This window comes from Streptomyces sp. NPDC028907 (genome assembly GCF_055564995.1).
Map to the genome: position 1 here is coordinate 476710 of NZ_JBVHVE010000006.1, position 57323 is coordinate 534032.

Annotated in this window: 49 protein-coding genes, 3 pseudogenes and 1 riboswitch (2 of these 53 only partly in view); of the genes and pseudogenes, 20 read left to right on the plus strand and 32 right to left on the minus strand. The window is 69.9% G+C overall.

Going from position 1 to position 57323, the window contains the following annotated elements; all coding sequences use genetic code 11:
- The 4 genes from ACZ4UU_RS21260 to ACZ4UU_RS21275 all read left to right on the plus strand — a co-directional run.
- Positions 1–486, plus strand: partial view of an SDR family oxidoreductase gene (locus ACZ4UU_RS21260; RefSeq protein ID WP_471904923.1) — the 3' portion only. Its footprint begins 369 nt before the window's first position; the window shows 486 of its 855 coding nt (coding positions 370–855); its start codon lies off the left edge, out of view; the stop codon is at positions 484–486.
- 231 nt (positions 487–717) lie between these two features.
- Entirely contained in the window at positions 718–1608 is an 891-nt protein-coding gene (gene rarD / locus ACZ4UU_RS21265) for an EamA family transporter RarD (RefSeq protein ID WP_471905095.1), read from the plus strand.
- A gap of 148 nt (positions 1609–1756) precedes the next feature.
- Complete coding sequence (locus ACZ4UU_RS21270; RefSeq protein ID WP_471904924.1) at positions 1757–2239, plus strand: VOC family protein; 483 nt, start codon at positions 1757–1759, stop codon at positions 2237–2239.
- A 129-nt stretch (positions 2240–2368) separates the two neighbouring features.
- Entirely contained in the window at positions 2369–3319 is a 951-nt protein-coding gene (locus ACZ4UU_RS21275) for a M28 family metallopeptidase (protein WP_471904925.1), read from the plus strand.
- A 25-nt stretch (positions 3320–3344) separates the two neighbouring features.
- On the opposite strand, the gene ACZ4UU_RS21280 is transcribed toward ACZ4UU_RS21275, so the two are convergent.
- Positions 3345–4622, minus strand: a complete 1278-nt coding sequence (locus ACZ4UU_RS21280) for a tetratricopeptide repeat protein (RefSeq protein WP_471904926.1) — start codon at positions 4620–4622, stop codon at positions 3345–3347.
- Between the two features lie 291 nt (positions 4623–4913).
- Between ACZ4UU_RS21280 and ACZ4UU_RS21285 the strand changes: the two genes are divergently transcribed.
- The 3 genes from ACZ4UU_RS21285 to ACZ4UU_RS21295 all read left to right on the plus strand — a co-directional run bounded on the left by ACZ4UU_RS21285 (position 4914) and on the right by ACZ4UU_RS21295 (position 7408).
- A complete protein-coding gene (locus ACZ4UU_RS21285) occupies positions 4914–5435 on the plus strand; it encodes a DUF6668 family protein (protein ID WP_471904927.1) in 522 nt (173 codons plus the stop codon).
- Positions 5432–6754, plus strand: a complete 1323-nt coding sequence (locus tag ACZ4UU_RS21290; RefSeq protein WP_471905096.1) for an amidase — start codon at positions 5432–5434, stop codon at positions 6752–6754. Before ACZ4UU_RS21285 ends, ACZ4UU_RS21290 begins: the two co-directional genes overlap by 4 nt.
- 69 nt (positions 6755–6823) lie before the next feature.
- Positions 6824–7408 (plus strand): flavodoxin family protein, encoded by a 585-nt coding sequence (locus ACZ4UU_RS21295; protein ID WP_471904928.1) that lies wholly within the window; start codon positions 6824–6826, stop codon positions 7406–7408.
- Between the two features lie 62 nt (positions 7409–7470).
- Here ACZ4UU_RS21295 and ACZ4UU_RS21300 read toward each other — a convergent pair whose 3' ends face one another.
- The 4 genes from ACZ4UU_RS21300 to ACZ4UU_RS21315 form a co-directional block, all read right to left on the minus strand.
- Positions 7471–8373 carry an ABC transporter permease gene (locus ACZ4UU_RS21300; protein WP_471904929.1) on the minus strand — a complete coding sequence of 301 codons (903 nt, stop codon included), beginning with the start codon at positions 8371–8373 and terminating at the stop codon, positions 7471–7473.
- The gene (locus ACZ4UU_RS21305; protein ID WP_471904930.1) at positions 8360–9310 is read right to left on the minus strand and encodes an ABC transporter ATP-binding protein; all 951 of its coding nucleotides are present in this window, start codon (positions 9308–9310) and stop codon (positions 8360–8362) included. The genes ACZ4UU_RS21300 and ACZ4UU_RS21305 overlap by 14 nt, the downstream gene beginning before the upstream one ends.
- A 57-nt stretch (positions 9311–9367) precedes the next feature.
- A complete protein-coding gene (locus ACZ4UU_RS21310; RefSeq protein ID WP_471904931.1) occupies positions 9368–10672 on the minus strand; it encodes a LolA family protein in 1305 nt (434 codons plus the stop codon).
- Positions 10673–11212: 540 nt separating this feature from the next.
- Complete coding sequence (locus ACZ4UU_RS21315) at positions 11213–12223, minus strand: polyprenyl synthetase family protein (RefSeq protein ID WP_471904932.1); 1011 nt, start codon at positions 12221–12223, stop codon at positions 11213–11215.
- A gap of 207 nt (positions 12224–12430) precedes the next feature.
- Between ACZ4UU_RS21315 and ACZ4UU_RS21320 the strand changes: the two are divergent.
- From ACZ4UU_RS21320 to ACZ4UU_RS21335, 4 genes and pseudogenes are all read left to right on the plus strand, one after another.
- Positions 12431–12839: pseudogene (locus tag ACZ4UU_RS21320) on the plus strand (peptide MFS transporter); the annotation flags it as partial.
- Positions 12840–13080: 241 nt separating this feature from the next.
- A pseudogene (locus ACZ4UU_RS21325) lies at positions 13081–13333 on the plus strand (hypothetical protein); the annotation flags it as partial.
- Between the two features lie 121 nt (positions 13334–13454).
- Positions 13455–13845, plus strand: a pseudogene (locus tag ACZ4UU_RS21330) (CocE/NonD family hydrolase C-terminal non-catalytic domain-containing protein); the annotation flags it as partial.
- Positions 13846–14116: 271 nt separating this feature from the next.
- A riboswitch (cyclic di-AMP (ydaO/yuaA leader) is annotated at positions 14117–14301 on the plus strand.
- 5 nt (positions 14302–14306) lie between these two features.
- Positions 14307–15047: a transglycosylase SLT domain-containing protein gene (locus ACZ4UU_RS21335; RefSeq protein WP_471904933.1), complete on the plus strand. Its 741-nt coding sequence runs from the start codon at positions 14307–14309 to the stop codon at positions 15045–15047.
- A 33-nt stretch (positions 15048–15080) separates the two neighbouring features.
- Here ACZ4UU_RS21335 and ACZ4UU_RS21340 read toward each other — a convergent pair whose 3' ends face one another.
- On the minus strand, positions 15081–15923 hold the full coding sequence (locus ACZ4UU_RS21340; RefSeq protein WP_471904934.1) for an HAD family hydrolase: 843 nt from the start codon (positions 15921–15923) through the stop codon (positions 15081–15083).
- 325 nt (positions 15924–16248) lie between these two features.
- Between ACZ4UU_RS21340 and fahA the strand changes: the two genes are divergently transcribed.
- Both fahA and ACZ4UU_RS21350 read left to right on the plus strand, forming a co-directional pair.
- Complete coding sequence (gene fahA, locus ACZ4UU_RS21345) at positions 16249–17472, plus strand: fumarylacetoacetase (protein ID WP_471904935.1); 1224 nt, start codon at positions 16249–16251, stop codon at positions 17470–17472.
- 261 nt (positions 17473–17733) lie between these two features.
- A complete protein-coding gene (locus tag ACZ4UU_RS21350) occupies positions 17734–18672 on the plus strand; it encodes a M56 family metallopeptidase (RefSeq protein WP_471904936.1) in 939 nt (312 codons plus the stop codon).
- A gap of 64 nt (positions 18673–18736) precedes the next feature.
- On the opposite strand, the gene recQ is transcribed toward ACZ4UU_RS21350, so the two are convergent.
- The 15 genes from recQ to ACZ4UU_RS21425 all read right to left on the minus strand — a co-directional run bounded on the left by recQ (position 18737) and on the right by ACZ4UU_RS21425 (position 36997).
- Positions 18737–20749 carry a DNA helicase RecQ gene (gene recQ, locus ACZ4UU_RS21355; RefSeq protein ID WP_471905097.1) on the minus strand — a complete coding sequence of 671 codons (2013 nt, stop codon included), beginning with the start codon at positions 20747–20749 and terminating at the stop codon, positions 18737–18739.
- A 193-nt stretch (positions 20750–20942) separates the two neighbouring features.
- Positions 20943–22592, minus strand: a complete 1650-nt coding sequence (gene nuoN, locus ACZ4UU_RS21360) for an NADH-quinone oxidoreductase subunit NuoN (protein ID WP_471904937.1) — start codon at positions 22590–22592, stop codon at positions 20943–20945.
- On the minus strand, positions 22589–24160 hold the full coding sequence (locus tag ACZ4UU_RS21365) for an NADH-quinone oxidoreductase subunit M (protein ID WP_471904938.1): 1572 nt from the start codon (positions 24158–24160) through the stop codon (positions 22589–22591). Before ACZ4UU_RS21365 ends, nuoN begins: the two co-directional genes overlap by 4 nt.
- Positions 24161–24165: 5 nt before the next feature.
- Complete coding sequence (gene nuoL / locus ACZ4UU_RS21370) at positions 24166–26130, minus strand: NADH-quinone oxidoreductase subunit L (RefSeq protein WP_471904939.1); 1965 nt, start codon at positions 26128–26130, stop codon at positions 24166–24168.
- Between the two features lie 15 nt (positions 26131–26145).
- Positions 26146–26445 (minus strand): NADH-quinone oxidoreductase subunit NuoK, encoded by a 300-nt coding sequence (gene nuoK, locus ACZ4UU_RS21375; protein WP_003998919.1) that lies wholly within the window; start codon positions 26443–26445, stop codon positions 26146–26148.
- A complete protein-coding gene (locus ACZ4UU_RS21380) occupies positions 26442–27284 on the minus strand; it encodes an NADH-quinone oxidoreductase subunit J (RefSeq protein ID WP_471904940.1) in 843 nt (280 codons plus the stop codon). The genes nuoK and ACZ4UU_RS21380 overlap by 4 nt, the downstream gene beginning before the upstream one ends.
- On the minus strand, positions 27281–27922 hold the full coding sequence (nuoI, locus tag ACZ4UU_RS21385) for an NADH-quinone oxidoreductase subunit NuoI (RefSeq protein WP_471904941.1): 642 nt from the start codon (positions 27920–27922) through the stop codon (positions 27281–27283). Before nuoI ends, ACZ4UU_RS21380 begins: the two co-directional genes overlap by 4 nt.
- Complete coding sequence (nuoH, locus tag ACZ4UU_RS21390; RefSeq protein ID WP_471904942.1) at positions 27915–29276, minus strand: NADH-quinone oxidoreductase subunit NuoH; 1362 nt, start codon at positions 29274–29276, stop codon at positions 27915–27917. The genes nuoI and nuoH overlap by 8 nt, the downstream gene beginning before the upstream one ends.
- Positions 29273–31777, minus strand: coding sequence for an NADH-quinone oxidoreductase subunit G (locus ACZ4UU_RS21395; protein WP_471904943.1), 2505 nt, complete (start codon positions 31775–31777; stop codon positions 29273–29275). The genes nuoH and ACZ4UU_RS21395 overlap by 4 nt, the downstream gene beginning before the upstream one ends.
- Positions 31774–33123: an NADH-quinone oxidoreductase subunit NuoF gene (gene nuoF / locus ACZ4UU_RS21400; protein WP_471904944.1), complete on the minus strand. Its 1350-nt coding sequence runs from the start codon at positions 33121–33123 to the stop codon at positions 31774–31776. Before nuoF ends, ACZ4UU_RS21395 begins: the two co-directional genes overlap by 4 nt.
- On the minus strand, positions 33123–33995 hold the full coding sequence (gene nuoE, locus ACZ4UU_RS21405) for an NADH-quinone oxidoreductase subunit NuoE (protein ID WP_471904945.1): 873 nt from the start codon (positions 33993–33995) through the stop codon (positions 33123–33125). The genes nuoF and nuoE overlap by 1 nt, the downstream gene beginning before the upstream one ends.
- Positions 33992–35314 (minus strand): NADH-quinone oxidoreductase subunit D, encoded by a 1323-nt coding sequence (locus ACZ4UU_RS21410; RefSeq protein ID WP_471904946.1) that lies wholly within the window; start codon positions 35312–35314, stop codon positions 33992–33994. The genes nuoE and ACZ4UU_RS21410 overlap by 4 nt, the downstream gene beginning before the upstream one ends.
- A complete protein-coding gene (locus ACZ4UU_RS21415; protein WP_471904947.1) occupies positions 35311–36072 on the minus strand; it encodes an NADH-quinone oxidoreductase subunit C in 762 nt (253 codons plus the stop codon). Before ACZ4UU_RS21415 ends, ACZ4UU_RS21410 begins: the two co-directional genes overlap by 4 nt.
- Positions 36069–36623, minus strand: a complete 555-nt coding sequence (locus ACZ4UU_RS21420) for a NuoB/complex I 20 kDa subunit family protein (protein WP_007383964.1) — start codon at positions 36621–36623, stop codon at positions 36069–36071. Before ACZ4UU_RS21420 ends, ACZ4UU_RS21415 begins: the two co-directional genes overlap by 4 nt.
- A gap of 14 nt (positions 36624–36637) precedes the next feature.
- Positions 36638–36997, minus strand: coding sequence for an NADH-quinone oxidoreductase subunit A (locus ACZ4UU_RS21425; RefSeq protein ID WP_003974383.1), 360 nt, complete (start codon positions 36995–36997; stop codon positions 36638–36640).
- Positions 36998–37710: 713 nt separating this feature from the next.
- On the opposite strand from ACZ4UU_RS21425, the gene ACZ4UU_RS21430 reads away from it, so the two are divergent.
- Positions 37711–38538: a C40 family peptidase gene (locus ACZ4UU_RS21430; RefSeq protein WP_471904948.1), complete on the plus strand. Its 828-nt coding sequence runs from the start codon at positions 37711–37713 to the stop codon at positions 38536–38538.
- 76 nt (positions 38539–38614) lie between these two features.
- On the opposite strand, the gene ACZ4UU_RS21435 is transcribed toward ACZ4UU_RS21430, so the two are convergent.
- The gene (locus ACZ4UU_RS21435; protein ID WP_471904949.1) at positions 38615–40441 is read right to left on the minus strand and encodes a hydroxysqualene dehydroxylase; all 1827 of its coding nucleotides are present in this window, start codon (positions 40439–40441) and stop codon (positions 38615–38617) included.
- Between the two features lie 88 nt (positions 40442–40529).
- On the opposite strand from ACZ4UU_RS21435, the gene def reads away from it, so the two are divergent.
- A complete protein-coding gene (def, locus tag ACZ4UU_RS21440) occupies positions 40530–41156 on the plus strand; it encodes a peptide deformylase (RefSeq protein ID WP_471904950.1) in 627 nt (208 codons plus the stop codon).
- Positions 41157–41230: 74 nt separating this feature from the next.
- Here the strand turns inward: def and ACZ4UU_RS21445 are convergent, their stop codons facing one another.
- Positions 41231–42928, minus strand: coding sequence for a hypothetical protein (locus ACZ4UU_RS21445; RefSeq protein ID WP_471904951.1), 1698 nt, complete (start codon positions 42926–42928; stop codon positions 41231–41233).
- Positions 42929–43149: 221 nt separating this feature from the next.
- Positions 43150–44469 carry a geranylgeranyl reductase family protein gene (locus ACZ4UU_RS21450; protein ID WP_471904952.1) on the minus strand — a complete coding sequence of 440 codons (1320 nt, stop codon included), beginning with the start codon at positions 44467–44469 and terminating at the stop codon, positions 43150–43152.
- A 98-nt stretch (positions 44470–44567) separates the two neighbouring features.
- Between ACZ4UU_RS21450 and ACZ4UU_RS21455 the strand changes: the two genes are divergently transcribed.
- Both ACZ4UU_RS21455 and ACZ4UU_RS21460 read left to right on the plus strand, forming a co-directional pair.
- Positions 44568–45074, plus strand: coding sequence for a GNAT family N-acetyltransferase (locus tag ACZ4UU_RS21455; protein WP_471904953.1), 507 nt, complete (start codon positions 44568–44570; stop codon positions 45072–45074).
- Between the two features lie 151 nt (positions 45075–45225).
- On the plus strand, positions 45226–45537 hold the full coding sequence (locus ACZ4UU_RS21460; RefSeq protein WP_471904954.1) for a PASTA domain-containing protein: 312 nt from the start codon (positions 45226–45228) through the stop codon (positions 45535–45537).
- Here ACZ4UU_RS21460 and ACZ4UU_RS21465 read toward each other — a convergent pair.
- From ACZ4UU_RS21465 to ACZ4UU_RS21480, 4 genes are read right to left on the minus strand one after another with little or no spacing between them, the layout of a single operon-like run.
- Positions 45524–46219, minus strand: a complete 696-nt coding sequence (locus ACZ4UU_RS21465; protein ID WP_471904955.1) for a demethylmenaquinone methyltransferase — start codon at positions 46217–46219, stop codon at positions 45524–45526. The two genes, ACZ4UU_RS21460 and ACZ4UU_RS21465, sit on opposite strands and share 14 nt — an antisense overlap.
- Positions 46220–46242: 23 nt before the next feature.
- Entirely contained in the window at positions 46243–47397 is a 1155-nt protein-coding gene (locus ACZ4UU_RS21470) for an acyltransferase family protein (protein WP_471904956.1), read from the minus strand.
- Between the two features lie 55 nt (positions 47398–47452).
- Complete coding sequence (locus ACZ4UU_RS21475) at positions 47453–49753, minus strand: bifunctional polysaccharide deacetylase/glycosyltransferase family 2 protein (RefSeq protein ID WP_471904957.1); 2301 nt, start codon at positions 49751–49753, stop codon at positions 47453–47455.
- A gap of 19 nt (positions 49754–49772) precedes the next feature.
- Positions 49773–50174: a hypothetical protein gene (locus tag ACZ4UU_RS21480; RefSeq protein ID WP_471904958.1), complete on the minus strand. Its 402-nt coding sequence runs from the start codon at positions 50172–50174 to the stop codon at positions 49773–49775.
- 236 nt (positions 50175–50410) lie between these two features.
- Here ACZ4UU_RS21480 and ACZ4UU_RS21485 point away from each other — a divergent pair, with 236 nt between their 5' ends.
- On the plus strand, positions 50411–51424 hold the full coding sequence (locus ACZ4UU_RS21485) for a chitinase (RefSeq protein WP_471904959.1): 1014 nt from the start codon (positions 50411–50413) through the stop codon (positions 51422–51424).
- Positions 51425–51479: 55 nt separating this feature from the next.
- Here ACZ4UU_RS21485 and ACZ4UU_RS21490 read toward each other — a convergent pair whose 3' ends face one another.
- The 3 genes from ACZ4UU_RS21490 to ACZ4UU_RS21500 all read right to left on the minus strand — a co-directional run bounded on the left by ACZ4UU_RS21490 (position 51480) and on the right by ACZ4UU_RS21500 (position 54114).
- Entirely contained in the window at positions 51480–52085 is a 606-nt protein-coding gene (locus tag ACZ4UU_RS21490) for a hypothetical protein (protein WP_471904960.1), read from the minus strand.
- A 7-nt stretch (positions 52086–52092) separates the two neighbouring features.
- Positions 52093–53307: a cyclic dehypoxanthinyl futalosine synthase gene (gene mqnC, locus ACZ4UU_RS21495; RefSeq protein WP_471904961.1), complete on the minus strand. Its 1215-nt coding sequence runs from the start codon at positions 53305–53307 to the stop codon at positions 52093–52095.
- Positions 53308–53379: 72 nt separating this feature from the next.
- Entirely contained in the window at positions 53380–54114 is a 735-nt protein-coding gene (locus tag ACZ4UU_RS21500; RefSeq protein WP_471904962.1) for a prepilin peptidase, read from the minus strand.
- Positions 54115–54274: 160 nt separating this feature from the next.
- On the opposite strand from ACZ4UU_RS21500, the gene ACZ4UU_RS21505 reads away from it, so the two are divergent.
- Both ACZ4UU_RS21505 and ACZ4UU_RS21510 read left to right on the plus strand, forming a co-directional pair.
- Entirely contained in the window at positions 54275–55831 is a 1557-nt protein-coding gene (locus tag ACZ4UU_RS21505; RefSeq protein ID WP_471904963.1) for a hypothetical protein, read from the plus strand.
- Between the two features lie 40 nt (positions 55832–55871).
- Complete coding sequence (locus ACZ4UU_RS21510) at positions 55872–56948, plus strand: serine/threonine-protein kinase (RefSeq protein WP_471904964.1); 1077 nt, start codon at positions 55872–55874, stop codon at positions 56946–56948.
- A 68-nt stretch (positions 56949–57016) separates the two neighbouring features.
- Here the strand turns inward: ACZ4UU_RS21510 and ACZ4UU_RS21515 are convergent, their stop codons facing one another.
- Positions 57017–57323 carry the 3' end of a serine/threonine-protein kinase gene (locus tag ACZ4UU_RS21515; RefSeq protein ID WP_471904965.1) on the minus strand. 1415 nt of this gene lie beyond the right edge of the window, so only the last 307 of its 1722 coding nucleotides appear in the window; its start codon lies beyond the right edge, outside the window; the stop codon is at positions 57017–57019.

A 57323-nucleotide genomic window follows, 5' to 3' on the forward strand; every position in this document is an offset into this window, starting at 1 on the left:
GCGCTCCTGGAGTCCGGCCTGCCGTACGCGCTGCTGCGCAACGGCTGGTACCACGAGAACTACACCGAGAACCTCGCCCCGGTCCTCCAGTACAACGCCGTCACCCACGCCGCCGGCGAGGGCCGCGTCTCCTCCGCCTCCCGCGCCGACTACGCGGCCGCCGCCGTCGCCGTACTGACCGGCGAGGGGCACGAGAACCAGACGTACGAGCTGGGCGGCGACGTCGCCTGGAGCTTCGCCGAGTACGCCGCCGAGCTGAGCCGGCAGACCGGAAAGGAGATCGCCGACAACGCCGTCTCCGTCGAGGCCTTCACCGGCATCCTGACCGGCGCCGGGCTGCCCGAGCCGCTCGCCGCGATCCTCGCCGGCGTGGACGCCTCCGTCGAGAAGGGCGAGCTGGTCGTCGACAGCGGGGACCTGTCCCGCCTGACCGGCCGCCCGACCACGCCGCTCGCCGACGCCATCGCGGCCGCGCTCAAGGGCTGACACCCCGGAACTCCCCGGCACTCCCTGCCCCGGCACACCGTCCCGGGCTATCGGACCCCCGCCTGTCATGACCGTATGGCGATACGGGCATGACACGCGGGGGTGTTCGGCGTTACCTTCGTGCAGGCCGCCGTGCGGGCGCGGCCGGTGTGCGCGAAGGAGGGGCCCGTGAGCGGGAAGTCGCAGGGTGAGCGGCGTACAGGACTGCTGAACGGCTTCGCGGCGTATGGCATGTGGGGGCTCGTCCCGCTGTTCTGGCCGCTGCTGAAGCCCGCCGGGGCGGTCGAGATCCTCGCGCACCGGATGACCTGGTCCCTCGTCTTCGTGGCGGTGGCGCTGGCCTTCGTACGGCGCTGGGCCTGGGCGGGCGAGCTGATACGGCAGCCGCGGCGGCTGGCGCTCGTCACCGTGGCCGCGGCCGTGATCACCGTCAACTGGGGCGTCTACATCTGGTCCGTGAACTCGGGACATGTGGTGGAGGCGTCGCTCGGGTACTTCATCAATCCGCTCGTCACCATCGCGATGGGCGTGCTGCTGCTGAAGGAGCGGCTGCGGCCGGTGCAGTGGGCGGCGGTCGGCGTCGGGTTCGCCGCGGTGATCGTGCTGACCGTCGGGTACGGCCGGCCGCCGTGGATCTCCCTCACCCTCGCCTTCTCCTTCGCCACGTACGGGCTGGTCAAGAAGAAGGTCAACCTCGGCGGCGTCGAGTCGCTGGCCGCGGAGTCCGCGATCCAGTTCCTGCCCGCCGTGGGGTACCTGGTGTGGCTGACGGCCCACGGGGAGTCGACGTTCACCTCGCACGGAGCCGGCCACGCGGCGCTGCTCGCGGCCGCCGGAGTCGTCACCGCGCTGCCGCTGGTCTGCTTCGGCGCGGCCGCGATACGGGTACCGCTGTCGACGCTGGGACTGCTCCAGTACCTGACGCCGGTCTTCCAGTTCCTGCTCGGCATCCTGTACTTCCACGAGGCGATGCCGGCCGAGCGGTGGGCCGGGTTCGCGCTGGTGTGGCTGGCGCTGACGCTGCTCACGGCCGACGCGTGGCGCTCCGCGCGGCGGACCAGGTTGGCGGAGTTCAGCGTGCCGAGGGTCGAGAAGCCGGCCTCTGCCGCAGTGGACGCCTGACCTGAGGGCTGCTGCCCGCCCCCAGACCCCCGCTATCAGCCCTGAACGGGCCTCGGCCTCGGCCTCAAACGCCGGACGGGCTGAAATATTGGACGAACCGGCGATTCCTCGTTGCGGCCCGCTCCTCCCACGCCATATGAGTGGTCGCATGACACAGGCATCCGAACCCAGGCCCACCCCCGCGCCCCTGCACTGGAAGCTCGTCATCGACTCCGCCGACCCGCAGTCCCAGGCCGTCTTCTGGGCCGCGGCACTGCGCTACGAGATCGAGGACAACAACGCCCTGATCGAACGGCTCCTGGAACTCGGCGTGCTGCCGCGCGAGGACGTCGTCGAGTTCCAGGCCCGCCTCGCCTTCCGGGATCTGGTGGCCGTACGGCATCCGGACGACCCGTACGACAAGGACAGCGGCACCGGGCGGGGGCGGCGGCTGCTGTTCCAGCGGGTGCCGGAGGCGAAGAGCGTCAAGAACCGGCTCCATCTCGATCTGCACGCGGCGGCCGGGGAGCGCGAGGCCGAGGTCGAGCGGCTGCGGGGGCTGGGGGCGAGTGTGCTGCGGCACGTGAAGGAGCCCGGCGGGGAGTGGACGGTGATGGCAGACCCGGAGGGGAACGAGTTCTGCGTGCAGTGAGGGTTTTCCCTATTCCGAACTCCGAGTCCGAATAGCGCTCTTGACGGAGAGTCAGACTCACCCCGACCATCCAGGCACCCCATTCACTGAGGAATCCCTGTGATTCCCAAGGAATCCGGAGCCCCCCACATGAAGCTCTCCGTCTCCTGGCGCGCGTCGGCGGCCGCCGTTGTAGCGGTCGCCACGCTGCTGACCGGAGGATCCATAGCCGGCGCCGCACCCGAGGCCGACGTCGAGGCGGCCGCCGCACCCGACATCCCCGTGGCGAACGTGAAGGCCCACCTCGGCCAGCTCCAGTCCATCGCCACCGCCAACGGCGGCAACCGGGCCCACGGCCGCCCCGGGTACAAGGCCTCCCTCGACTATGTGAAGGCCAAGCTGGACGCCGCCGGATACACGACGACCGTCCAGCGGTTCACGTCCTCCGGCCGCACCGGCTACAACCTGATCGCCGACTGGCCCGGCGGCGACACCAACCAGGTCGTCATGGCCGGCTCGCACCTCGACAGCGTCTCCTCCGGCCCCGGCATCAACGACAACGGCTCCGGCTCCTCGGCCGTCCTGGAGACCGCGCTCGCCGTGTCGCGGGCCGGCTACCAGCCCACCAAGCATCTGCGGTTCGCCTGGTGGGGCGCGGAGGAGCTGGGGCTCGTCGGCTCCCGCTACTACGTCAACAACCTCTCCTCCGCGAACCGCGCGAAGATCAGCGGCTATCTGAACTTCGACATGATCGGCTCGCCCAACCCCGGCTACTTCGTCTACGACGACGACCCCGCGATCGAGAAGACCTTCAAGGACTACTACGCCGGCCTCGGCGTCGCGACCGAGATCGAGACCGAGGGCGACGGCCGCTCCGACCACGCCCCGTTCAAGAGCGCGGGCGTGCCGGTGGGCGGCCTGTTCACCGGGGCGAGCCGTACGAAGACCGCGGCGCAGGTGACCAAGTGGGGCGGTACGGCCGGGCAGTCCTTCGACCGCTGCTACCACTCGTCCTGCGACACCACGTCCAACATCAACGACACCGCCCTGAACCGCAACAGCGACGCGGTCGCGTACGCGGTGTGGGAGCTGTCGCAGTAGCGGCGAGGTCAGGGCAGCGGGTGTCTCAAGCGGTGGGCGGTTCGGCCGACTTGGCGGCGCGGGCGGCGAGACGGTCCATGCGCGCACGGGCCGACGCCAGTTCCTCGGCCTCCTCGGCGGCGGGGCCGCCCTCCGCCACGAGCTCGCTCCACAGACCGATCAGGTCGCGCCCCAGGGCCAGGCCCAGCGCGGGGTCGCGGACCGCCCGCCATGCCGTGGCCGCGCCGTGCAGGCTGCCGTAGGACTGCTCCGCGTCCCCGAGGCGGTGGTGCGTACGGGCCACGTCGAGGGCGAGGCCGAAGGCGCGCTCCGGGTCGCCGGCCAGGTAGGCGATGTACGCGGCGAGTTCACGCATCCGCAGGACCTCGGGGTGCTCCAGCCCCAGCACCGCCGACGCCTGGGCCACGGTCCGCTCCGCGAGCCCGGTCGCCTCCGCCGTCCGGCCCTCCTTCACGGCCTCGTTGATCCGCGCCGTCTGCCCGGCGAAGGGCGAGGCATCGGCGGTCGTGGCCGGCTCCGCGTCCCCGAGGACGGCTTCGGCCACGGCGTCGAAGCCACGCGGCGGGGTGCAGCCGGGGTCCGGGTCGAGATCGGGGGTGGAGGTGGAGAGGAGCAGGGGTGCCGGGCGCGGGGCGGCTCGCGGCGCCTCGGCTTCCGGTACGGCACCTTCCGGTACGGCATTCTTCGGTACCGGACCTTCCGGTACGACACCCGGCGGTACGTCCGTCGGTTCCGGCCGCGCGTCCATGGGCGGGGGCGGGCCGAACTCCCCCAGCGGCGGCGCGACCGTACCGGGCACGACGTCCCGCACCGGCTCGGGTGCCGACCCGGGCAACGCCCGCAGCCGGAAGGTGGGCGAGCTGTCCCGCTCCGGGCCCGGCAGCGGTCGTAGGACATGCGTGGGCCTGTCCCGATGGGGCTCCGGATCCGGCGGGGGCGGCGCGGGCTGCGCTTGCGGCACCGACGGCGTCGAGGGCCCCGAGGCCTTACTGGGCGGAGCCGTCCGTACCGGCTCGGCGGTGAACTCACTGGAGCCGTCCTGTGCCACCCGCAGCGGGACGACGTAACCGATCCGCTCGTCGTGGATCGTGGCGTGCACGGGGTGGCCGCTGGCGACCGCGATGCGCTGGAGGTGGGTCAGCACGGTGCGCTGGATCTCCTCGCCCGGGACGACGGTGACGGGTACGCCGCCGATCGACGCGCCGGCCGTGCCCGGACCTACGGCGGGGACGCGCACGTCGATCGGCGCGGCCACGGGGGCCGGAGCCGCAGCGGCCCCGGCGCGTTTCTGTTCCCGCTTCATCGCGCGGCTCATTCGAGACATCGCTTCCCTCACTCGCATGCGCCGGGAGATTCGCGGCCGACGCGTTCGGGTCCCATGGTGCCCCCTCCCGCCGTCGTGTTCCGCTTCCCCGGCGTCAACATCCGGTAGTACAGATCGGACACGTCGTACACGTACTGTCGAGTCTCTCCGGCCGCGCGCGGCGCGGGCGTCACCGGGACGTCACAGACTCGTTCCAGGAGCTTGTGCCACGTCACAGCGTTCTCATGCCTGGCTCGAAGATCAATGGCGTGGCGAGGGAGGAGGGCGGGCATGCGGAGTGACATGCACGTGCAGCAGGGGCGGTCCGAGCCGGGGCCGGAGATCTGGATCCGCGGGCCGGTGCCCTTGCCCGAGGAGCCCTCGCTCTCCCCCGCCGCCGCCACGCCCCGGCGCTTCTCCTGGGTCGGCGTGCACGGCGGCGCGGGAGTCACCACGCTCGCCACGGTCTACGGCGGCCAGGACTGCGGTCGCTCCTGGCCCGGCCCCGCCGATCCGCGGTCGGTGCTGCTCGTGGCCCGCACACATGCGGCCGGGCTGGCCGCCGCCCTGGGTGCCCTTGAGGTCTTCCGGCGCGGTGAGGCTCCGCACGGGCTCGATCTCGACGCCGTCGTCCTGGTCGCGGACGCGCCGGGCCGGCTGCCACGGCCGCTCGCCGAGCACGTCAAGGTGATCGAGTCGGTCATCGATGTGTACCGGGTGCCGTGGGTGCCCGCCTGGCGGCTCGGCGAGCTGGGCGGGCAACGGCCACGGGAGGCGGCGGCGTTGGCCCGGCTGACGGGGCACTCCCGCTGAGCCCGGCCCCTGCCGAACCGTCGGCCACCGAGATCGCCTCAGCCGTACGCTCGCGGACCCTTCGCGCCGTCGATGTCGTCGCGGCGGCCCTCGAACGCATCGAACGGGCCGACCCCGTCCTGTCCGCGTTCATCGAGGTGTGGGGTGAGGAGGCGCTGCGGCGGGCCCGGGACGTGGACGCACGGGTCGAAGCGGGCGAGCGGCTGCCGTTGGCCGGAGTGCCGATCGGGGTCAAGGGGCGGCGTGGGCTGCGGACAGCCGGCCCACTGCTCGCGGCGGGGTGCGTGGCGGTCGGGGCGACGTCCGTTCCGGGGCCGGGAACTCCCTGGCAGACCTGGGGACTCGGCCGATACGGCCCTACGGCCAACCCCTGGCGGCCCGACCGCACGCCGGGCGGCTCCTCAGCGGGGTCGGCGGCTGCGGTGGCGGCGGGTCTGGTACCGCTCGCGACCGGCAGCGACGGGGCCGGGTCGGTGCGGATCCCGGCGGCGTGGTGCGGTGTCGTCGGGCTGAAGGCCGGCAACGGGCGGTTGCCGTCGGCCGACCGTACGGGACTCATGGCGCCGGGTGTGCTCGCGCGGTGCGTGGGGGACGTGGCGGCGTACTGGGAGGTGATGACGGGGGGTGGCGGGGCGCGGGGTGGCGCGCTGCCTGGTGCGGGCGGGCAGGACGGGCAGGTCGACGGCCCTGACGGGCAGGTCGGCGAGCACGGCGGACCGGTCGGCGGCCACGACAGGCGAGTCGGCGAGCTTGGCACGTCGGTCGGCGCGCACCGCGGGCCGGTCGGCGGGGGCGATGTCCCGACCGCCGTATGGTCCGCCGACCTCGGCTTCGACTCGCCCGACCAGGACGTCGTCGCGGTCGCGCACGCCACGGCCGTACGGCTGGCCGAATCCGGCGCGATACGGCTCGTACGGCCCCGGACGCCGCTCCGTCTCGACGACCCGGCCCCGGCATGGCTCGCCCTACGCGCCCCGGACGCCGCCCCTCGGCTCCCCGATGCACAGCGGATCCGGGCCGCGAACGACAGCCGTCTGGCCGACCTCTTCGCCGGGACCCAGCTGCTGCTGACGCCGACGGCCCCCACCCCGCCGCACGGCCACGACGGTCCCGGCGACCGGTACTCCACCGCGCTTACCTGGGCGTTCAACCTGAGTGGGCATCCGGCGATCAGCATTCCGGCGGGGCTGGACAGCGATGGCTGTCCGGTCGGGCTCCAGTTGGTGGCGGCCCACGGGGCGGAATCGCTGCTGCTCGCAGTGGCGGCAGCCGCCGAGCGGCATACGGGCCCCTGGACATCTACATTCGTACGCATATAATGCACGTGCGATTAATTGTCGTACGCCGACCAATGTGCCCCGTGCCGGGGCCGTCCGTTTGGGGGACGCATGACCCGCCGCTTCTTGTTCGTCCTCGGCAGCAGCCGTCCTGACGGCAACACCGAGTTGCTGGCACGCAGGGCCGCCGAGCAGCTGCCCGAGACCGTCGAACAGCAGTGGATCGACCTGGCCACGCATCCGCTGCCCGACTTCGAGGACCTGCGCCACGACAGTGACCATGTGCGCCCGACGCAGGGGAACGTCGCGCTGCTCCTCGACGCCACCCTCGCGGCGACGGACGTGGTGATCGCCTCGCCGCTGTACTGGTACTCGGTGTCCGGCCACGTCAAGCGCTACCTCGACTACTGGTCGGGCTGGCTGCGCACCCCCGGCCTCGACTTCAAGGCGACCATGGCCGGGCGCACCCTGTGGGGCGTCACAGCGCTCGCGCACGAGGAACAGGAGGTCGCCGACCCGTTGGTCGGGACGCTCAACAACTCGGCCGCGTACATGGGGATGCACTTCGGCGGCGTCCTCCTCGGCAACGGCAGCAAGCCCGGCGACGTGCTCCGTGACCACGAGGCCCTTGCCCACGCGAAGACGTTCTTCGCCCGGGAGGCCCCGCTCGCCCGCTTCCCGTACGAGACCGACTGACCGACGGCGACCACGGGGACCGACGCCGGCCTCGTGACTGGCACCGGCCTCGTGACAGCCCCCTAGGCGGTGATGTCCTTCGTCGTGAACCTCGCCCACGCCGCCGAACCGAACACCGCCGCGTAGAGGGCCTGTACGCCGAGGTTCTTGACCAGGTCGTCCCAGTAGACGGGTTCGCGCATGAGGTCGGCGAAGGACAGCCAGTAGTGGGAGAAGAAGTACGGCTGGACAGCGTGGAGCTGGGGTATCTGGTCGAGGATCTGGACGGTGATCAACAGGCCGACGGTCGTCGCCATCGCCGCGATCCCGCTGTTGGTCAGCGTGGAGACGAACAGGCCGAGCGCCGCCACGCCGATCAGTGACGCGGCCACGACCAGGGCGATCAGCAGGGCTCTGCCGAGGCCCTCCGCGAAGCTGATCCGGGTGCCGGAGATCGTCGTCAGATCACCGAGCGGGAAGAGCAGCGCCCCGACGGTGAGCGCCGAGACCGCGACCACGAGGGTGGCCACCAGGCAGAACGTCATCGTGGTCGCGTACTTGGTGAGGAGCAGGCGGGTGCGGCCGGCGGGGGCGACGAGGAGATAGCGCAGGGTGCCCGCGTTCGCCTCGCCCGCAATCGCGTCGCCCGCGATGACGCCGATGGCCATCGGCAGGAAGAACGGAAGTGTCGCGGCCAGTGCGGTGAAGACCAGGAACAGGCCGTTGTTGGTGATCTGCGAGATGAACGCCGGGCCGCCGCCCTGCGGTCCGCCGCCTCCCATCGACGCACCGTCGCTGGTCTCGATCTTCACGGCGATCCCGACCAGGATCGGCACGGCGGCGAGGACGGCGAGCAGTGCGAGGGTGCGCCAACGACGGAAAGTGGTGAGCAGTTCGCTGCGGAGGAGGCCGAAGGTCCACAGAGGGCTGACCTTCCGGGCCCCTTCGCTCGCGCCGGCCTGCCGGACGACCTCAGCCTGCGACATCGAACCCCTCCCCCGTGAGGGCCACGAACGCGTCCTCCAGGGAGGCCCGTTCGACGCCGAAGCCCCGCACCCGGACCCCGGCGGTCACCAACGCCGCGTTGACGTCGGCGAGATCGCGGTCCGGGGGTTCGGCGCGCACCCGGTCCTCGGTGATGACGACATCGCCGGCCCCCTGCTCCTTCAGCACCCGCGCCGCGTCCGCGGTGTCGGGGGTGGTCACGACGAGCCGGCCGCGGTTTCCGGCCGCCAGCTCCGCCACCGCGCCCTGGGTGATCAGCCGGCCCTGGGCCATCACGGCCGCGTGGGTGCAGACCTGCTCGATCTCGTCGAGGAGGTGGGAGGAGAGGAAGACGGTCGTGCCGTCGGAGGCCAACTCCCTTATGAGGGCACGGATCTCGCGCATGCCCTGCGGGTCGAGACCGTTGGTCGGCTCGTCGAGCACGAGGAGCCGACGCGGCTGGAGCAGCGCGGCCGCGAGCCCCAGCCGCTGTTTCATGCCGAGCGAGTACGCCTTGGCCTTCTTGCCCGCGGCGGCCGCCAGGCCCACCCGGTCCAGCGCGGCCGCGACGCGGGTGCGCCGGGTGCGCGGATCGGCGGTCGGGTCGGCGGCGTCGTACCGGAGAAGGTTGTCGCGTCCGGAGAGGAAGCCGTACAGGGCGGGTCCCTCGATGAGCGCGCCGACGTGCGGCAACACGAAGCGCGCGGACCGGGGCATGGGCTGCCCCAGCACGCGCGCACTGCCCGCGGTGGGTTCGATGAGGCCCATCAGCATGCGGATGGTGGTGGTCTTGCCCGAGCCGTTCGGACCGAGGAAGCCGAAGACACTGCCCGCCGGGACGGTCAGGTCGAGACCGTCGACGGCGAGCTGCCCGCCGCGGTAGCGCTTGGTGAGCGCGCGGGTGGCGATCACCGCCTGCGCGGTGGGCAGTTCCTCCATCGGTTCCTCAGGCTCCTCGGGTTCCTAGGGCACCTCGATCGTTGGTGCGGCCCCGGTTCACTTCCCGGAGTCGGCCGCGTTCACGAGCGCGTCCTTGTCGACCGCGCCCACGTAGACCTTGCCGTCGTCCGTGATCAGGGCGTTGATCAGACGGGTCTTGAAGACCGTGCCCGAGCCGAACTTGCCCGTGACCTTGTCGCCCAGGGAGTCGAGGAAGCCGCCCATCTCCCCACCGACCTCGGCGCCGGAGGGGACGCCCTCGCCGCCGGTGTCGAAGACGGCCACGGTGTTCCAGCCCTCGCCGATCACCTCGGGGCCACCCTCGGGCGCCTTGCCGGGCTTGTCACCGGACTTCGGACCGTCGAGTTCCTTCCCGAAGTCCTTGCCGAAGTCCTTCCCGAACTCCTTGTCGAGCTCCTTGCGCAGCTCTTCCTCGGACTTCGGGGTGCCGTGCTCGCCGCTCTTCCCCTTCAGCTCGTCCTCCTCGGTGACCTTCGCGCCCTTGGGCGGGGTGAAGTCGAAGGTGGAGGCGGCCGGCTTGGCGAAGCTGACCTGCGTGAAGCCCGCGTCGATCACTGCCGCGCCACCGCTGGACGGGGTCAGCGTGAACTTCAGCGGCATGCCGGTCCTGGCGTCCACTGCCACGGTGATCGCGCCGACCGTGGTCCCGGACTGCTTCGGCTTGATGAGCAGCCGGTAGGCGTCCCGGCCCGCGACCTGCGCGGTGCCGTCGACGGTGACGGAGGTGGTGTCGTCGGCCGCCTTGAGCGCCTCCTCGGCGAAGTCCTTGGGCGTGGCGGGAACGTCTTCCTTCTCCTGCCCGCCCTTCGCCGCCTCGGCGGTGCCGTGGAAGACCTCGTTGGACTTGCTGTCGTAGCCCCAGACGTCCTTGCCGTTGTGGATGAGGCTGTACTCGGAGGCGTTCTCCAGCAGGGAGAGCTTCTGCTTGTTCTCGCCGTCCATGGCGACGCGCAGCGTGTGCGTACCGGACACCAGCTCGGTGAGCTTGGCCGACGGATCGGCGGACGATCCGTCACCCGACCCCGACCCCATGGCGCCGGAGGCGAAGCTGGACTCCAGGCCGCCGAGGTCCGGCAGCCCGAGATCGGTGCTGATCTTCACGGTGCCGGAGAGCTGCTCCACGTCCGACTGCGCGATCTTCTCGATGAGTTGCTCTGCGGTGATCTTCGGCAGGTCCGGGTCGCCCGAGTCGGCGATCGCCGGGACGAGCCCGATGGTCGCCGCCGCGACTCCCACGACCGTGACCGGGACGACGTACCGCGCGGCCTTGCGCCGCCCCGAGGGCAGGTCGTCGACCTCCTCGACCGCGGTCGTACTGTCGTCGGATTCGTACGGTGCCATGTGTGCCTTACCTCCGTCGTCGGCGGCGGCTGTCCTTCTCGTTCGTCGCCCGCGAGTCTTACGACCCCGCACTCGTCCACCCCTGTGCCGCCATTCTCACCCGAATCGGTGAGGAGTGGTGTTGTCCGTGGTTTCCATCTGACCAAATCGGCCAGGGAGATTCGTCAACCTCCGGAGCCAACTCCGCGTACACCTGGGGTATGACACACGAGGGCGGCGCCTCCCCCAACCCGTAGGGGTCGCCGGAGAAGACGCCGCTGTGCGGGGCGGGTTCGAGCGAGCAGATCTATGAGTTCAAGTCTGCCGAGGCCCGTGTCCCCCTAGACCTTCACGAACTCCAGGGCTTCGAGAACGTCGTCTTCCGGACAGCTGTACGGACGCGATCTCACCCTGGACTCAGTACAACTTTGTGCCGCGTGTCACCACTCCAGCCCTTCCGGCGCTTGAGGAGCGGGGGGTCCAGGGGCAGAGCCCCCTGGCGGGGCCGAAGGGACGGAGCCCTTCAAGGGATGGGAGGGACAGGGGTGGCGGGGGGTGAAATCACCCAGCCCGATGCACCACCGCATCGCACAACTCCATCAACGCGGCCTTGGCCCCCATCTCCGGCAACGGCGCCAACGCGGCCCGCGCGTCCTCGGCATACCGCACCGTGTCCCGCCGAGCCTGCTCCAACGCCGGATGCACCCGAAGCTGAGCCAACGCCTCCGCAAGCCGCGCGTCATCACTGAGATCGGAGTCCAGCAACTCGCACAACGCGATGTCCTCCGCCAGCCCCAACCGCGCGGCCCGCTCCCGCAACCGCAGCACCGGCATCGTGGGAATCCCCTCCCGGAGATCCGTCCCCGGCGTCTTCCCGGACTCATGGGAGTCGCTCGCGATGTCCAGGACGTCGTCCGCCAGCTGGAAGGCGACCCCGAGCCGCTCTCCGTACTGGGTCAGCACGTCGACCACCGTCTCGTCGGCGCCCGACATCATCGCCCCGAACCGGCACGAGACCGCCACCAGCGATCCGGTCTTCCCGCTCAGCACATCGAGGTAGTGCTCGACGGGATCCCGCCCGTCCTGCGGACCCGCCGTCTCCAGGATCTGCCCGGTGACCAGCCGCTCGAACGCCTCGGCCTGCACCCGCACCGCCTCCGGCCCGAGGTCGGCCAGGATGTGCGAGGCGCGCGCGAAGAGAAAGTCCCCGGTCAGGACGGCGACCGAGTTGCCCCAACGGGTGTTCGCACTGTCGACACCGCGCCGTACGGCCGCCTCGTCCATCACGTCATCGTGGTAGAGCGTCGCCAGATGGGTCAGCTCCACCACCACCGCCGACGGCACGATCCCCGGCGCGTACCGGTCCCCGAACTGGGCAGTGAGCATCACGAGCAACGGCCTGAACCGCTTTCCACCCGCCCGCACCAGATGCTGGGCGGCCTCGGTGATGAAGGGGACCTCACTTTTGGTGGCTTCGAGCAATCCCTCCTCGACAGCCGTCAATCCGGCCTGGACATCGGCTTCCAGAGCCTGGTCCCGCACGCTCAGCCCGAACGGCCCGACGACGGTCACGAGGGGTCTCCTGTCTGCTGGTGTCTACTGGCGGTTACACGGTTTGTCGATAGGTCGCTGCCATCACTCAAGTCAGCGTATCCGGTCACGTTTCGATCACCGATGCCGCCCACCCGTCCACCACGGGCGGTATCGGATCACGACAGGTATGTTTTTGATCACGTGATAAGGCGGGATATCCATCGACTTATAGGGAAGTAGCGGCCCGTGTCCTGGGCCGAAGCCGACGTCCAGGCCGACAGCGAGCCGCCGCCGCACGCCGACCACGCCTTCTTCGGCCGGCCCAGAGCTTTCTCAAGCTCTCCGGTCTGGAGGTCTGGGGACTCTTCTCGTTCCTCGGCATGCAGGCCATCCTCGTCCCGCACTGCGCCGCCACCCTCGCCCCCGGCGGTATGGGCATGTCGGCCGGCTCCGCCGCCTCCGCCGCCTCCGCCGCCTCCAGCACGCTCGTCCATCTGGTGTCCGTTGCGGGCGGCTGGCTCTGCTCAGCGCGAGCACGGAACTCCTCAAGCCGAACGTCGCCACCATGGTCGGCTTCTCGGCCGCCGCGATCGACATGATGTTCGGCCTGGCCCGGTACGTCCTCGGGCGGGGCCACCTGGCCGGCCGGAAGCACGTCTGGTTCCCCTCCCTCGCCATGGCCAAGGGCACCCAGGCCCAGACGGTCAAGTTCTACGACGACGTCCCCAAGCCCACCTACTTCGGCGTCAACGGTCCCGTCGCGGTGGTCGCGGGCCTCGCCGTGATGGCCGCGACCCGCTGGCTGAGCCGCACGATGCACCCGGTGGACTGACCCGCCACAAAGCATTCGCCGCACTCGACGCATCCGACGCACTGACCCGACAGGGATCCCGCCCATACACATCCGTACGTCCTTCCCCCACGAGACGACCCATCACGACCTCCGCAACCCGCTCCGGGACGGGACCCTGCTGTACGCGCGCGTGACGCCCGCTGACGAACGAGCCCGTACCGGCGCTCCTCGAATACCTGCTGTACCGCCTGACCGACCGGCTCAAGGCGATCGTCATGGTTTGCTCGACGGACGATCGCTATGACAACGACGTGCACTGCACGGGAGGTTCCATCCTCACCGGTCGACATGCCGCCTGACCGTCGACCATGTGCGCCTTCGTCGCCCGTCCGAGGACACCGGCGTCATGTCCGAGCCCCTGCCGCGCTCCGCGTCAGCGACTCCCACCCCGTCGAAGTGGGCGAGTAGACCTGAGCGTTGAGGCGGGCGAGGGTACAGCTGAGGTTGACGTCGGACATACCGCGCGAGCAAGTCGTCGCCCGGCTCTGCGACCTGGCACCGGACGGCTCCTCGCCCCTGGTCACGCGGGGCGCTGAACCTGACTGCACGTCATGGCCGGGACGGCGTGGCGCCGCGCGAGCCGGGCGCAACCGAGGCCGTACCCCTTGAGCTGCCCGCACCCACTCGGACCGGGTCGATCCGGGTGCACCGCCCGGAGCTCGGCTGGGAGGCGACGGTGCGGATGCTCTCCGAGATCAGCTGCGATCGGCATGACCTCATCGCCTCCAACGAGGTGATCTACACAGAGGGCGAAGAAGTACTTTTCCGTCGGACACGGGAAAAACGGACTCCACGAATGGCCAGTTAAAGGCGAGTTGGAGCCATTGCCCGATTTGCCACTCTTGTGGATGCCAGTGAGTTGAGTCACGCACACCCGGCCACACACCCCGTCCGACGCACCTTCGTCTCCCCTTGTTCCACACACAAGTTGAGGCTTGGCAACCGCAAAGGATCAAGCACCCCATACGCACCAGACCATGGTCAACCGGCACGTCAGGCGGCCCCGGCACTTGTTTCGGACATGTGCTCTCGCATACGTTCCCGCTCGTCGGGCGGACGCCGAATCCTGCCGCCGCCCGTGTCATCCATCCCCGGAACTCACACACGCACGGCAGGAGCGGGGGACCCAGGTAAGTCGCCGGACCGGACGCCTTGATGGCGCACCGGCCCGGCTCGGGGTGAAGTCGCGCCACCGCTCAGCGGCGCGGCCGGGCATCTCCCGCCCGAACCCGACAGCTCACCTCGCAGGCGCCGGAGAGGAACAGCGCCATGCCCCGAGGCAAGCACCGCCGCCCCCGCACCAACCCGCTCACTCGTCGCGTCGCCATCGCAGGCACCGGCACCGCAGCCCTCGCGCTCCCGCTCCTGAGCGCGACCACCGCGAGCGCCGCCCAGCCGGCCCAGACCCCCACCGCCGCGCAGGCCAATACCCTTACGTACACCACCAAAAAGGGCGATTCGCTCTACGGCATCGCGGACCGGTACGACGCCCAGGGTGGCTGGAAGCAGCTCTACAAGGACAACCGCAAGGCCATCGGCGACAACCCCCGGCTGATCCACCCGGGCGTCGACCTGGAGGTCCGGGCGACGAAGAAGGCCGGCACCGCGAGCGCAACCGCCGACAAGGCCGCCGCACCCGCCAAGAAGTCCGCCGTCGCCCAGGCCACGCAGTCCTCGGTGAAGACATACCCGGACAACCTCGACGGCTGGATCCGCAACGCTCTGGACATCATGGGACAGAACGGGATTCCCGGATCTTACGAGGGCATCCACCGCAACATCATGCGCGAGTCGTCCGGCAACCCCCAGGCCATCAACAACTGGGACTCCAACGCGGCCGCGGGCACCCCGTCCAAGGGCCTCCTCCAGGTCATCGACCCGACCTTCGCGGCCTACCACGTGCCGGGCACCGTCTACGACCCCTTCAACCCGGTCGCGAACATCGCGGCCGCGTGCAACTACGCGGCCGCCCGGTACGGCTCGATCGACAATGTGAACGGCCCTTACTAGCCCTGAAGCAGGATCGAGTGGGCTAATTCACCCTTACTGGGCTGAATCGGTCAGGGCGCCCGCGCTGACGCCCGCGAACAACCTCTCGAGGACGACGGCGATGCCGTCGTCCTCGTTCGAGAGGGTGATCTCGTCGGCGACCGCCTTGAGTTCGGGGTGGGCGTTGGCCATCGCCACCCCGCGGGCGGCCCAGTCGAACATGGGGATGTCATTGGGCATGTCCCCGAAGGCGATGGTCTCGTGCGCGCCGAGGCCGAGATGCTCGGCGGCGAGCGCGAGACCGGTCGCCTTGGTGATGCCGCATGGCTGGAGTTCGACGGTCCCGGGCCCGGACATGGTGACCGTCGCGAGAGAGCCCACGACCGCCCGCGCCGTCGCCGCCAACTCGTCGTCGGACAGGGTGGGATGGCGCAGCAACACCTTGCTGATCGGCTCGCACCACAGGTCGTCCCGGTGCTGGACACGGACAGCGGGCAGGGTGGGGTGCGGCATCAGGTACCCGGGTTCGATGAGCGTGAGCCCGTCGACGCCGTCCTGGTCGACGGCCGCGTACACCTCCCCGACCTCGGCCTCGATCTTGCCGAGCGCGGTCTCCGCCAACTCCCGGTCCAGGGTGATCGACCACAAGAGACGGTCCGCGCCGGCGTCGTACAACTGCGCGCCCTGTCCGCACACCGCGAGCCCCCTGCTGCCCAGGACGTCGAGGAGCGGCCGCACTCTGGGCGCCGGCCGCCCCGTCACGACGAGGTGCTGAGCACCGGCCGCCGCGACCTGCGCGAGCGCGTCGAGGGAACGGTCGGAGAGCGTGTCGTCGCCTCGGAGCAGCGTCCCGTCCAGGTCAGTGGCGATGAGTGAATATGCGATGGGTGGGGCCATGATCAGAGAATACGGACAGGAAGCCCCATCGACTCGACGTGAACCGGACGGCTGCTGTGTTCACATGTGTTGACACCTGTTCCGGTTCGGATTCTGTTTCCGTGTGCACAACTTCCTTCCGCTTGTTGCGATTTCACCCCCACGTGGTCCCTCGACCCGCACCATCGCCTACGCGGGAGGGGGCCTGAGCCTCGACCGTGCGCCGCGACCTGGTGATTCGCCGGCCCCGGCGACGCGAGTTCCGTACTGCCCAAGACCGGCACCTCACCCGTAACGTGTGGCCCGACCACATGGCACGGAGCGTAAGAGAGTGAGGCAGCACCCCATGCCCCCCTTCGATCTCCCCGAGGGCGACCCCTTCGGCACGCACAACCTTCCGTATGGCGTCTTCTCCCTCCCCGGCTCGGACTCCGCACGCCGGGTCGGCGTCCGGCTCGGCGACCACGTCCTCGACGCGGGCAAGGCGGCCTACGTGCTCGGCTCGCCGTACGCCCCGCTGCTCGCCCAGGACTCCCTGAACCCGCTGCTCGCCGCGGGCCGCACCACCTGGTCCGACGTGCGCCGCGCGCTGACGGCGTGGGTGACGGTGCCGGCGCACCAGGAGGCCGTCGCGGACCTGCTGCACCCCCTGTCCTCGGTGACCCTGCACCTCCCCTTCGAGGTCGCGGACTACGTCGACTTCTACGCCTCCGAGAACCACGCCCGGAACGTCGGCCAGATCTTCCGTCCCGACGCCGCCGACTCCCTCACTCCCAACTGGAAGCACCTCCCGATCGGTTACCACGGCCGCTCCGGCACGGTGGTGGTGTCCGGCACGGACGTCGTACGGCCGTCCGGCCAGCGCAAGGCCCCCACCGACCCCGCCCCGGTCTTCGGTCCGTCGGTCCGCCTGGACATCGAGGCCGAGGTCGGCTTCGTGGTCGGGACGCCCTCGAAGATGGGCAACCCGGTGGCACTGGGTGACTTCCGCGAGCACGTCTTCGGCCTGTGCCTCCTCAACGACTGGTCGGCACGCGACGTCCAGGCCTGGGAGTACGTCCCCCTCGGCCCGTTCCTCGGCAAGTCCTTCGCCACGTCGGTGTCGGCGTGGATCACCCCGCTGGACGCGCTGGAGGAGGCCCGGGTGGCAGCACCGGAGCGGACGCACCCCCTGCTGCCGTACCTCGACGACTCCGGCTCCGAAGCCGAAGCCGGCGGCTACGACCTGCGCATCTCTGTGGCCATCAACGGTCACGTGGTCTCCGAGCCCCCTTTCTCCACCATGTACTGGACGGCCGCCCAGCAACTCGCCCACATGACCGTGAACGGCGCCTCCCTGCGCACCGGCGACCTCTACGGCTCGGGCACAGTGAGCGGCCCGACGGAACGCGAGCGCGGCTCCCTGCTGGAGCTGACCTGGAACGGCCGGGATCCCCTCGAACTCCCCGACGGAAAGCGCACGTTCCTGGAGGACGGCGACGTGGTCACCCTGTCCGCCTGGGCGCCGGGCCCCGGTGGGGTCCGAGTGGGCCTGGGAGAGGTCACCGGGCAGGTGGTGGCAGGCAGTTGACGTGAGACCGGGGAGCGCGGGCCCGCGCCTCGGAGCGAGGGGCGTCGAGACGCCGGCGGTCCGCGAGGCGCTACGACGGCAGGGGGCGGCGGCGAGGGCCGGGGCGGCGTACGCCCGGCGCCCGGCGGCGAGTTCGGCGACTCTTCACCGCTGACTCCGGCGACCGTCACCGTCATACTGGCTGGAGGTGGCGTGTTCCTCGTCCACCGCCCCGCATGTCCGCCCGCGCACCTCCCCTGACCAGGATCCGGAGCCTCCGGCATGACCTTCTGCCTGCTCCTGTTGAGCACCGTCGCTCTGACAGCAGCCGTGCCCGTTCCGCGAGCGTTGACCCGTGCCGCATGGCCCGAACGGGAACCCGTGGTCGCGCTCTGGGTGTGGCAGTGCCTGGTCGCCACCGTCCTGCTGTGCTGCCTGACGGCCCTGTCATTGGGTGCAGCGGCCGTCTTCGGCACCGTACGCGCGCAGCTCTTCGCCCCGGCACCGCCTGCGGTGACCGCGGCGTACGACCTCTCGTCCGCGTCTGCCTGGGCCGCCGTCCTCACCCTGCTCCTGGCCTGCGGCGCCGCCTGGACGACGGCGATGCTGGGCCGCGAACTCGCTGAGGCCCGCCGACGCCGCGGCCAGGCCAGGGCCCACCTGCGCGAACGCGCCCCCGACCTGCCGGCCGGGCTGCCCGCGGCCCGCGGCCCGCTCCTGGTCCTGGAGGACGAGTACCCGGACGCCTGGTGGATGCCCGGCAACCCGGCCCAGCTGATCGTCACCACCGGTGCCCTGCACCGCCTCACCGACCACCAGCTGGACGCCGTCCTCACCCATGAGCGGGGCCACGCCCGCGCCCGCCACGACTGGCTCCTGCACCTCTCGACCGCACTCGCCACCGGATTCCCCCGTATCCCGTTGTTCGCCCACTTCTGCGACCAGACCCACCGTCTGGTCGAACTGGCCGCCGACGACACCGCGTCCCGCCGCTGCGGTCATCTGACGACGGCTCTGGCCCTGATCGAGCTCAACCAGCACCGAGGCGTCCTGTCCTGCGCCTCCACCCACCGCCTCCTGGGCGAACGCGTCGACCGCCTCCTCCAGCCGCCGCCCCGTCTGGGCCGCCACCACCGGGCGTTGACCACGACGCTGGCCGCGCTGGTGCCCCTGCTGCCGCTGCTGATCACGTTCGCGCCCGGGCTGACGGCGTTGGCGTGACCGTCGCGCTCGTGGGGTGCCGGACGGACTGAGCGGCCGACCGCCGTTCCTTCCCAGCCAGGCCCTAGGCCCAGTCCTCCGGCTCCGGCTCCATCTCGGGCCAGTCGTCCGCCCCGTGATCGGCTGCGGGCGCCGCATCGCCCCCTGCCCCGGCATCGGAGTCACCGCGCATCGAGGCCAGCACCTCCAGCACGCCCTCCCCGTACGTGGCCAGCTTCTTCTCGCCGACCCCGCCGACGCCTCCGAGCTCCCGTACGGACGCGGGCCACACCGTCACGATCTCCCGCAGGGTCGCGTCATGGAAGATCACATAGGCTGGAACGCCCTGCTCCCGAGCCTGCTCCGCACGCCAGGCCCGCAGCGCCTCGAAGGCCGGCACCAGTTCCTCGGGCAGCTCGGCCGCCGCGGCCTTCGCTCTGCGCTCTCCGCGCCCGGACCCGCCGGAACCGGACCCGGACGCCGACCGCGCGGTCACCGGCTTCTTCGGCTCCTTCCGCAGCGGCACCTCCCGCTCACGCCGCAGCACCGTGCCACTGGCTTCGGTCAGCACGAGCGTCCCGTACTCACCCTCGACCGCGAGCAGCCCCTGTGCCAGCAACTGCCGGATGACGCCCCGCCATTCGCCCTCGTTCAGCTCCTCGCCGATCCCGAACACGGAGAGCTGGTCGTGATCGAACTGGATCACCTTGCCGGTCCGCTTGCCCAGCAGGATGTCGACGATCTGCAACGCCCCGAACTTCTGCCCCCGCTCGCGCTGCAACCGCACCACCGTCGACAGCACCTTCTGCGCCGCGATCGTGCCGTCCCAGGTCTCCGGCGGTGTCAGGCAGGTGTCGCAGTTGCCGCAGCCCACCGGGTCGGGGTCCTGGCCGAAGTAGGCGAGCAGCTGGCCGCGCCTGCACTGGGCCGTCTCGCACAGCGCCAGCATGGCGTCCAGGTGCGAGGCGGCCCGGCGCCGGAACGCCTCGTCGCCCTCGCCCGACTGGATCAGCTTGCGCTGCTGGATGACGTCGTTGAGCCCGTACGCCATCCAGGCCGTGGAGGGCAGGCCGTCACGGCCGGCGCGGCCCGTCTCCTGGTAGTAGCCCTCGACCGACTTGGGCAGGTCGAGGTGGGCGACGAAGCGCACGTCCGGCTTGTCGATGCCCATCCCGAAGGCGATGGTCGCCACCACGACCAGGCCCTCCTCCCGCAGGAACCGGGACTGGTGCGCCGCGCGCGTGCCCGCGTCCAGGCCCGCGTGGTACGGCACCGCCTCGATGCCGTTGCGGCTCAGGAACTCGGCCGTCGCCTCCACGGACTTTCGGGACAGGCAGTACACGATGCCCGCGTCGCCCGCGTGCTCCTCGCGCAGGAAGCTCAGCAGCTGCTTCTTCGGGTCCGCCTTCGGCACGATCCGGTACTGGATGTTGGGCCGGTCGAAGCTCGCCTCGAAGTGCCGGGCCGTCGGCATGTTCAGCCGCTGGGTGATCTCCTGGTGCGTCGCACGCGTGGCCGTCGCCGTGAGCGCGATCCGGGGGACGTCCGGCCAGCGCTCGCCGAGCAGCGAGAGCGCCAGATAGTCGGGGCGGAAGTCGTGGCCCCACTGGGACACGCAGTGCGCCTCGTCGATCGCGAACACCGCGATCTTGCCGCGCGAGAGCAGGTCCAGCGTCGAGTCGAGCCGCAGCCGCTCCGGGGCGAGGTACAGCAGGTCCAGCTCGCCCGCCAGGAACTCCGCCTCCACCACACGCCGCTCGTCGAAGTCCTGCGTGGAGTTGACGAACCCGGCCCGCACGCCGAGCGTCCGCAGCGCGTCCACCTGGTCCTGCATCAGCGCGATGAGCGGCGAGACGACGATGCCCGTACCCGGTCTGACCAGGGACGGGATCTGGTAGCAGAGCGACTTCCCGCCTCCGGTCGGCATGAGCACGACAGCGTCGCCGCCGGCCACCACATGCTCGATGACGGCCTCCTGCTCGCCGCGGAAGGCCTCGTACCCGAAGACCCGGTGCAGTGCGGCCAGCGCCTCGCTGTCGCCCGCCTGTGCCACCTCGGTCACCCTTGGCATCTCGCTGATCCCGCCCGTCGCACCCATCGCCGTGTCCCCCGTACGTCGTCCCTCGACCACTGCCTCCACGATAGGGGCCGCCACCGACAGCCCCCGAAGTTATCCACAGGCTCACCCCTCACCCGCCTCCACAACACAGCGGCCCGGCGTCCCCCCGAGGGAAGCCGGGCCGCTGCGGTGCACACGGGCCGTGCGAGCGGGCCGTACAGGCGGCGCCGCGTCAGCGCACGAAGACCCCCGCCGTACTCGCCAGATCCAGGAAGTACTGCGGCGCGACACCCAGCACCAGCGTCACCGCCACCCCGACCCCGATCGCCGTCATCGTCAGCGGCGACGGAACGGCGACCGTGGGCCCCTCGGGCCGTGGCTCACTGAAGAACATGAGCACGATGACACGGATGTAGAAGAACGCCGCGATCGCCGACGAGATCACACCGACCACGACCAGCGGGGCCGCCCCGCCCTCCGCCGCAGCCTTGAACACGGCGAACTTCCCGGCGAAGCCGGAGGTCAGCGGGATGCCGGCGAAGGCCAGCAGAAACACCGCGAACACGGCCGCGACCAGCGGCGAACGGCGGCCCAGACCCGCCCAGTTGGACAGGTGCGTGGCCTCCCCGCCGGCGTCCCGCACCAGCGTCACCACCGCGAACGCCCCGATCGTCACGAACGAGTACGCGGCCAGATAGAACAGGACGGACGACACCCCGTCCGGCGTGGTCGCGATGACACCCGCGAGGATGAACCCGGCGTGCGCGATCGACGAGTACGCCAGCAGTCGCTTGATGTCGGTCTGCGTGATCGCGACGATCGCTCCGCCCAGCATGGTGACGATCACCACGCCCCACATGACCGGCCGCCAGTCCCAGCGCAGGCCCGGCAGCACGACGTACAGAATCCGCAGCAGCGCACCGAACGCCGCCACCTTCGTCGCCGCCGCCATGAACCCGGTCACCGGCGTCGGAGCGCCCTGGTAGACGTCCGGCGTCCACATGTGGAACGGGACGGCGCCCACCTTGAACAGCAACCCCATCACGATCATCGCGGCGCCGACCAGCAGCAACGCGTCGTTGCCCATCGTGTCCGCGAGCGCCGGGGTGACCTCTGGGACCGTACCGTCGACGACCTGGGCGATCGTCGCGTACGACACGGAGCCCGCGTAGCCGTACAGCAGCGCGATGCCGAACAGCGTGAACGCGGAGGCGAAGGCGCCGAGCAGGAAGTACTTGACCGCGGCCTCCTGCGACATCAGCCGCTTGCGGCGGGCCAGCGCGCACATCAGGTACAGCGGGAGCGAGAGGACTTCCAGGGCGATGAACAGCGTCAGCAGGTCGTTGGCCGCCGGGAAGACCAGCATGCCCGCGACCGCGAACAGCAGCAGCGGGAATACCTCGGTGGTGGTGAACCCGGCCTTCACCGCGGCCTTCTCGCTGTCGCTGCCCGGGACGGACGCGGCCTGCGCGGCGAAGGAGTCGACCCTGTTGCCGTGCGCCGCCGGGTCGAGCCGTCGCTCGGCGAAGGTGAACAGGCCGACCAGGGCGGCCAGCAGGATCGTGCCCTGGAGGAACAGGGCCGGTCCGTCGACGGCGATGGCGCCCATCGCGGCGATGCCCGCCTTGGTGGTGGCGTATCCGCCGGCCGCGAGCGCCACGACCGCGGCGAAGGCCGCGACGAGCGCCACTACGGAGATGAACACCTGTGCGTAGTAGCGAGCCTTGCGCGGGACGACCGCCTCGATCAGCACCCCGACGACCGCCGCACCGACGATGATCAGGGTGGGCGAGAGCTGTCCGTACTCGATCTTCGGCGCGCCGATCTTCGGGATCGGATCGGCCGCGATTGTCCACAGGCTATGGACGGCTGATGCGCTCACTTGGCCGCCTCCACCTCGGGCTGGGGGTCCTTCTTCTGTACGTCGGACATGGTCTGCTTGACCGCCGGGTTGACGATGTCCGTGACGGGCTTCGGGTAGACGCCCAGGAAGATCAGCAGTGCGACCAGCGGGGCGACGACCACGAGCTCGCGCACCCTGAGGTCGGGCATCGCCGAGACCTCCGGCTTCACCGGGCCCGTCATCGTCCGCTGGTAGAGGACGAGGGTGTAGAGCGCGGCGAGCACGATGCCGAACGTGGCGATGATGCCGATCACCGGGTAGCGCGTGAACGTGCCGACCAGGACCAGGAACTCACTCACGAACGGTGCCAGTCCGGGTAGCGACAGGGTCGCGAGACTGCCGATCAGGAAGGTGCCGGCGAGCACCGGGGCGACCTTCTGCACACCGCCGTAGTCGGCGATGAGCCGCGAGCCGCGCCGGGAGATCAGGAAGCCGGCCACCAGCATCAACGCGGCTGTCGAGATGCCGTGGTTGACCATGTAGAGCGTCGCGCCGGACTGGCCCTGGCTGGTCATCGCGAAGATGCCCATGATGATGAAGCCGAAGTGCGAGATCGACGCGTACGCGATCAGGCGCTTCATGTCCCGCTGACCGACCGCGAGCAGCGCTCCGTAGACGATGCTGACCAGCGCCAGGACGAGGATCGCGGGCGTCGCCCACTTGCTGGCCTCCGGGAACAGCTGGAGGCAGAAGCGGAGCATCGCGAAGGTGCCCACCTTGTCGACGACCGCCGTGATGAGCACGGCGACCGGGGCGGTGGACTCCTGCATGGCGTTGGGCAGCCAGGTGTGCAGCGGCCACAGCGGTGCCTTCACCGCGAAGGCGAAGAAGAAGCCGAGGAACAGCCAGCGTTCGGTGTTCGTCGCCATGTCGAGCGTGCCGTTGGCGCGGGCCTCGGCGATCTCCTGGAGGCTGAAGTTCCCGGCGACCACGTAGAGGCCGATCACCGCGGCCAGCATGATCAGACCGCCGACCAGGTTGTAGAGCAGGAACTTCACCGCGGCGTACGACCGTTGCGTCGACGCCACCTTCTCGCCGTGCTCGTGGGCACGGTCCCCGAAGCCGCCGATGAGGAAGTACATCGGGATGAGCATGGCTTCGAAGAAGATGTAGAAGAGGAAGACGTCGGTGGCCTCGAAGGAGAGGATCACCATCGCCTCGACGGCCAGGATCAGGGCGAAGAAGCCCTGCGTGGGCCGCCAGCGCGAACTGCCGGTCTCCAGCGGGTCGGCGTCGTGCCAGCCCGCGAGGATGATGAACGGGATCAGCAGCGCCGTCAGCGCGATCAGCGCCACCGCGATGCCGTCCACGCCGAGTTCGTAGCGGACGCCGAAGTCGGCGATCCAGGCGTGGGACTCGGTGAGCTGGTAGCGGTCGCCGTCCGGGTCGAAGCGGACCAGGACGGTGATCGCGAGGGCGAGTGTGGCGAGCGAGACGAGCAGCGCCAGCCACTTGGCGGCGGTGCGCCGGGCGGCCGGTACGGCGGCCGTGGCGACCGCTCCGATCGCCGGGAGCACCGCCGTAGCTGTCAGCAGAGGAAAGGACATCGGTATCAGACCGCCCTCATCAGCAGGGTCGCGGCGATGAGGATCGCCGCACCGCCGAACATCGAGACCGCGTACGACCGCGCGAAGCCGTTCTGCAGCCTGCGCATCCGTCCGGACAGGCCGCCGACCGAAGCCGCCGTGCCGTTGACGACGCCGTCGACCAAGGTGTGGTCGACGTACACCAGCGAGCGCGTGAGGTGCTCGCCGCCACGTACGAGGACGACGTGGTTGAAGTCGTCCTGGAGCAGGTCGCGCCGGGCGGCCCGGGTGAGCAGCGACCCGCGCGGGGCGACGGCGGGGACCGGGCGGCGGCCGTACTGGGCGTAGGCGATGGCGACGCCGATGATCATGCACGCCACGGTCGCGCTGGTGACCACTGCCGCGCCGATCGGCGGGTGACCGTGGGAGTGCCCGGTGATGGGCTCCAGCCAGTGCACGAAGCGGTCGCCGATGCTGAAGAACGCACCGCCGGCCACCGATCCGACGGCCAGCACGATCATGGGGATCGTCATGACCTTGGGCGACTCGTGCGGGTGCGGCTCCGCGTGCTCGCCGTGCGTCTCGGCGGCGGGCTCCACGCTGGGCTCGGCCGGTGAGGCCGTCTTCGTGTGCCGCCAGCGCTCCTCTCCGAAGAACGTCATCAGCATCACGCGCGTCATGTAGTACGCCGTGATGGCGGCGCCCAGCAGCGCGCAGCCGCCGAGGATCCAGCCCTCGGTGCCGCCCTTGGCGAACGCCGCCTCGATGATCTTGTCCTTGGAGAAGAAGCCGGACAGGCCCGGGAAGCCGATGATCGCGAGGTAGCCGAGGCCGAACGTCACGAAGGTGACCGGCATGTACTTGCGCAGGCCGCCGTACTTGCGCATGTCGACCTCGTCGTTCATGCCGTGCATGACCGAACCGGCGCCGAGGAACAGCCCGGCCTTGAAGAAGCCGTGCGTCACCAGGTGCATGATCGCGAAGACGTAGCCGATGGGGCCGAGTCCGGCGGCGAGGACCATGTAGCCGATCTGCGACATGGTCGAGCCGGCCAGCGCCTTCTTGATGTCGTCCTTCGCACAACCGACGATCGCACCGAAGAGGAGCGTGACGGCGCCGACGATGGTGACCACCAACTGCGCGTCGGGAGCGGCGTTGAAGATGGCGCCGGAGCGGACGATCAGGTAGACGCCAGCGGTCACCATCGTCGCGGCGTGGATGAGGGCCGAGACCGGGGTCGGGCCCTCCATCGCGTCCCCGAGCCAGGACTGCAGCGGCACCTGGGCGGACTTGCCGCACGCGGCGAGCAGCAGCATCAGACCGATCGCGGTGAGCCTGCCCTCGCTCGCGTCACCGACCAGGCCGGGCTCCCCCTCCCCGCCGAGCACCGGCCCGAAGGCGAAGGTGCCGAACCAGAGGAACATCATCATGATCGCGATCGACAGACCCATGTCGCCGACGCGGTTGACCAGGAATGCCTTCTTCGCGGCGGTGGCGGCGCTGGGCTTGTGCTGCCAGAAGCCGATCAGCAGGTAGGAGGCGAGACCGACGCCTTCCCAGCCGACGTACAGAAGCAGGTAGTTGTCGGCGAGGACGAGCAGCAGCATCGCCGCGAGGAACAGGTTCAGATAGCCGAAGAAGCGGCGGCGCCGCTCGTCGTGCTCCATGTACCCGACCGAGTACAGGTGGATCAGCGAGCCGACGCCGGTGATCAACAGCACGAACGTCATCGACAGCTGGTCCAGGCGGAAGGCGATGTCCGCCTGGAAGCCCTCGACCGGGATCCAGCTGAACAGGTGGCTCGTCAGGGTCCGGTCCTCGGCGCTCCTGCCGAGCAGGTCGGCGAAGAGGACGACGCCGAACACGAAGGAGACGGCGGCGAGGGCGGTGCCGATCCAGTGGCCGACGCGGTCGAGGCGTCGGCCTCCGCACAGCAGTACGACCGCTCCGAGCAATGGCGCCGCGACCAGCAGCGCAATCAGGTTCTCCACGATTCTTCCGACCCCTTAGAGCTTCATCAGGCTGGCGTCGTCGACCGAGGCCGAGTGGCGGGAACGGAACAGCGACACGATGATCGCGAGCCCGACGACGACCTCCGCGGCGGCGACGACCATCGTGAAGAAGGCGATGATCTGGCCGTCGAGATTGCCGTGCATCCGTGAGAAGGCCACGAGCGTGAGGTTGCACGCGTTGAGCATGAGCTCGATGCACATGAAGACGACGATCGCGTTGCGCCTGATCAGCACGCCGGTGGCGCCGATCGTGAACAACAGGGCGGCGAGGTAGAGGTAGTTGACCGGGTTCACTTCGACGCCTCCTCGGGCCGCTTGAAGGTCGCCGGCTCGATCGCGGTCCGCTCCAGCCGTTCCTCAGCGCGCTGCTCCAGGGCCCGCAGGTCGTTCAGCGCCTCGGTGGACACGTCACGGATCTGGCCGCGCTCGCGCAGCGTCTTGCTGACCGTGAGGTCGGACGGCGTGCCGTCGGGCAGCAGGCCCGCGATGTCGACCGCGTTGTGCCGGGCGTACACGCCGGGCGCGGGCAGCGGCGGGACGTGCTTGCCTTCGCGGACGCGCTGCTCGGACAGCTCGCGCTGCGTCTTGGCGCGCTCGGTGCGCTCCCGGTGCGTGAGCACCATGGCGCCGACGGCGGCCGTGATCAGCAGGGCTCCGGTGATCTCGAAGGCGAAGACGTACTTGGTGAAGATGAGGGCCGCGAGGCCCTCCACATTGCCGTTCGCGTTCGCCTGGGCGAGGCCGTTGAACTCCGTGATCGAGGCGTTGCCGATGCCACCGACCAGCAGGACGCCGAAGCCGAGGCCACAGAGAAGGGCCAGCCAGCGCTGGCCCTTGATGGTCTCCTTCAGGGAGTCCGCGGCCGTGACGCCGACCAGCATCACCACGAACAGGAACAGCATCATGATCGCGCCGGTGTAGACGACGATCTGCACGATGCCCAGGAAGTAGGCGCCGTTGGCGAGGTAGAAGACCGCCAGGATGATCATGGTCGCGGCGAGACAGAGCGCACTGTGCACGGCCTTCTTCATGAAGACGGTGCACAGGGCGCCGATGACGGCGACGGTGCCGAGGATCCAGAACTGGACGGCCTCGCCGGTGGAGGTGGAGTAGGCGGCGAGTTGCTCGGTCATCGGCCGATCACCTTCCCGGACGCCGGTTCGTCCTCGCCGAAGGTGGTGGCGGCCTCCTGCGGGACCTCGCCCTTGGAGAGCGCGATCTGCTGGGTCGTACCCGGCGCGGCCTCCGTCACCAGACCCCGGTAGTAGTCCTGCTCGTCGGTCCCCGGATAGATCGCGTGGGGACTGTCGACCATGCCGTCCTCGAGTCCGGCGAGCAGCTGCTCCTTGGTGTAGATGAGGTTGGCACGGCTGGAGTCGGCGAGCTCGAACTCGTTGGTCATCGTGAGCGCGCGCGTGGGGCACGCCTCGATGCACAGGCCGCACAGGATGCAGCGGGCGTAGTTGATCTGGTACACGCGGCCGTACCGCTCGCCCGGCGAGTAGCGCTCCTCGTCGGTGTTGTCGGCGCCCTCCACATAGATGGCGTCGGCGGGGCAGGCCCAGGCGCACAGCTCGCAGCCGACGCACTTCTCCAGGCCGTCCGGATGGCGGTTGAGCTGGTGCCGTCCGTGGAAACGCGGAGCGGTGGTCTTCTGCTGCTCCGGGTACTGCTCGGTCAGCCGCTTCTTGAACATGGCCTTGAAGGTCACGCCGAAGCCGGCCACGGGGTTCTGGAAACCGGGCTTGGTCTCCTTGGGCTCCTCAGCCATCGGACGCCTCCTTTCCATCCAGAGATCCGTCACTCTGAGTATCGGGCCCACCACTGACAATCAGCTCCCGCTCACGGCGCGGGCTGCGCCGAGGCACCGGCGGAAGCTCCTGTCCGGGCAGGGGCGGCACGGGGAATCCGCCCGCCATCGCGTCGAACGCGGGCTCCTCGGCGGGACGCGAGGCCGCTTTCGCCCGCTCGCGGAACATGTCCGCGATGAAGGAGAGGAGCAGCAACGCGATGACACCGCCTGCGACGTAGAGCACGATGTCGGCGAAGTCGTAGTTCTCGTTCCGGAGAGTCCGCACGGTCGCGACGAGCATCAGCCAGACGACGGAGACCGGGATGAGGACCTTCCAGCCGAGCTTCATCAGCTGGTCGTAGCGGACACGAGGCAGCGTGCCGCGCAGCCAGATGAAGAAGAACAGCAGCAGCTGCACCTTGACCACGAACCAGAGCAGCGGCCACCAGCCGTGGTTCGCGCCCTCCCAGAAGGCACTGATCGGGTACGGCGCCCGCCAGCCGCCCAGGAAGAGCGTCACGGACACGGCCGAGACCGTCACCATGTTCACGTACTCGGCGAGCATGAACATCGCGAACTTGATCGACGAGTACTCGGTGTTGAAGCCGCCGACCAGGTCGCCCTCGGACTCGGGCATGTCGAACGGGGCGCGGTTGGTCTCGCCGACCATCGTCACGATGTAGATCAGGAAGGACACCGGCAGCAGCACGATGTACCAGCGGTCCTGCTGCGCCTCGACGATCGCCGACGTCGACATCGAACCGGAGTAGAGGAACACCGAGGCGAACGCCGCGCCCATCGCGATCTCGTACGAGATCATCTGCGCGCAGGAGCGCAGACCGCCGAGCAGCGGATAGGTGGAACCGGAGCTCCAGCCCGCCAGCACGATGCCGTAGATGCCGACCGAGGCGACCGCGAGGATGTAGAGCATCGCGATCGGCAGGTCGGTGAGCTGCATCGTGGTGCGCTGGCCGAAGATCGAGATCTCGTTGCCGGCCGGACCGAAGGGGATCACCGCGATCGCCATGAAGGCCGGGATGGCCGCGACGATCGGCGCGAGGACGTAGACCACCTTGTCCGCGCGTTTGACGATGACGTCTTCCTTCAGCATCAGCTTGATGCCGTCGGCGAGCGACTGGAGCATGCCCCAGGGGCCGTGCCGGTTGGGGCCGATGCGCAGCTGCATCCAGGCGACGACCTTGCGCTCCCACACGATGGAGAACAGCACGGTCACCATCAGGAAGGCGAAGCAGAACACCGCCTTGATGACGACCAGCCACCAGGGGTCGCGGCCGAACATCGAGAGGTCTTCAGCGGCGAGGAAAGGGCTCATGCCTCCACCTCCTCGGGGGCCTCGGACGCGAGGGTCGCCGGGCCGATACGGACGAGTGAGCCGGGCAGCGCCCCGGTGTCGGAGGCGACGCCACGGCCCGCGGAGTTCAGCGGGAGCCACACCACCCGGTCGGGCATCTCCGTGATCTGCAGCGGCAGTTCGACGACTCCGGCCGGGCCGCTCACGGCGAGGACGTCGCCGTTCTTCACCCCGGCCTCGGCGGCCGTGGCGGCCGACAAGCGCGCGTGGGCGGCGTGCCGAGTGCCGGCGAGCGCCTCGTCGCCCTGCTGGAGGAGGCCCTGGTCGAGCAGCAGCCGGTGCCCGGCCAGCACGGCCTCACCGGCGGCCGGTCGCGGCAACTGAGCCGCGATCTCCAGCGGTTCGGTGGCCCGTGGGCCGTCCCAGGATCCGAGCCGGTCGATCTCCGCGCGCGTGGTGCGCAGATCCGGCAGGCCAAGGTGTACGTCCATGGCGTCGGCCAGCATCTGGAGCACGCGCGCGTCGGTCGGGGCCAGGCGGCGGGTCATCTGGTCGGGCTTGAGCGCGGCCTCGAAGAAGCGCACCCTGCCCTCCCAGTTGAGGAAGGTGCCGGCCTTCTCGGCGACCGCGGCGACCGGCAGCACGACATCGGCGAGCTCGGTCACCTCGCCGGGCCGCAGCTCCAGCGACACCACGAAGCCGACCTCGGCGAGCGCCGCACGCGCGCGTGCCGGGTCGGGCAGGTCGGCGACCTCGACGCCCGCGACCAGCAGTGCCTGGAGTTCGCCGGTGGCGGCGGCCTCGACGATCTGTCCGGTGTCGCGGCCGTAGCGGTGCGGGAGATCGGCCAGGCCCCAGACGGCGGCGACCTCCTCCCGCGCGCGCGGGTCGGTCGCGGGACGTCCGCCGGGCAGCAGCGACGGCAGGGCGCCCGCCTCGACGGCACCGCGCTCCCCCGCCCGACGCGGGATCCACACCAGTTCGGCACCGGTCGCCGTCGCGGCCCGTACGGCGGCGGTGAGCCCGCCCGCCACGGCGGCCAGCCGTTCGCCGACGACGATCACGGAGCCCTCGGTGCGCAGCGCCTCGGACGCCTTCGATCCGGCCTCGTCCAGGCCGACACCGCTCGCGAGCGCGTCCAGCCACTCGGTCTCGGTGCCGGGAGCAGCGGGCAGCAGCATGCCTCCGGCCTTCTCCAGACCGCGCGTGGAGTGCGTGGCCAGCGAGAACACCTTCTGGCCGTGCTTGCGCCAGGCCTTGCGCAGCCGCAGGAAGATGCCGGGCGCCTCCTCCTCGGCCTCGAACCCGGCCAGCAGGACGGCCGGCGCCTTCTCCAGCGAGGTGTACGTGGCACCCGTGCCGTCGAGGTCGCGGCCGTGACCGGCGACCCGCGCGGCGAGGAAGTCGGCCTCCTCACCGCTGTGCACGCGCGCGCGGAAGTCGATGTCGTTCGTGTCGAGTGCCACGCGCGCGAACTTGCTGTACGCGTAGGCGTCCTCGATGGTGAGCCGGCCGCCGGTCAGGACACCGGTCCGGCCGCGCGAGGCGAGCAGCCCCTGGGCCGCGATCTGGAGCGCCTCCGGCCAGGAGGCCGGTTCGAGATCACCCTCGGCGTTGCGCACCAGCGGCGTCTGAAGCCGGTCACGCTGCTGCGCGTACCGGAAGGCGAACCGCCCCTTGTCGCAGATCCACTCCTCGTTGACCTCGGGTTCGTTCGCCGCGAGGCGCCGCATGACCTTGCCGCGCCGGTGGTCGGTGCGCGTGGCGCAGCCGCCGGAGCAGTGCTCGCACACGGACGGCGACGAGATCAGGTCGAAGGGGCGGGAGCGGAAGCGGTACGCCGCGGAGGTGAGGGCGCCGACCGGGCAGATCTGGATGGTGTTGCCGGAGAAGTACGACTCGAACGGGTCGCCCTCACCGGTGCCGACCTGCTGGAGCGCACCGCGCTCGACCAGCTCGATCATCGGGTCGCCCGCGACCTGGTTGGAGAACCGGGTGCAGCGGGCGCACAGCACACACCGCTCGCGGTCGAGCAGCACCTGGGTGGAGATCGGGACAGGCTTCTCGTACGTCCGCTTGCGGCCCTCGAAGCGGGACTCGGCGTGTCCGTGCGACATGGCCTGGTTCTGCAGCGGGCACTCACCGCCCTTGTCGCAGACCGGGCAGTCCAGCGGGTGGTTGATGAGCAGGAGCTCCATCACACCCTTCTGGGCCTTCTCGGCGACCGGCGAGGTGAGGTGTGTCTTCACGACCATGCCGTCCGTGCACGTGATCGTGCAGGACGCCATCGGCTTGCGCTGGCCCTCCACCTCGACGATGCACTGGCGGCAGGCGCCGGCCGGGTCGAGGAGGGGGTGGTCGCAGAAGCGGGGGATCTCGATGCCGAGCTGCTCGGCGGCCCGGATGACCAGGGTGCCCTTCGGCACGCTGATCTCGGCGCCGTCGATCGTCAGCGTCACGAGATCTTCCGGCGGGACCGCCGCCTCGCCTCCTCCGGAGGGAGCGCTGGTGGTCACAGTCATGCGTTCACCTCCGTGCGGTGGTCGGCCCAGGCCGTCGACTTGGCCGGGTCGAAGGGGCAGCCGCGGCCCGTGATGTGCTGCTCGTACTCCTCGCGGAAGTACTTCAGTGAGGAGAAGATCGGCGAGGCGGCACCGTCGCCGAGGGCGCAGAAGGACTTGCCGTTGATGTTGTCGGCGATGTCGTTGAGCTTGTCGAGGTCGGACATGACGCCCTTGCCGGCCTCGATGTCGCGCAGCAACTGCACGAGCCAGTACGTGCCTTCGCGGCAGGGCGTGCATTTGCCGCAGGACTCGTGGGCGTAGAACTCGGTCCAGCGGGTGACGGCGCGGACGACGCAGGTCGTCTCGTCGAAGCACTGCAGGGCCTTGGTTCCGAGCATGGAACCGGCGGCACCCACTCCTTCGTAGTCAAGAGGGACGTCGAGGTGCTCGTCGGTGAACATCGGCGTCGAGGAGCCGCCCGGCGTCCAGAACTTGAGGCGATGGCCGGGGCGCATCCCGCCGCTCATCTCCAGCAGCTGGCGGAGTGTGATGCCCAGCGGAGCCTCGTACTGGCCGGGATTGGCGACGTGGCCGCTGAGCGAGTAGAGGGTGAAACCCGGGGACTTCTCGCTGCCCATCGACCGGAACCATTCTTTGCCCCGATGCAGAATCGCGGGAACCGACGCGATCGACTCGACGTTGTTCACAACAGTCGGGCAGGCGTAGAGACCTGCCACCGCAGGGAAGGGGGGACGCAGCCGCGGTTGACCACGGCGGCCTTCGAGCGAGTCGAGCAGTGCGGTCTCCTCACCGCAGATGTACGCGCCCGCACCCGCGTGCACGGTGAGTTCGAGGTCGAGTCCGCTGCCCAGGATGTTCTCGCCGAGGTAGCCCGCCGCGTGGGCCTCGCGCACGGCCTCGTGCAACCGCCGCAATACGGGGACGACTTCACCACGCAGATAGATGAAGGCATGCGAAGACCTGATGGCATAACACGCGATGACGATGCCCTCGATGAGGCTATGCGGGTTCGCGAAGAGGAGCGGGATGTCCTTGCAGGTTCCGGGCTCCGATTCGTCGGCGTTGACAACTAGATAGTGCGGTTTTCCATCACCCTGGGGAATGAACTGCCATTTCATTCCGGTCGGGAATCCCGCGCCACCGCGCCCGCGCAGACCGGAGTCCTTGACGTACGCGATCAGGTCGTCCGGCGACATGGCGAGCGCCTTGCGCAGACCCTCGTACCCTTCGTGCCTTCGGTAGACGTCCAGCGTCCAGGACCTGTCCTCGTCCCAGAAGGCCGACAGTACGGGTGCGAGCAGCTTCTCGGGGCTGTTTTCCTTCAGCTCTGGTGCCAACGTCATCACTCCCCCTCCTCGGCGACAGGCCCTGCCGGGTGGGCTGGGTCGGACGCGGACGATTCCTGCGGCGCGTCGTGCGAGCTGAGGTGTTCAGCCGGCGACGGTTCGTGCACTGCCTTGCCCTGCGGCTCGTCGTGCGGGCCGCCGTCGCGCGGATGGACCACGCGCGCGGGTGCGACCTCTCCCTTGGCCAGGCGGAGGCCCACCAGCGACGCCGGTCCCGCACTGCCGCCCTCCTCGACGGCCCCGGGCCGCTCGTCGGGGAAGCCGGCCAGGATCCGCGCGGTCTCCTTGAAGGTGCACAGCCGCGCCCCGCGCGTCGGCTCGACGGGCCGTCCCGCCCGGAGGTCGTCGACGAGGCGCTTGGCGCTGGCCGGGCTCTGGTTGTCGAAGAACTCCCAGTTGACCATCACGACCGGCGCGAAGTCGCAGGCCGCGTTGCACTCGATGTGCTCCAGGGTGACCTTGCCGTCGTCGGTGGTCTCTCCGTTGCCGACGCCCAGGTGCTCCTGGAGCTCCTCGAAGATCGCGTCGCCGCCCATCACCGCGCACAGCGTGTTGGTGCAGACACCCACCTGATAGTCACCGCTCGGCCTGCGCCGGTACATCGTGTAGAAGGTGGCCACCGCGGTGACCTCGGCCGTGGTCAGGCCGAGCACGTCCGCGCAGAACTGCATTCCGGTGCGCGTGACATGCCCCTCCTCCGACTGCACGAGATGCAGCAACGGCAGGAGGGCCGACCGGGAGTCCGGGTAGCGGGCGATGACCTCGCGCGCGTCGCGCTCGAGCCGTTCCCGAACGTCGTCCGGGTACGCGGGCGCGGGCAGTTCGGGCATGCCCAGGCTGACGCCCCGCTCAGAAGAAGAGGTGGTCACCGGTCGACGCCTCCCATCACGGGGTCGATGGACGCGACGGCCACGATGACGTCGGCGACCTGGCCGCCCTCGCACATCGCCGCCATGGCCTGAAGGTTGGTGAAGGACGGGTCGCGGAAGTGGACCCGGAAGGGGCGGGTGCCGCCGTCGGACACGGCATGCACCCCGAGCTCGCCCTTGGGCGACTCGACGGCGACGTACGCCTGGCCCGGCGGGACGCGGAAGCCCTCGGTGACCAGCTTGAAGTGGTGGATCAGGGCCTCCATGGAGGTGCCCATGATCTTCTTGATGTGGTCGAGCGAGTTGCCGAGCCCGTCCGGGCCCAGGGCGAGCTGGGCGGGCCAGGCGATCTTCTTGTCGGCGACCATGACCGGGCCGGGCTGAAGGCGGTCCAGGCACTGTTCGACGATCCCGAGCGACTGGCGCATCTCTTCCAGACGGATCAGGAAGCGCCCGTAGGAGTCACAGGTGTCGGCGGTCGGGACCTCGAAGTCGTAGGTCTCGTAGTCGCAGTACGGCTGCGCCTTGCGCAGGTCGTGCGGCAGACCGGTGGAGCGCAGGATCGGGCCGGTGGCGCCGAGGGCCATGCAGCCGGCCAGGTCGAGATAGCCGACGTCCTGCATCCGGGCCTTGAAGATGGGGTTCCCGGTGGCGAGCTTGTCGTACTCCGGGAGGTTCTTCTTCATCTTCTTCACGAACTCGCGGATCTGGTCCACCGCGCCGGGCGGCAGGTCCTGGGCGAGTCCGCCGGGGCGGATGTACGCGTGGTTCATCCTGAGGCCCGTGATGAGCTCGTAGATGTCGAGAATCATTTCACGATCGCGGAATCCGTAGATCATGATCGTGGTGGCGCCGAGTTCCATGCCGCCGGTGGCGATGCACACCAGGTGGGAGGAGAGCCGGTTCAGCTCCATCAGGAGCACCCGGATGATCTTGGCGCGCTCGGTGATCTGGTCCTCGATGCCGAGGAGCTTCTCGACGGCGAGACAGTAGGCGGTCTCGTTGAAGAAGGACGTCAGGTAGTCCATGCGCGTCACGAACGTGGTGCCCTGCGTCCAGGTCCGGTACTCGAGGTTCTTCTCGATGCCGGTGTGGAGGTAGCCGATGCCGCAGCGGGCCTCGGTGACGGTCTCGCCGTCGATCTCCAGGATCAGGCGGAGCACTCCGTGGGTGGAGGGGTGCTGCGGGCCCATGTTGAGGACGATGCGCTCGTCGTCGGCGCGGGCCGCGGCCTGGACGACCTCGTCCCAGTCGCCACCGGTGACCGTGTATACGGTGCCCTCGGTGGTCTCACGGGCGGATGCTGACTGCGTGCTCACGAGTACGACCTCCGCTGGTCCGGAGCCGGGATCTGGGCGCCCTTGTACTCGACGGGGATGCCGCCGAGGGGGTAGTCCTTGCGCTGCGGGTGGCCCTGCCAGTCGTCCGGCATCATGATCCGCGTCAGGGCGGGGTGACCGTCGAAGACGATGCCGAAGAAGTCGTACGTCTCGCGCTCGTGCCAGTCGTTCGTCGGGTACACGGAGACGAGCGACGGGATGTGCGGGTCGCTGTCGGGGGCGCTGACTTCGAGGCGGATCAGCCGGTTGTGGGTGATCGAGCGCAGGTGGTAGACGGCGTGCAGCTCGCGGCCCTTGTCGCTGAGGTAGTGGACGCCGCTGACGCCGGTGCACAGCTCGAAGCGCAGGGCCGGGTCGTCGCGCAGGGTGCGGGCGACACGGAGCAGGTGCTCGCGTTCGATGTGGAAGGTGAGTTCGCCGCGGTCGACGACCGTCTTCTCGATGGCGTTGTCGGGCAGGAGGCCCTGTTCCTCCAGCGCGCCCTCGAGTTCGTCGGCGACCTCGTCGAACCAGCCTCCGTAGGGGCGGCTCGCCGGTCCCGGGAGCCGGACCGAGCGGACGAGGCCGCCGTAGCCGGAGGTGTCGCCGCCGTTGTTGGCGCCGAACATGCCGCGCTGGACGCGGATCTCCTCGCCGCCCTGGCCGCGCTGGCCGGGGAGGTTGGAGGCGGAGAGGTCCTTCTCGGGGTTGACCCCGTTCGACCCGTTCGCCCCGTTGGTGCCGTTCGCGTCGCTCACCGCAGCAGCCCCTTCATCTCGATCGTGGGCAGGGCCTTGAGCGCCGCTTCCTCCGCCTCACGGGCCGCTTCCTCGGCGTTAACGCCGAGCTTGGAGGACTGGATCTTCTGGTGGAGCTTGAGAATGGCGTCCATCAGCATCTCGGGCCGCGGCGGGCAGCCGGGAAGATAGATGTCGACCGGGACGATGTGGTCGACGCCCTGCACGATCGCGTAGTTGTTGAACATGCCGCCCGAGGAGGCGCAGACCCCCATGGAGATCACCCACTTGGGGTTCGGCATCTGGTCGTAGACCTGTCGGAGCACCGGCGCCATCTTCTGGCTGACCCGGCCGGCGACGATCATCAGGTCGGCCTGGCGCGGCGAGCCGCGGAAGACCTCCATGCCGAAGCGCGCCAGGTCGTAGCGGCCCGCGCCGGTCGTCATCATCTCGATGGCGCAGCACGCGAGGCCGAAGGTGGCCGGGAAGACGGACGCCTTGCGTACCCAGCCCGCGGCCTGCTCGACGGTGGTCAGCAGGAATCCGCTCGGCAGCTTTTCTTCGAGTCCCATGAGTTAAAGGCCCCTCAGTCCCATTCCAGGCCGCCGCGCCGCCATACGTACGCGTACGCGACGAAGACGGTGAGCACGAAGAGCAGCATCTCCACGAGCCCGAAAATCCCCAGGGCGTCGAAGGTGACGGCCCAGGGGTAGAGGAAGACGATCTCGATATCGAAGATGATGAAGAGCATCGCCGTCAGGTAGTACTTGATCGGGAAGCGCCCGCCTCCGGCCGGCGTGGGGGTCGGCTCGATGCCGCACTCATAGGCCTCGAGCTTGGCCCGGTTGTACCGCTTCGGACCGATCAGCGTGGCCATGACCACGGAGAAGATCGCAAAGCCTGCCCCGAGGGCTCCCAGTACGAGGATGGGCGCATACGCGTTCACCGCTCCTCGCTCCTCTCAGTCGGCACTGACTGCTGGCGGTTGCACTGGGCTCACAGCCGCCTCACCGATCCCACGAGCCCCGCTCGTCCCGGCGAAGATCGAGAACATGTGAAGCAGGTCACAAGCCCAACTGCCTCGCATCTTATGCCCGCCGCTCTGTGATCTGCGACACGGGGTATTACACAAGCTTTGTGATCTCCACCACCTGACGAAGGATCATGAAGCCGGATGAGCGGTGATCTTCGCACGAGAAGCGTCCGAGTGATCACCAGAGGTGACATTTTCGCTCATCGCCGCAGCTCGGAGGGGTCGTCTCAATATCAAGAGACTTCCCTTGCATGCAAATTGGTGTTGGACGGGACGTCTTGATAGAGGAGCGCGTTCACACTTCAGAGGGAGCCGGGGAGGGGGGTGTGGACGCGTGCACGCATTCACGAGCATCGGCGGGCGCGTTTCGGGCACAGGACGCGCACGGGGCCGTAACCGTTGCGTGACCTCTGCCACATGATGAGAGGGCCATGAGAACCGGGCTTGGCCACCGGTCCCAACAAGTGGTAAGCGGTGGGCAATTCGGACTTAATGATGAAAGCCCGTGATCACGGGCGGGATACGGCGCGCCCGCAATGTCCGTTACGGCGTCAATAAAGGGCGGCCCGCCCGGAATTTGGGGCGGCGATTGAACAACTGTGGCGCAGCACACGTTTCTTGTAGGTATGGAGGAGCCCCTGATACCGGTTGTTCTCATGTCCCACACCGCTCACATACGTAGCCACCGGAAGCCCCGCCGCAGCGCGTCGACGTCCATCGCGATGCGTGCCGGAGTTGCCGGTGGCGTCCTCAGCATGGCAGCGGCTGGTGCGTCGGCCACGGCGAACGCCGCCGAGCCGGTGACGCAGACCATCGAACTGCCCACCCTCACGGCTGACGCGGCTGACCAGCTCGCCCAGTCCGCGGACGCCACCCAGTTGGCGGCCGCGAACTACGAGCTCGACGCGCAGCGTGACGCGGCCGCCGCGGCGGCCGCCAAGGAAGCCAAGAAGGACCTCGCGGAGGCCAAGAAGAAGGCCGAGGCGAAGAAGAAGGCCGAGGAGGCCCGCAGGGCCGCCGCCGAGGAGGCCGCCTCCCGCAGCGCCGAGCGCACCACCCTGTCCGCTTCCGCGAGCACCAGCGTGGCCGCTCCCGCCAGCGGCAGCGTGGGGACGGTCATCGCCTTCCTCCAGGCCCAGGTGGGCGACGCGTACGTCCTGGGAGCCGCCGGCCCCAACGCGTGGGACTGCTCCAGCCTGGTCCAGGCCGCGTTCAAGCAGGTCGGTGTCGACCTGCCGCGGGTCTCGCAGGACCAGTCGATGGCCGGCACCGACATCCCGCTCTCGCAGATCCAGGTCGGCGACATCCTGTACTGGGGCGGCAAGGGCTCGGCGTACCACGTGGGCGTCTACATCGGTAACGGCCAGTACCTGGACGCGGCCAACCCCTCCAAGGGCGTCGTCATCCAGGACCTGTCCGGCTACCCGGCGTCGGGCGCGGTGCGCGTCCTCTGAGTCGCAGGGATCACCGTAAGGGCCGCAGCCGCTCGGGGGCAGCGGCCCTTACGTCCCGTTCGAGAGCCTTTGCGGCTCAGCCCAGGTCGAAGGTGTTGGGCAGGCCCAGCTTGTAGCGCACCTCGTCGACCCGTTTCAGCGGCTCCAACTCCGGGGGCCGGTACAGCTCCCAGATCTCACAGCGCTCGGCGTCCGAATTGTCCGCGTCCAGGAGCGCGTTGACCGCGAGGCGGGCCGATTCGTTGGCGCCCTCCATCGTCGCCAGGTCCACGTCGGTGCGGACGTAGTCGCCCGCGAGGAAGAAGTTCGGGACCCTCGTGCGGGCCGTGGGGCGGTTGTAGAGGGTGCCCGTGGGGTGGATGAGGAGTTGCTCGCGGTTCTGGGGATCGGGGCCGCCCAGGCCCGTCACCGCCGGGTCCATGAACCAGCCGAGGCGGTCCTCGTCCCGAAGCGTGGTCTTGCCGGTGTCGTTCAGGCCGTCCTTCAGCTGGGCCCAGAGTTCGGCGACGACCTCCTCCTTGGTGCACTCCTTGGCCGTCTTGCCGTACAGGATGCCTGGCTTGTCCCACTCCGAGATGATCGCGGAGAGGCAGTCCCGCGCCCGCCCGTCGCCGTAGTCGCGAGGGAAGTCCCGCCCATTCCAGAACTGGGCCTGGCCGACGGCGGTCACCGACCACGGTGAGTCGAGGCAGTTGATGTGGCCGTGCACGACAGGGGTGGGCGTGCGCAGATAGAACATCACACCGGTCATCCAGTCCGCCTGGAGCGCGTCGCAGCGGGCGAGCTGCGGGTCGGCCGCGCGCAAAGCCGGGCCCCACGTCACGCGTGCGTGCTCGACCGGGAGGGCGGAGACGTAGTGGTCGGCGGTGACAGTACGTTCGTCACCGCCGTCGCGGGCCGAGACGCGGACACCGGTCACCCGGCCGGCGTCGTAGCGGACCTCACGGACCTGGGTGCCGAGTACGAACTCGACGCCGAGGGAGCGCAGGTGGGCCTCCCAAGGGTCGATCCAGGCCTCGCTGGTGGGGGCGTTGAGGACACGGTCGATGTCGGCGTCGCCGTCCATGCCGCGGCCGAGCAGGCCCCACAGGAGCAGGGCCTCGATGATGACGCGGCCGACCGTCCGGGTGGACGCCACCTCCGCGCGCGTGGCGACGAGGTTGCGGGTCTGGCCGATGCCGAGGAGCGTCTGGTACTCCTCGCTCATCTCCTCGGCGCGGATGAAGTCCCACCAGGCGACCTTCTCCCACTGCCCCTCGCGCCGGGCGTCGCAGCTGGTGAGGTGGACGAGGAGGCGGTCGGCGAAGTAGGCGGCCTCGTGGGCGGGAAGGCGGGTGCCGAGGTCCAGGACCGACAGGAGCTGGTCGCGGACCCAGCCGAGGGTGAGGTCGCCGGGGCGCGGCGGAGTGGTGGCGCGGCGGAGCGGGAAGTGCAGGTCGGGGCGGCCGCCTGCGCGGGCGAAGAGGGCCTCGGTGCCGCTGACGAGGTTGTCGTGGACGCCGTGCGCGTTGCCGGGGACGGGGATGCGGCGCATGGTGTCCGGCAGGTTCCGGTAGAAGCCGGGGAAGAAGCGGAAGCCGTGTTCGGCGGGGAGGTCGGCGCGGCCGCCGGTCGCCGTACCCGGCACGGGCATCGAGCGGGCCTTGCCGCCGAGGGCGTCGTAGTACTCGTAGACGGTGACGGCGTAGCCGCGTTCGGCGAGTTCTTGGGCGGCGCTCAGGCCGGAGACTCCGCCGCCGAGGACGGCGACGTGTTTGCCCGAGGCCGCTCTCGCGCTGCCGGCGGGCCATAAGGCGAGGGCGCCCGCCACTCCACCGGCACCGGCCAGGAAGCGTCTGCGGGTGTGGCCGGATCGCGTGTGCCCTGTCTGCTCCTGGGACTGCTGCGCGTGTTCTGTTGTCATGATTCCCGGAGGGTAGGGAGGGGCTTCGAAGGTCGGAAGCCCGATTCCCGGTCACCTACAGCATCCTCACAACCACAAGGAGACACAGATGCCGAGTGTGTTCGTCCAGGGCAGGCCCGTCGACTCGTATCCGCCGCTCGCGCCCGAGGCCCGCCGCGGGTCGGTGCGCAGGATCACCGAGACGGGTGAGGAGGTTCTGCACAAGCCGTGCCGGGACGTGACCGAGTTCGGGCCCGATCTCGCCGCGCTGATCGACGACATGTTCCTGACCATGTACATCGCCGACGGGGCGGGACTGGCTGCGAACCAAGTCGGGGTGGATCTGCGGCTGTTCGTGTACGACTGCCCGGACGACGACGGCGTCCGGCACGTCGGGCACATCGTCAACCCGGTGCTGGAGCAGCTCGACGCCGCGGACAGGAGGCTCCTCGACGACTCGGAGGGCTGCCTGTCCGTGCCGGGGGCCGTGATGGACGTACCGCGTCCGGACCGGGCCGTGGTGCACGGGCTCGACAAGGACGGGCAGCCGCTCGTGATCGAGGGCACGGGGTACTTCGCCCGCTGCCTCGCGCACGAGACCGATCACTGCGACGGGCAGGTCTATCTGGACCGGCTCTCCAGGCGGGAGCGGAAGGACGCGCTGCGGCAGGTGGCGGAACGGCGCGACGATGTGTTCGCGCGCCGGGCCGCCAAGACCACGGCTCTCAGCGGCTGATCACACCGCCACGCCGCAGCACGTGACAGGTCCCGCTCCTCGTGGAGCGGGACCCGTCAGCGCGCGGGAGTACGTCAGGCGGTGGTGCCGCCACCCTCCCCCGCCCGGCGGCGCAGGTACAGCACAAGGCCCGCTCCCAGGCCGAGCGCGAGAATCGCGCTCCCGGCGATCAGCGTCACGCCGCCGGCGCCGGTAAGAGCCAGACCGCCGTCGGTGTCGGTGCCGGATCCCGTGTCACCGCCGGAGGTGTCGCCTCCCGTGCCGCCGGTGGAGGAGCCGGTGCCGCCGTCCGCGCCGGAGGAGGAACCGCCGCCCGTCGTACCGCCGTTCGACGTGCCGCCGTCGGACGAGCCGGTTCCGCCGTTCGTCGACTGGTCGGTGCCGTTGAGCACGATCCAGGCCGAGTCGTTGGACTTGTCGGACTCACGCGGGTTGTCCCAGTCGGGCAGCGCCACCTTCGCCTTGGCGTTCTCGACCACCCGGTCGATGCGCAGGTCGAACGGGAAGCTCAGCTCGGCGTCCTCCAGCAGCGGGGTGTCCACGAAGCAGAGGTAACCCTTGGTGTTCTCGGCGATGTCCGTCTCACGGCAGGCTTCGGGAGCCTTGGTGACCTTCGCCCCCTCGGGGACCTCCACCGTGAAGCCGATCGGCTCGCCGCCCGAGCGCAGGGCGCTGATCCAGGCAGGACCGTTGTTGCTGAAGCCGAGCTTCGCCGTGACGGTGTCACCCGCCGCACCCTTGAGGGACGCGCCGGTCAGCTCCAGGTCGTACTTGTTCGTCGCGGGCAGATCCAGCTCGGCGTAGCGGGTGTAGTCCGCAGGGTCGGCGCCGGGGGCTTCCGTCAGCTTCAGGTCCGGGCCACTGCCGGGCCGGTAGTCCTTGGCCTCGAGCATGCTCTTCGCCTCGGCCGGGCTGACCGCGGAGAAGCCGTAGTTGAAGATGTCGTACAGGGCGAAGTCGGCGGTCTTCACCTTCAGCGGCTCGGTCAGCGCGTACGCCGTCCCCGCCTTGATGGTGTCAGGGAAGGTGCAGATCGCTTCCGTGCCCTGGCGCAGCAGGGGTCCGGTGGTCACTTCGGCATAGGCGCAGTTGCCGTACGAGTCGGGGAAGGACAGCCCGCGGGAGCCGTGGAAGCGCAGTACGGCGCCTTCGGCGTCCATGGCGCCCTTGTTGCGCAGGCCCACGGGCGCCTCATAGGTGTCGCCGGCCTCGAGGTCCTTCGGCAGCGACAGCGCGCGGTTGACGAACTCGGCGCCGCCCACCAGCACGTCGATGTCGAGCGGCGTGAAGTCCAGCCCCTCGCCCTCGCCGGTGACCTTGATGGTTCCGAAGTCGCCAGCCGCGCTGTCGTCGTTGAGGTCGACCCGGATGTCGCCGACGCGGTTGTACGTCTCACCGGCGTACAGCTCGTAGCCGTCGCAGACCGCGACGAGGCCGTCGGCGTCGCAGGGCAGCTTCACGGAGGCGACACCCGCGAGTTCGGAGGCGTCGATACGGATCTTGTAGTCGCCGGTGAAGACGGTCGGGATCTGGCCGTCGCCCTCGAACTCCTCACCCGGGACGTTCAGTCGCAGCTCGACCTGCGGCTCCGTGGGGTCGCCGTTGTCGGAGTCGAGAGACAGGTCGACCCGGTTCTCGCCGGTGATCGTCACGGGCAGGGGCGCGTCCGCGGCCCGGGCGGTACCCGCGAGACCGACGGCGGCCAGCCCCGTGGCGGCCAGCAGCCCCACGGATCTGAGCGGCCAGGTCCGCCGTACTGACAGGAGGGTCATCGAGTGCTCTCTCGTCGATGGGAGGGTGCCCGGACGGGCACACCCCCTTCGACCCGGCCGGGCGCGGGTGCGTTGTCCACGGACGCATCACAGCACGGTCACATTCCCGCAAACATCACCAGCATCGATCACATCAAAGAACCCAAAGGAACCCAAACCCGCGGGACCTCAAAGGAACTCAAACACTCGAAGAGCGCGACTCCCTTTGGCCTTTGCGGTTCTCACGCCTTCGGCGCCACCTTGCTCAGCCCGTTGATGATCCGGTCCATCGCGTCGCCGCCCGTCGGGTCGGTGAGGTTGGCCAGGAGCTTCAGGGTGAACTTCATCAGGAGCGGGTGGGTCAGGCCGCGCTGGGCCGCGATCTTCATGACCTTCGGGTTGCCGATGAGCTTCACGAAGGCGCGGCCCAGCGTGTAGTAGCCGCCGTAGGTGTCCTTCAGGACGCGCGGGTAGCGCTGGAGGGCGAGTTCGCGGCCGGCCGGGGTCGAGCGGGCGTGGGCCTGGACGATGACGTCGGCGGCGATCTGGCCGGACTCCATGGCGTAGGCGATGCCCTCGCCGTTGAAGGGGTTCACCAGGCCGCCGGCGTCGCCGACCAGCAGCAGGCCCTTGGTGTAGTGGGGTTGGCGGTTGAAGGCCATGGGAAGGGCGGCGCCGCGGATGGGGCCGGTCATGTTGTCCGGGGTGTAGCCCCAGTCCTCCGGCATGGAGGCGCACCAGGCCTTCAGGACCTCGCGCCAGTCCAGTTCCTTGAAGGAGTCGGAGGTGTTCAGGACGCCGAGGCCGACGTTGGAGGTGCCGTCGCCCATGCCGAAGATCCAGCCGTAGCCGGGCAGGAGGCGGTCCTCGCCGGGGCCGCGGCGGTCCCACAGCTCCAGCCAGGACTCCAGGTAGTCGTCCTCGTGGCGGGGGCTTTCGAAGTACGTCCGTACGGCCACGCCCATCGGGCGGTCCTCGCGGCGGTGCAGGCCCATCGCCAGGGACAGGCGCGTGGAGTTGCCGTCGGCGGCGACGACCAGCGGGGCGTGGAAGGTGACCTCGCGCTTGTCCTCGCCGAGCTTGGCGTGGACGCCGGTGATGCGGCCGGTGCGGTCGTCGACGATCGGGGCGCCGACGTTGCAGCGCTCGTGGAGGCGGGCGCCTGCCTTCTGGGCCTGGCGGGCGAGTTGCTCGTCGAAGTCGTCGCGCTTGCGGACGAGGCCGTAGTCCGGGAAGGAGGCGAGATCCGGCCAGTCCAGCTGGAGGCGGACGCCGCCGCCGATGATCCTGAGGCCCTTGTTGCGCAGCCAGCCTGCTTCCTCGGAGATGTCGATGCCCATCGCCACCAGCTGTTTGACCGCGCGCGGGGTCAGGCCGTCACCGCAGACCTTCTCCCTCGGGAACTCGGTCTTCTCCAGCAGGAGTACGTCGAGACCGGACTTGGCCAGGTGGTACGCCGTCGTGGAGCCGGCCGGGCCCGCGCCCACGACGATCACATCGGCGGTGTTCTCGGAGAGCGGCGAGGAGAGAGGTGAGGAGAGGGGCTCGGTCACGTCGGTCACGGCGGGATCTCCCCAAGTTCGAAATCTGAGTGCCGACCGGCACTGGACATGGGCAGTCTATTCAGCAGCACCGATCACCCGGCTGAAGGGCTGCCTCCGTGAACCGAGCTCTCCCTGTCGTACGGCTCCGTGTCCCCACCGACGAGGACGCCGTCGCATGGCACCGGATCTTCGCCCACCCGGATGTCATGGAGTTCCACGGCGGCAGGCCCGCGGAGCTGTCCGTCTACGAGGAGCTCACCGCCCGCCAGCGCCGCCACGACGCCGAGCGCGGCTACTGCCTGTGGACCGTGCTCGACGACGACGAGCAGGTCATCGGCTTCACCGGAGCCCAGCCGTGGGAACGCCACTGGGGTCCCACCGGCGAGATCGAGATCGGCTGGCGGCTCGGGCGGGAGTACTGGGGCAAGGGGTATGTCACGGCGGCCGCTCAGCTGACGCTGGAGCGGGTGCGGGCGGCCGGGGTGCGGGGCGTGGTGGCGATGGTGGACGCGCGCAACGAGCGGTCGATCGCGGTGACACGGCGGCTGGGGATGCGGCTCGCGGAAGTGTTCACCACGCCGGACGAGCGGCAGAAGGGGCACTGCTACCGGCTCGACCTGTGAAGCGGGGAACGCGCCACTTCCAGTTGGGTCACTGTCAGTAATCGACTGCTACAGAAAGGTACTTGACGCTTCCGGTCGGTACCCCCGGGCGGTTACCCTGCCAGTACCGCTGGGGGTGACATCTGTGCGCATAACACCCAAAAAGCCCGAGGTGCGAGTGCCGAAACTCGTCGGACTGATGGCCATGGACGCGCGCGAGGCAGCGAAGTCGCACGGCCTGCTCCTCAACGCACCGGACCGGCCCGACTTCCATCTCACCGTCGTCGACTACGTCGTACGCCAGTACCCCCAGCCCGGTGCCGAGGTGCCGCGGGAGTCGTCGGTCTACGTCTGGTTCGACTTCGGCGAGGGTGAGGGCGGCGGCGGCGTGCGCGAGCCACGCATCCCGCGGCCGCCCTCGGGCGGGCTCCAGCGCGAACTCGACCAGCCCGAGGACCCGTACCCCGTCGTCAGCTCTGCTTGAAGCCCCGGTGCAGGGCCACGACCCCGCCCGTCAGATTCCGCCAGGCCACCTTGGACCAGCCGGCCTTGCGCAGGTGCCCGGCGAGGGCCGGCTGGTCGGGCCAGGCGCGGATGGACTCGGCGAGGTAGACGTAGGCGTCGGGGTTCGAGGACACCGCGCGGGCGACCGGAGGCAGGGCGCGCATCAGGTACTCGGTGTAGACCGTGCGGAACGGCGCCCAGGTCGGGTGCGAGAACTCGCAGATCACGACCCGGCCGCCGGGCCGCGTCACCCGGTACATCTCGCGCAGGGCGGCGTCGAAGTCCTGGACGTTGCGCAGCCCGAAGGAGATCGTCACGGCGTCGAAGGTGTCGTCCTTGAACGGCAGTCTCGTCGCGTCGCCCGCCGTGAACGGCAGCCAGGTGTGCTTGCGCTTGCCGACCTGGAGCATCCCGAGGGAGAAGTCGCAGGGGACGACGTACGCGCCGGTCCGCGCGAAGGGCAGGGACGAGGTGCCCGTGCCGGCCGCCAGGTCGAGGACCTTCTGCGCGGGGCGGGCGTCGACGGCCTTGGCCACCTCCTTGCGCCAGACACGGTCCTGGCCGAGCGACAGCACGTCGTTCGTCAGGTCGTACCGTTCCGCCACGTCGTCGAACATCGAGGCGACTTCGTGCGGCTGCTTGTTCAGGGATGCGCGGGTCACGGGCCCATTGTGGCAGTACGGCATCACGCGGTCGCGGTACGGCCTCCCGGGAGGAGCCTCGGCTTCTTCTTCCCGGCCATGTCCTCGACCCAGCCGCACAGCAGCACGAAGACGACGATCAGGCTCCAGCCGATGCCGAACATGAACCACTGGCTCTCCAGTGGCAGGTACGTCTCGAACGCGGGCACGTTCCAGAACTGGTCGATCAGCGGCACGGCGAGGATCAGGGCGATCTCGTGCCAGAGGTAGATCGTCACCGCGCGCGCGTTGAAGATCGTGACGAGGCGGTCGAGGCGCCGGAACCCGGTCAGCCAGGCGAAGTCGATACGGAAGTGGTCCTTCGCGTACATCAGCAGCGTCACATAGCCCGCCGACCAGAACGCCTGCGCGAGCGGGATGTCGTCCAGGTCGTAGGAACCCGTCTCGGCCTGGTGTGTGAAGGCGTACCAGCCGCCGTACGCGACGGCCGCGAGCGAGAGGACGGTCACGGCGGACGGCTTGAGGCGGCGCAGGACGCCCTCGCGGTGGGCGAAGCCGAGGATCCAGCAGAAGAGGAACGTGGCCAGATCGGTGAGCGCGCTGCCGAAGCGGTTGTCCGGGGGTTCCCAGGCGAAGTGGACGACCAGGATCGGGGCCAGTGACAGCAGCACCGGGACCGGGGCCAGGCGGAACAGCCTCAGCAGCAGCGGGGAGAGCAGGACGAACCAGAGGTAGGTGCGCAGGTACCAGAGGATCTCCCAGGCCTGCTCGCCCCACGCGTTGCCCGGCGGGTCGCCCAGCGGCACGATCCAGTAGACGATCTGCCGGCCCGGCATCCAGTCGTGGACCAGCATCGCCACGACCACGAAGAAGCCCCAGAACCAGAACGGGGGCAGCAGGCGCCGCAGCCGGCCGCGGATCACCTTGAGCGCGGGACGCTCCAGGGACTTCGCCATCAGCGTGCCGGCCAGGGCGAACATGACCCCCATCGAGGGGAAGACCATGCCCGCCCAGGCCCAGCCGAAGGTGTGGTAGGCGACGACCCTGACCAGGGCTACGGCGCGGAGGGTGTCGAAGTAGCGGTCCCTCGCAGGGGGCTTGGGGCGCGGGTCGAGGTCGGCCTCCCTGGCGTCCCTGGCATCGGGACCCGACGCTGCAGGCCGTGCCCACCCGTTCCGCCCTGCGGAACGACTGCCCACAGCGGTAGCGGAAGCGGTGCGGGCCGCACCCGGCGCCCTCCTGTGCGAGCCCACCTCAGCTCACCCCCGCCGGCGTCCCGACCTCACCGGTCCGCTTCAGTTTCTGCCAGCGCAGGCGGCCGCCCGTCAGCGCGGTGATGCAGGAGTGGATGAGGACGAGGTACATCATCTGGCGGTAGGCGAGCTGCTGGAGCGGCATCATCAGCAGATAGCGGTACTTCTCACGGTCCAGGCGGAAGGCGTACGCCGCGCACAGCAGCTGAACCCCCAGCACCGCCAGCCACGCCAGCAGCGCCGCCGTGAAGTCGACGAAGATCATCGTGTAGACGGTGAAGACGTCGATCAGCGGGGCGAAGACCGGCGTGACGATCTGGAAGAGCACGACGAGCGGCATGCCGACCCGGCCGAAGCGGCCCGAAGCGCCCTTGTCCGTCAGGGACTTGCGGTGCTTCCACAGGGCCTGCATGGTGCCGTAGGACCAGCGGTAGCGCTGCGACCACAGCTGCTTCAGGGAACCCGGCGCCTCGGTCCACGCGCGCGCGTGCTCCTGGTAGACGACCCGCCGGCCCGCGCGGTGCATGGCGATGGTGATGTCGGTGTCCTCGGCGAGGGTGTCCTCGCTCATGCCGCCGACCTCCAGGACCGCCTCGCGGCGGAAGGCGCCGATCGCGCCGGGGATGGTCGGCATGCAGCGCAGCAGGTCGTACATGCGGCGGTCGAGGTTGAAGCCCATCACGTACTCGATGTGCTGCCAGGCGCCGATGATCGTGTCGCGGTTGCCGACCTTGGCGTTGCCGGCGACCGCGCCGACCTCGGGGTCGGCGAAGGGCTGCACCAGCTGCCGTACGGTGTCCGGCTCGAAGACCGTGTCGCCGTCCATCATCACGACGATGTCGTGACTGGCGCTGCGCACCCCGTTGTTCAGCGCGGCCGGCTTGCCCGCGTTCTCCTGGCGGATGACGCGGACGTTGGTCATGCCGAGCGAGAAGGCCGCCTCGCGCGCGATCTCGGACGTACCGTCCGTCGAGCCGTCGTCCACGACGATGATCTCGATCGGATGGGTGCTCTTCGACAGCGATTCGAGGGTGTTGGCGATGCACTCCTTCTCGTTGTACGCCGGGACGATCACGCTCACCGGCTGGTGGACGGGCGGTCCCCAGCTGAACCGGCGTCTGTTGCGCTGCCGGTAGTGGCGGCGGGCGAGGAGCAGCATCATGCCGAAGCGGCCCATGACGGCGACGCCGACGACCATGAGGCCGACCGAGAGCACCGGGACGGCCCACTCGGCGACGGCGACGGCCCCGATCAGCGCCTTGCCCTCGTAGAGGGTCGCGCCGGTGGCATCGCGGTGGGCGGCCTGGAGGTTCGAGGTCCCCACGCCACCGGTCTGCCCGTTCGGGCCTTGCTGCGGCCGGCCACCGGGCTGCCGGCCGGAGCCCGGAGTGCCGGTCCCCGCCTGCTGGCCGCTCGCCGACTCCTCCTGCTGGATGGCGCCGCTGATCGTCGTGAAGGTGTAGCCCTTCGCCTTCATCTTCTCGATGTACTTCGGCAGTGCCCTGATCGTCTGCGACCGCTCGCCGCCCGCGTCGTGGAAGAGGACGGACGCCCCCGCGCCGTCCTCCGGCGTCGCCCACTTGACGATCTTCGAGACACCGGGCCGCTTCCAGTCGTCGCTGTCGGTGTCGACGAAGACGCTGGTGTAGCCGTCCTCGCCGAGCTTCTTGTAGACGGGCCAGCTGTAGTTGTCGATGGCGTCCGTCTCCGACGAGTACGGCGCCCGGAACAGCGTCGTCGTGATGCCGGCCGCGCCCGCGAGCGCCAGCTGCGTCTGCTGCATCTCGCGGTTGACGCGGGCGTCGCTCTGGTAGGAGAGGTCGACGTGGGTGAAGGTGTGGATGCCCACCTCGTCGCCCTGCTCGACCATGTCCGCGACGATCCCCGGATAGCGCGACACCATCGAGCCGACCACGAAGAACGTGGCGGGGATGTCGTACTTCTTGAGGATCTCCAGGACCTGCGGCGTCCAGGTGGGGTTCGGTCCGTCGTCGAAGGTGAGCGCGATCGTCTTGTCCGGGACGGAGACCGTGGTGGCCTGGCCGCCCCGGAAGGTGAGGATCGGTCCGCCGTCGAGGATCTTGTCGGGGACCTTGCTGGAGCTGGCCCCCGTGCGCACCCGCTGGTCGCCGCCGACCTCGGCGCGCAGATAGCCGTCGAGCAGCATGACGCTGGTCAGCGCGAGCAGGAGCAGCAGAGCCAGGATGACCCGGGGTTTCTGGAGGGCCGCGGCCTTGCCCGCCACCCGCTCGATGCGGGAGGGGGCGCGACGGCGGCGACGTGAGGGCGTCGTCGTGGACATGAGTGGGGCTGCGCTCCGGTCAGTTGGCGGCCGCGGCGGGCGATGCGGAGGTGGACGGGACGGGGGCGCCCGACGGCGCCGCCGAGGGGGTTCCGCTGGGCGGGGCGACCGGGTTGCCGATACCGCCCTGGGGCTGGTTGCCCGGGCCCCCGCCGCCGGGACCGCCCTGGCCGTTCGCGAAGGGCAGCAGCTCGGACGGAGTGAGCGAGGTGCCGATGCCCATGAAGGCCATGCCCAGCACGACCGCGTACCCGAGACAGGCGAGGCCGACCAGGATGCCGACGCGACGCAGCAGCTTGGAGCGGCGTCCGGAGTTGTCAACGAACACGGGTCCCTCGGCGGATCCGTTGCCGCGTTTGCGGCGGCGACCGCGCACGGCGGGTGCGGCGGCGCCGTTTTCGATGGCAGGCTCGGAATGCATTCCCCGGATATTAGGGAGCCTTTATGTGCGCACAGCTCTGCACTCCATGTGAGAAGCCCATGAGAAACGTCTTAACCTGTCCGTTCCCTGAGAGTTTTGGCGAAACTCTGCGCACTTCACAGCCGCGTGAAAGGAGTTGAGGGCCTGGACCTGGATGAGTGTGAGACATTTCCGTCCGGGACAGGTACCGGGTTTTCGGGCCCGAGACAGAAATCACGAAAGCGGGTACACACGCAATGCGGAGTCTCCATACGGCGACGGCCGGGCTCACCTGCATGTTCGCACTGGCCGTCACGGGGTGCTCCGCGGGCTCCGACGACACGGCGGACGCGGCACCGCCGACACCGCGGCAGCCCTCCGAGTCGGCCTCGGCGACCACGTCGTACGCCCCCTACGTGAGCGCCACCGAGGCCTCCGACAACGACGCCGCCGGCTCCCCGGTGACGTACAACCTGGCCTTCGTCATCTCCGACGGCAGCGACTGCACCCCCAAGTGGAACGGCAGCACGGCCCTCTCCGACGCGGCCACGAAGTCCCGTATCGCGAAGCTCGTCCAGGACGGCGCCACCGTCCGCGTCTCCTTCGGCGGCGCCTCCGGCACGGAGCTCGCGGCGAGTTGTGACAGCGCGTCCGAGCTGGCGGCGGCGTACGGGAAGGCGCTGGACGCGGCCGGTTCCAGCCAGGCGGACTTCGACATCGAGGGCGACGAGCTGACCGACTCCGACTCGGTGGACCTGCGGTCCGAGGCGATTGCCCTGCTCCAGAAGGAACGCGGCGGCCTGGAGGTCTCCTTCACGCTGCCGGTGATGCCGTCCGGGCTGGACGACGACGGCGTGGCGCTGCTGGAGTCGGCCAACGAGCACGACGTTCAGGTCTCGACCGTGAACATCATGACGATGAATTACGGCGAGTCGTACGACGGGGACATGGGTGACTACGCCCTCACCTCCGCCAAGGCCGCGCACACGCAGTTGAAGGAGCTTTTCGGGATATCGGACGCTGCCGCCTGGAAGGGGATGGCATTGACGTCGATGCTCGGGGTGAACGACGTGGACAACGAGACGTTCACGCTTGATGACGCGGCGCAGGTGCGGGAGTTCGCTGCGGGGAAGGGGGTCGGGTGGGTGTCCATGTGGGCGACGTTTCGGGATCAGGCGTGTGGTGATGATTCGTCTTCGGATGACGCGTTGACGAATTGCAGTGGGGTGGATCAGGAGGAGGGGGCGTTTGCGGAGGCGTTTTCGGGGTGAGCTCGGGGGGGGCCGTCGTACGCGGGGTGCGGGCGGTTCGTGGCTGGTCGCGCGGTCAGCGTCGGCGGTAGACGATCCGGCCCTCCGCCACCGTCGCCACGCACGTCCCCGCACCCCGTTCCGCGAGTTCCGTCTCATCCCTCACGTCGAACACGGCGAACCGGGCTGCGGAGTGACGCTCCCTCGGTTCCGCGAACGTCACCGGCCACTCGGCGTCGTACGGATCGAGCGCGGGGGTTCCGCCGGGGCGGCCGAGTCGGCCCGTGACCGCCAGTCCGGAGCGGTGCACGGCGTCGCGCACCGCGCGATTGGTCAGTGACTCGCAGGCCGCCCGGACCGTGCCGTGTGCCAGCATCCGCTGTACCGCCCGCCGCGCGCTCGCGCCCCACCGCGCGTCGTCCATGTCCAGGGCCGCCAACGCGTCCCCGGTCAGCGGCTCGGTCCCCAGTTCGTCGGCCTCGCGGGGATCGGGGTGGTAGGCCTCCTCCAGCAGCTCGTTGCCGTGGATGTTGATCAGCCCGGGCGTCAGGATGCCCGGCCACTCCCGCACCCGTGCCCGCGGATGGGCGGCGACCAGGTCCGCCAACCGCCCCGCATCCGCGATCCACGCGCCCTGGACGACGAGCGCATGGCCCCGGGAGTCGGCGTGGATCGTCAGCACGGGCAGGTCAGTTGGAGGCGAGGAGCTTCAGCTCGGGGTGCGCGGTCCCGCCCTCGATCGCGGTGGACGAGATGTGGGAGGCGACCCGCTCGTCGACGGGGTCGTTCGCCGGGTCGTCGTGCACCACGATGTGCTCGTACGTCGTCGTCCGCTGCGCCGGCACCCGACCCGCCTTGCGAATCAGGTCGATGATCTCCAGCCGGTTGGAGCGGTGCTTGGCTCCGGCGCTGGAGACGACGTTCTCCTCCAGCATGATCGAGCCGAGGTCGTCGGCACCGTAGTGCAGCGACAGCTGGCCGATCTCCTTGCCGGTGGTCAGCCAGGAGCCCTGGATGTGCTGGATGTTGTCCATGAACAGCCGCGCGATGGCGATCATCCGCAGGTACTCGAAGATCGTGGCCTGCGTACGGCCCTTCAAGTGGTTGTTCTCGGGCTGGTAGGTGTACGGGATGAAGGCCCGGAAGCCGCCCGTGCGGTCCTGGACGTCACGGATCATCCGCAGGTGCTCGATGCGCTCGGCGTTGGTCTCGCCCGTGCCCATGAGCATGGTCGACGTGGACTCGACACCGAGGTTGTGCGCGGCCTCCATGATCTCCAGCCAGCGCTCGCCGCTCTCCTTCAGCGGGGCGATGGCCTTGCGCGGCCGCTCGGGCAGCAGCTCGGCACCGGCGCCCGCGAAGGAGTCGAGCCCGGCCTCGTGGATCCGGGTGATGGCCTCCTCGACCGACACACCGGAGATCCGGGCCATGTGCTCGACCTCGCTCGCCCCCAGGCTGTGGATGACGAGCTGCGGGAACTCCTTCTTGATCGCGGCGAAGTGCTTCTCGTAGTACTCGACGCCATAGTCCGGGTGGTGGCCGCCCTGGAACATGATCTGGGTGCCGCCCAGCTCGACGGTCTCGGCACAGCGCCGCAGGATGTCGTCGAGGTCGCGGGTCCAGCCCTTGGCCTTGTCCTTGGGAGCCGCGTAGAAGGCGCAGAACTTGCACGCCGTGACGCACACGTTCGTGTAGTTGATGTTGCGCTCGATGATGTACGTCGCGATGTGCTCGGTGCCCGCGTACTTGCGGCGGCGTACGGCGTCGGCGGCGGCGCCCAGCGCGTGCAGCGGGGCGTCGCGGTAGAGGACGAGCGCTTCCTCGGGGGTGATGCGTCCGCCCGCTGCGGCACGGTCGAGGACGGCTGTGACATCAAACGACGTGAGGTCGGCCTTCTCGGTCACCGGGGGCGTCCCTTTCGTCAAGGGGTTGGACGGACCCGACCAGCCTACGCCAGCGTTTTCGGCGTCCGGAGGTCAGGCCGCGTACGCGCCGATCAGCAGCCCCACGAACGCCCCGCCGAGCAGGAACGGCCCGAACGGTATCGCCGTCTTGCGCCCGGCCCTGCGCAGCAGCACCAGGGCCCAGCCGTAGAGCGCCCCGAACAGGAACCCGGCGAAGGTGCCGAGCATGACCGTCGACCAGCCGTACCAGCCCAGCGCCGCCCCCACCCCGAGCGCCAGCTTCACATCGCCGAAGCCCATGCCGCCGGGGTTGACGAGGTACAGCACGTAGTAGCCGGCGCCGAGCGCGAGCGTGGCCCACAGGGCCGTCGGCCAGTCACCGGCGTGCTCGGGTACGAGGGCGACCAGGCCGAGCAGGGCTGGTGCGGCGAGCGCCAGGGTGAGGGTCAGCGGGTTGGGCAGCCGCCGTACCCGGAAGTCGACGACCGTGAGCAGTACGCCGACGGGCGCCAGCAGCAGCCAGACACCCAGCTCGGGCCGGGTGTCGGTGGCGGCGGCGAGGGCGGCGCAGACGAGGGCGGTGGCAGCGGCGAGTCCCGGGGCGCCGGGCCCGTACGGCGGCGTACCGGCCTCGCACCGCCCGCACCGGGCCCGCCCGGACCAGCCCTCGATCGGATGCCCACCCGGACACCGCCCCCGCCACTCCTCCCCCTCCGGCGCGGAGAACCGGTACGCGGCCCGGGGCAGCAGCGCCCCCGCGACGGCACCCCAGAGCGCGGCGACGAGCACCAGCAGGGCGGTGTTCATGACGGTGTCCTGGGTTCGGATATGAGGATCTGTTGAAGGTATCGAGATCTTATGGACTCCCACGGCCCCCGTCGAAGGCGGCGCCGACGACGTACTCAGTAGAGTGCCGCGAGCAACAGCGGTCGGCGTGACACGGGGGAAGACAGCAGTGCGCACAACCATGGCAATCGGCATACGCGGGACCCGGCACCCATGGCGCACCCACGCCGCCCGCGTGTTCCTCGCCCTCTGTGCCCTGGCAGCCCTGTTCGCGACCGCCACGGTCCCCGCCCGGGCGGCCACCGACACGGCACCCCAGGCCGCCTACCTCGCCGACCGCCTCCGCGAGAACCCGGTCCACGTCACCGACCAACTCCCCCGCGAGGTACCGCAGTCCACTGCCCGCGACTTCGCCAGAGTGGCCGAGCGCACCGGTGTTCCGACGTACGTCCTCGTCCTCCCGAGCCTGAGCGGCGCCGACCCGGGACTGCTCGACGCGGTCCACGAGCGGCTCGGCCGGGACGGGCTGTACGTACTCGTCGACGAGTCGAGGGTGACGGACGCCGTCGCGTACGGAGTCGACGCCCCGGCGGACGACGCCCAGACGGTCGCCCTCTACGAACTCCCCTACGACGCGGGCCCGCTGCGCCGCTTCGAGCGCTTCGCCGAGGTCGTCGCGCAGGGCGACGAGAAGGCGGCGGCGCGGGCGGAGGCGGCACGCGGGAAGTACGACGACGGCGCCGAGCCCGCGGACGCGTACATCGGCTCGACCGACCGCAGCGAGCAGTCGTCCCTCACGGGCGTCCTGCTCGTCGTCGTACCGCTGCTGATCCTGGTGCTGGTTCCGTACGTACGGCGCTGGTGGCACCGCCTTTCGCAAGCCCCCCAGCCCAAGGGGGCCAAGCAGACGAAGAAGGGCAAGTCAGGCAAGCAGGCCAAGGGGCCGGTTGTGCCCAAGGCGAGCCGCGCGCTGCGCTGGACCGTCGCGGTCCTGGCCCTCGCCTCCGCCGTCGCCATCGTCGTGGCCGCCCCCCTCGTCTACGGCCAGACCCGGTCGAGCTGGTCACCGCCGCCCCGGGCGTTCGAGCTGAACGCCCGCCTCGACCGGGTGGCGGAAGGCCTGGGCAAGGACCCGGTGTACGCGGACCCGGAGAGCCCGCGGGTCCTGGACGCCGCTCAGCTGGACCGGCTCCACGACCGCATCCGTGCGTTCGCGCGCTCCGAGGGCGGTGGCCCGGTCTTCGTCTCGCTCGTCCCGCAGCTGATGGAGGACGAGTCCGGCGGGGACGAGGCGGCGTTCGCCGCGGCGATCCACGACAAGGTGGGCGAGGACGGCGTGTACGTGGTCGCCGACCCGCTGCACGGCTCGATCGACGTCTTCAACTACGGGCTGCGGCTGGACAGTTACAGCCTCGAATTCGATCTGCCGGAATCCATCACGGTCGGGGACGCCAGTGCCCTCGACGCCGACGACCACCTGATGGGCAGCCGCCTCGCCGCCCTGATGACCGTGCTCGACAAGACCGAGCGCTCCGACGAGCCGGCCACGGCCGACAGCCCGTACCCGGTCACGGACGCCGTGCGCGAGGACGAACTGCCGCCACTCTTCGGCCCCGACTTCTGGTCGGCGCTGTTCCCGGGCGCTCTGGTGGCCGGAGCGGTCTTCGGGGTGGTGGCGGGCCTGCTGGGGATCGTGGGCAGGGTGCTGCGGCGGCGGAAACCGAACCCGGCTGTGTGAGCGTGTGCTCTGGCGAGCCACATACGTACGGGGGGTTGTTGTGAGCCAGGTGCTGTACGGCGAGCGGTCGTGGAATCCGCTGGCGCGGACTGTCGAGTTGACCGGGGACCAGCTGCGGCGCGGCGGCCGGGCGACGCCGCTCGGTGAGCTGAACCTCGGTGCCATGGCCGAGGCGTTCCGGCGCGGGTCCTGGCTCGGGGGCGGCGGGGCGGAACGCCCGCTTCAGCGGCTGGCCGAGGGGCCGGGAATCGTCCCGGTGACCCGCGTCACCGGGACCGCCACGCCGGTGAAGGTACGGCAGGCAGCCGAGTTCGCCCGCGCGCTGGGGGAGTTGGCGGTACAGCGGTGTGGTGGGCCCGAGCAGGTGGCCGCCCTGGCGGACCGGGCCCGGGCCGAGGGCGTGCCGCTGTGGATCGCGCGGCGGTTCGCGCCGGGCCCCGCCGGGCCGGTCGCCGTCGCCGTGGACCGGCGCCTGGTGCGCGTGGACGTGTGGGGGCCCGGGGCTCCCGTCGTCCGTATCCGGGCACCCCACGGGTTCCGCCGGGACTCCCCCCAGCCGGCCAAGGGCCTGTGGCTGACCGTCGGTGACATGACCGCGCAGCTCAGCCTCGACAAGAAGCGGCGCAAGTCGAAGAGTTCCGTCGAGGTGCGGCTGCCCGGGCAGCGCTGGGTGCTGCGGCGGGAGAACGCGACGAGTTCGTGGCTGCTGCGCGACGAACGGCCCGTCGCCCTGCTGACCCGCCCCGCGCGCCGCCCGGTGCCCGAGCCGGGCTCGGTACTGCTCCCGCTGGCCCCGGTGCGGTGGGAGAGCGCCGACCCGCTGGACGTGGTCATGGCGCATGCCTTCGCCGTCGCCTTCGGGCTCGGGGACACGACGGGCCTGGCGCGCTTCCGGTCTCAGCGGCGCCCGGTGGCGGTCGGGGGCGAGCCGATCGCCGTCGACGAGTGGTGGGACCGCCCCTGGTTCACCAACCTCGGGAGCGGCAGCGACGACAACGAGCCCGGCGGCAGCGACGGCTGGGGCTCGGACGGCGGGGACGGCGGGGCCGGCGGCGACTCCGGTGGGGGCGGGGACGGCGGGGGTGACGGTGGAGGCGGCGGCGGGGGCGGCGACTGAGGAGCGGATCACCTGCACCGCGACGGTGCGGCGCGGGAGTTGCCACCGCTGCCGGACCCTCGGCCCCGCTACTCGTCGATCTTCGACAACCGCGCCTCGGGGTTCCCCTCCGCGTCGCTCTCGGATTGGTACAGCAGGTCGTCGCCGGTCGGCCTGATCCGGACGGTGTGCGGTTTCGGGTTGCAGCCGCCGTGGTTGGTCTTCCGGCCCACGGACGTCACGACGAGCTCCTTCGCCGTCACCTTCTTCAGGGTCAGTACGTCGTTGCAGGAGAGGCCGAGCAGGTCCGTCGACCGGAGAGTGCCCAACTCCTCGCCGATGGCGGCCTTGTGCACGGTGAGCCGGAAGGTCCCGGCCGGCAGGGCTCCGTTCAGG

Coding starts and splice junctions, on each gene's coding strand:
- ACZ4UU_RS21475 (WP_471904957.1), bottom strand. CDS start 49,753: ATGTCCACGACGACGCCCTCACGTCGCCGCCGTCGCGCCCCCTCCCGC.
- ACZ4UU_RS21500 (WP_471904962.1), bottom strand. CDS start 54,114: ATGAACACCGCCCTGCTGGTGCTCGTCGCCGCGCTCTGGGGTGCCGTC.
- ACZ4UU_RS21285 (WP_471904927.1), top strand. CDS start 4,914: ATGCGGAGTGACATGCACGTGCAGCAGGGGCGGTCCGAGCCGGGGCCG.
- ACZ4UU_RS21300 (WP_471904929.1), bottom strand. CDS start 8,373: ATGTCGCAGGCTGAGGTCGTCCGGCAGGCCGGCGCGAGCGAAGGGGCC.
- ACZ4UU_RS21350 (WP_471904936.1), top strand. CDS start 17,734: ATGACCTTCTGCCTGCTCCTGTTGAGCACCGTCGCTCTGACAGCAGCC.
- ACZ4UU_RS21420 (WP_007383964.1), bottom strand. CDS start 36,623: ATGGGACTCGAAGAAAAGCTGCCGAGCGGATTCCTGCTGACCACCGTC.
- nuoI (WP_471904941.1), bottom strand. CDS start 27,922: ATGGCTGAGGAGCCCAAGGAGACCAAGCCCGGTTTCCAGAACCCCGTG.
- ACZ4UU_RS21365 (WP_471904938.1), bottom strand. CDS start 24,160: ATGTCCTTTCCTCTGCTGACAGCTACGGCGGTGCTCCCGGCGATCGGA.
- rarD (WP_471905095.1), top strand. CDS start 718: ATGTGGGGGCTCGTCCCGCTGTTCTGGCCGCTGCTGAAGCCCGCCGGG.
- ACZ4UU_RS21480 (WP_471904958.1), bottom strand. CDS start 50,174: ATGCATTCCGAGCCTGCCATCGAAAACGGCGCCGCCGCACCCGCCGTG.
- ACZ4UU_RS21295 (WP_471904928.1), top strand. CDS start 6,824: ATGACCCGCCGCTTCTTGTTCGTCCTCGGCAGCAGCCGTCCTGACGGC.
- ACZ4UU_RS21270 (WP_471904924.1), top strand. CDS start 1,757: ATGACACAGGCATCCGAACCCAGGCCCACCCCCGCGCCCCTGCACTGG.
- ACZ4UU_RS21445 (WP_471904951.1), bottom strand. CDS start 42,928: ATGACCCTCCTGTCAGTACGGCGGACCTGGCCGCTCAGATCCGTGGGG.
- ACZ4UU_RS21275 (WP_471904925.1), top strand. CDS start 2,369: ATGAAGCTCTCCGTCTCCTGGCGCGCGTCGGCGGCCGCCGTTGTAGCG.
- ACZ4UU_RS21505 (WP_471904963.1), top strand. CDS start 54,275: ATGGCAATCGGCATACGCGGGACCCGGCACCCATGGCGCACCCACGCC.
- nuoF (WP_471904944.1), bottom strand. CDS start 33,123: ATGACGTTGGCACCAGAGCTGAAGGAAAACAGCCCCGAGAAGCTGCTC.
- fahA (WP_471904935.1), top strand. CDS start 16,249: ATGCCCCCCTTCGATCTCCCCGAGGGCGACCCCTTCGGCACGCACAAC.
- nuoH (WP_471904942.1), bottom strand. CDS start 29,276: ATGAGCCCTTTCCTCGCCGCTGAAGACCTCTCGATGTTCGGCCGCGAC.
- ACZ4UU_RS21305 (WP_471904930.1), bottom strand. CDS start 9,310: ATGGAGGAACTGCCCACCGCGCAGGCGGTGATCGCCACCCGCGCGCTC.
- ACZ4UU_RS21435 (WP_471904949.1), bottom strand. CDS start 40,441: ATGACAACAGAACACGCGCAGCAGTCCCAGGAGCAGACAGGGCACACG.
- def (WP_471904950.1), top strand. CDS start 40,530: ATGCCGAGTGTGTTCGTCCAGGGCAGGCCCGTCGACTCGTATCCGCCG.
- ACZ4UU_RS21280 (WP_471904926.1), bottom strand. CDS start 4,622: ATGAAGCGGGAACAGAAACGCGCCGGGGCCGCTGCGGCTCCGGCCCCC.
- ACZ4UU_RS21335 (WP_471904933.1), top strand. CDS start 14,307: ATGCCCCGAGGCAAGCACCGCCGCCCCCGCACCAACCCGCTCACTCGT.
- ACZ4UU_RS21395 (WP_471904943.1), bottom strand. CDS start 31,777: ATGACTGTGACCACCAGCGCTCCCTCCGGAGGAGGCGAGGCGGCGGTC.
- recQ (WP_471905097.1), bottom strand. CDS start 20,749: ATGGGTGCGACGGGCGGGATCAGCGAGATGCCAAGGGTGACCGAGGTG.
- ACZ4UU_RS21485 (WP_471904959.1), top strand. CDS start 50,411: ATGCGGAGTCTCCATACGGCGACGGCCGGGCTCACCTGCATGTTCGCA.
- ACZ4UU_RS21310 (WP_471904931.1), bottom strand. CDS start 10,672: ATGGCACCGTACGAATCCGACGACAGTACGACCGCGGTCGAGGAGGTC.
- ACZ4UU_RS21380 (WP_471904940.1), bottom strand. CDS start 27,284: ATGACCGAGCAACTCGCCGCCTACTCCACCTCCACCGGCGAGGCCGTC.
- ACZ4UU_RS21430 (WP_471904948.1), top strand. CDS start 37,711: ATGGAGGAGCCCCTGATACCGGTTGTTCTCATGTCCCACACCGCTCAC.
- ACZ4UU_RS21340 (WP_471904934.1), bottom strand. CDS start 15,923: ATGGCCCCACCCATCGCATATTCACTCATCGCCACTGACCTGGACGGG.